A 54,630-nucleotide genomic window follows, 5' to 3' on the forward strand; every position below is an offset into this window, starting at 1 on the left:
ATCACCAGCCAGAGGAGCTGCGAGGGAAAAGTGTGAACATCGAAGGGAGGGAAGTTGCTACCGTGAGCTTCTGCTGCGGGCACGGCAATCTCCACACCGCTTGCGGCCGGCAAGCTGCCGGGCGACGCCTGGGCGACTATGATACCGGCCGGACCGTGGGGCTCGGACATGGGTTTAGGCTTCCTCAATCACTGCTGATGTCGATTCATCCCTGCCGCGCAGGCCCGCCTGGAGCCCGCGCGGCAGGGTGAGACATCAGACCACGAAGAGGAGGACGAGGGCGACGACGAGCGAGAAGATGCCCAGACCTTCGGCAAGCGCCGCGCCGATGAAGGCGCGGGCGAACTGGCCATCGGCCGCCGACGGGTTGCGCAGGGCGCCCGCGAGGAAGTTGCCGAAGATGGTACCGACGCCGATGGCGGCGAGGCCCATGCCGAGCGTGGCGAGACCGGCGCCGAGGAACTTGGCGGCTTCCGCTTCCATGATCTTCTCCTGTTGGAATAGTCAGATTGGTTGGATGGCTGGATGAGGTTCCCGCGACGCGCGGGTCAGTGACCGGGGTGCAGCGCGTCGTTGAGATAGATGCAGGTCAGCACCGCAAACACATAGGCCTGCAGGGCGGCGACCAGGAATTCGAGAGCCGTCAGCGCCACCACCATGAACAGCGGCAGCACCGCGCCGAACCAGCCGACGACGCCCGAAGCCGTCATCATCACGATGAAGCCGGCGAACACCTTCATGGCGATATGGCCGGCCAGCATGTTGGCGAAGAGACGCAGCGAGAGGCTGATGGGACGCGAGAGGAACGAGATGACCTCAATCACGACCATGAAGGGCAGCAGGAAAGCCGGCACGCCCGAGGGAACGAACAGGTGCAGGAAGTGGGTGCCGTGGCGCACGAAGCCGTAGATGATGACCGTCAGGATGACGAGCAGCGCCAGCGCGGCAGTGACGATCAGATGGCTGGTGACGGTGAAGGCATAGGGGATCATGCCCACCATGTTGGCGGTCAGCACGAAGATGAAGAGCGAGAAGACGAGGGGGAAGAACTTCATCCCCTCATTGCCCGCCGAGCCGCGCACCGTCGAAGCCACAAACTCGTAGGAAAGTTCGGCCAGCGACTGCAGGCGCCCGGGAACCAGCGTGCGGCCACGGGTGGCAAAGGTGAGGAAGAAGAACACCAGCGCCACAATGCCGAACATGAAGGCGGCAGAATTGGTGAAGGCGAGCTCGACGCCGCCAGGCTGCCCCAATTCCACGATCTTGATGATCTGGAACTGATGGATCGGGTCGATCACACTGCCGCTGGCCATCGTCGGTCGCTGCCCTCAACACGCGGCGCCGTCGGCGCCCGTCCCCATCTCAAGCACCGCCGGAGCGGCACCGTCCGTTTATCTGGCACCCACCGCGAGGCCGGCGCCGAAATTCGTCACGCCCCGCCCTTCGGCGGGCTCTTGCGGCCGGTTTCCCCCGCCGCGCGCATCATGTTCACGATGCCCGCGCCAAAGCCCAGCAGCATGAAGACGATCATCCCCCACGGCGCGATGCCGAGAAAACGATCGATGGCCCAGCCAAGGCCGGCACCGACCAGCACGCCCGCGACGAATTCGGCACCCAGCCGAAACGCCAGCGTCATGCCGGCTGAAGACGACGTCCGATCCTGAGTGGCGGACGCCTTCTGTTCGGCTTGCCGCTCGGCCTGCACCTTGTCCAGCGCACTGCCAAGACCGCGAAGTCGGCCGGAGAGTTCAGCCTCGGACGGGTCCGGACGGGCTGAGCCGCCATGGTCGTCCGTGTTTTTTCGGTCGCCCATCATTCGCACTCAAGCCTGACCGGAGAAGGATTTCCCGACCCCGAAGACGGGCGCACCATAGTGTTCGCCCCTAGGGGTGTCAAGGATGTGAACACATCTTTTAAGTGACTGTAATACCTAGATAAAAGCAAAGTCAGGACGCTCTGTCGCAGGCGTTTCGATCGCATCCTGCACCAAGGGAAGGGGTCCGAGATGTTTTTGGCATGCCAGCATCGCGCCTTATGAGGCGCGCTGGCCCACACGCGGGGCGCGGCAGAGCGTGGTGCCGGACGCCCTAAGGCCGCCCAGCATGACAGAAGCCGCGCCCGTCAGCTCGCCTCAAGAAAGCGCTCAGCGGCGGCGAGATCGACCGAGACCAGCTTCGACACGCCACGCTCGGCCATGGTGACACCGAACAAGCGGTTCATCCGGCTCATGGTGATCGGGTTGTGGGTGATGGTGACGAAGCGGGTCTCGGTGAGGCGGCGCATCTCGTCGAGCAGGTTGCAGAAGCGCTCGACATTGGAATCGTCGAGCGGCGCATCCACTTCGTCCAGCACGCAGATCGGCGCCGGATTGGTGAGGAACACGGCGAAGATCAGCGCCATGGCCGTCAGCGCCTGCTCGCCGCCAGAGAGCAGGGACAGTGACTGCGGCTTCTTGCCGGGCGGCTTGGCAATGATGTCGAGACCCGCCTCCAGCGGGTCGTCCGAATCAGTCAGCACCAGCTGCGCCTCGCCGCCTCCGAACAGCGTGTTGAAGAGCTGGCGGAAATGCCCGTCGACGACATTGAAGCTCGCCTGCAACCGCTCGCGCGCCTCGCGGTTGAGGCCGTAAATGCCGTGGCGCAGCCGCTTGATCGCCTCGGTCAGGTCATCGCGCTCGCCAGTCAGCCCCTTCTGCTGGGTCTCGATCTCGATCAACTCGTCTTCGGCGCGCAGATTGACCGCGCCGAGCCGCTCGCGGTCGGCTTTCAGCCGACCGAGCTGCTGGTCGAGTTCGGCCAGAACCGGAACTTCCGCCTCGGGGGTGAAGCCGGCGATCTCGCGCGCGCTCTCGGGCGGCCCGTCGAGCACGTCGCCGATTTCGCGCGCCAGATCCTCCCGGCGCTGGCGGGCGGCTTCCACCCGCGCCTCGGCCCGGGCGCTCTCCTCGCGGGCGGCCGCCAGCGCGTCGAGCGTGGCGCGGGCGAGCTTGTCACCCTCCACCTGCAGCGATTCGGCACTCGCCAGCCGGTCGGCCGCCTCGCGGCGCGCGGCCTCCGCGCGGGCGACTTCGTCGAGCAGCGCCCGCCGCCGGGCGGCGAAGCGCACAGGCGCGTCATCAAGATCGTCGCGTTCGCTGGCAGCTTCGGAGAGGCGTGCCTGCAGCGCCGCCACACGTTCACCCGTCCCGCCGGCCCGCGCTTCCCAGGAGGCCCGCTCGGCGGCGATGGTGGAGAGGCGCCGCACACGTTGCTCGCGTTCGCGCACCAGCGCATCGGCCCTCACCCGGGTTTCCGCCAGCACGGCGCGGTCCATGGCAACACGGGCGCGGACTTCCGCCAGCTGCGCCTCGCCTTCGGCGGGCGGGGGCTGGTCGGCAACGTCGGCACGGGCCTCCTCCAGCGCGATCGCGGCGATTTCGCGATCTTCGTGAAGGCGCACCAGATTGGCACCGAGGGCGGCGAGGCGGGCGGTCTGCTCGGAGGCGGCGCGCTCGGCACGGGCAAGTTCGTCACGCGCGGTCTCCATCGCGCGCAGGCTAGCGCGGCGGGCCTCGCGGGCGGCATTCTCGCGGGCGCCGGCGGCGCGCAGGGCGGCCTCCGAGGCCTCCAGATCGCGGCGATGGCGGGCCACCTCGGCGCGGGCACCTTCAAGCTGCGCCTCGACATCGGCAAGACGGTTGCGCTCGGCGAGGCGCCGGGCCGCGGCAGTGGGGGCATCTGCGGCCGCGACAAGGCCATCCCAGCGCCACAGATCGCCCTCGCGGGAGACAAGCCGCTGGCCGCTCCTGAGCTGGGCGGCGAGTCGCGGGCCGTCCGCACGCGACACGACGCCGATCTGATTGAGCCGGCGGGACAGCACCTTGGGCGCCACGACATGAGCGGCGAGCGGCTCGGCGCCTTCCGGCAGCGACGCGTCGCCGAGGGGGCCGACCAGCGACCAGTGCACCGGCGCGGCGGCGTCGGACGGGGCGTCGAGATCGTCGCCGAGCGCCGCGCCCAAAGCGGCCTCGAAGCCGCGCGCCACCTCGATGAAGTCCAGTACCGGCGACCAGCGGCGGGGCGTGCCAACATCGAGCAGCTTGGCAAGCGTGCGCGCCTCGGTGTCCAGCCGCTGGGCGGCCCGCTCGGCCTCGGCCAGCGGGCGGCGAGCCTGGTCGAGCGCGGCGCGGGCGCTCGCATGGGCGTTCTCCGCCTCCTGCGCCGCCGCTTCGGCGGTGACGAAGGCCTCCTGCGCCAGCTCGGCCCGCTCGCGCCGTTCGTCGAGCCGAGCGGCATCGACATTGGCCTCCAGCTGGCGCTTTTGGCCGGAGAGCTGCTCCACGTCACGGTCGAGGCGGGACAGACGCTCGCCCGCCTCGCGCAGGGCACGCTCCAGCGCCCCCCGCCGGGCGGCGGCTTCGGCATTGGTCGCGGTCGCCTCGGCGAAGGCGCGCTCGGATTCGGCAAGCCGGCCCACCGCCTCACCATTGCGCCCCAGTGCCTCGTCCTCCAGTTGGACGGCCTGCTCCTGGGCGAAAGACAGATCCTCGGCTTCCTGCGCAAGACGCTCCAGCATCTCGCCGGCGTCCTTCTCCAGCGCCCGCTCGCGCTCCATGTCGCCGCCCAGCTGGGCGAGGCGGCGGTCAAGCTCCTCGCGGCGAGCGCCGGCGCGGGCTTCCTCACGGTCAAGTTCGCCGCGGGCCAAAGTAAGGCGTTGGAGCGTGGCGGCGGCGACGGCATCGGCTTCGCGCAAGGCGGGGATTCCGTGGGCCGCTATGGCTGCAGCACGCGCGGCCTCGCCCTGCTGCACGGTCCGGGCGGCCACTTCGCGCACGGCAAGGTCGAGCGCCCGGCTCGCTTCGCCGAGCCCGCCCTCTGCCTCCAGCCAGCGCAGCCAAAGCAGCGCCGCCTCGGCCTTGCGGATGTCGGCGGAAAGCACCCGATAGCGGGCCGCCTGCCGCGACTGGCGGCGCAGCGCGTCGAGCTGGCCGGTGATCTGGCCGATGACGTCTTCGAGGCGGGTCAGATTGGTCTCGGCAGCGCGCAGGCGCATTTCCGCCTCGTGCCGGCGGGCATGGAGGCCGGCGACGCCAGCGGCTTCCTCCAGCAGGCGACGCCGCGCGGTCGGCTTAGCGCCGACGATCTCGCCGATCTGACCCTGCCGCACCATGGAGGGCGAGCGCGAGCCGGAGGAAGCGTCGGCGAACAGGATCTGCACGTCGCGCGCCCGCGCCTCGCGCCCGTTGATCCGGTAGGAGGAACCCGCCTCGCGCTCGATGCGGCGGGAGATTTCGAGCAGATCAGCGTCGTTGAAGATGGCGGGGGCGGAACGATCGGCATTGTCGACCACAAGCACCACCTCGGCGGTGTTGCGCGCAGGCCGCGTGGTCGAGCCGCCGAAGATGACGTCGTCCATGCCTTCGGCGCGCATCGCCTTGTAGGAGCTTTCGCCCATCACCCAGCGCATGGCCTCGACAAGGTTCGACTTGCCGCAGCCATTCGGGCCCACAATGCCGGTGAGACCGGGCTCGATCAGCATTTCGGTCGGCTCGACAAAGGTCTTGAAGCCGGTGAGACGCAGGCGGGTGAATTTCATTTCCCTAGGGTGCCGCCAGGCGGACACAAGTTCAAGTGGTGCGGGTGGCTCGATCCACGAGATGTTGCGATTCGCAAGCTCATTCCCCTCCTCGAAGGCCGATCAGGTCTGCCATCCGAGCCACCGGCGCAGGCGCGCATTGATCACCAGCGCCGCCAGTGCGAAGGCGCAGCCCAGCGTGACGTCCACCACCCGGTCGGCGGCGGCGTAGATGGGCACGGCCATCAGCGTGCCGACAAGCTGCAGCAGCAGGATGATGAACGTCGCCATCGCCGCCATGCCGAGCGCGCCGTGCACACGTTGCCCCGGCCAGCGCACCAGCGCCGCGAGGGCGAGGCCGGCCATCAGCCCCGCCGGCGAGGTAATGAGCGCGCCATAGAGAAAGGCCGCCCCCGCCCCGAGCACCGTGCCCAGCGCGAGGTCGATCATCATCTGGCGGCTGAAATGGGAGTCGTCGCGCAGCACGATCACCACCGCGAACACCGCCCAGTGCGGGTGCGGCAGGCCGAGCAGGCGTCCCACGAGAAAAGAAGCGGCCACCGCCACCGCCACGATACCGGCGAAAAGCAGTCGCTCCCCTCGCGTTGCGCGCAGATGCGCGGCAATGGCCGCGAGCGTCGGCGCGGTGGAAGGCCGCCACAGCCCGGTGGCGAGATCCCACCCCACCGATACCAGCCAGGCATAGGCGGCGAACACCGCCACCACGGCGACGTCACCCGGCTGGAAGGGCACGTCGAGCGCGGCAATCGCGGTGGCGAGGCAGAAGAAACGCGCGGCAAAGGCGGCGCTAGGATGCACCGCCTCCACCAACGCATAGAGCGCGGCGGTAGCCACCAGCGCGATGGCCGTCAGCCAGAGATGGCCGGCCACGACGGCACCGAGCATGGCGCCCGCCAGAACCACCAAGCCAGCCGTAGCGAAGAGCACAGCGCGCTGCCGGGCGGTGCCCCCCGTATCCAGGGTGAAGCCGAGAATGCAGGTGAGCAGCGCGTAGCCGACCCAGTAGTTCTGGTGCAGCGCCAGGCCTGCCGCCATCGGCGCCATCACCGTGACGGTGAAGCGCAGCGAGCGGGCAAGCAGCCCGTCGCCATGCCAACGCGGCAGTCCCCCAGCGGTGGAGTGGAACGGGCCCGGTCGTGACGGGCTCGCGGGCGGGTCCACCGATGATCTCGATGAATGCAGATTTGGCGGCATCGCTTTACCCGGTCTTTACCCTGTCCGGCGGAGATTGTGGATACACGAGTTCCGTTGCGTCCGTTACGAGTAGGGTAGAGCGTTCATGAAGGTCGTTCGCAACGGGGAGGCCCTGAGGGCTCCCCGATCCGGCATTGCCCGTTCCGCTGGCCTGCCCTCCAACCTCCCCCTCGACAGCATTGTGCGCGGCGATTGCATTGCCGCGCTGTCGCGGCTTCCGGCCGCCTCGGTCGACCTCGTCTTCGCCGATCCACCCTATAATCTCCAGCTTCAGGGCGAATTGAAGCGCCCCGACGACAGCCGGGTCGACGCGGTGGACGACGCCTGGGACAAGTTCGACAGTTTCGAGGCCTATGACGCCTTCACCCGCGCCTGGCTTCTGGCGGTGCGGCGGGTGCTCAAGCCCACCGGCACACTGTGGGTGATCGGCTCCTATCACAACATTTTCCGCGTCGGCGCGCTGCTGCAGGATCTCGATTTCTGGATCCTCAACGACATCGTCTGGCGCAAAACCAACCCGATGCCGAACTTCCGCGGCCGGCGCTTCACAAATGCCCATGAGACGCTGATCTGGGCGGCCCGCGAGCCCGAGGCGAAGGGATACACCTTCAATTACGAGGCGCTGAAAGCGGCCAATGAGGATGTGCAGATGCGCTCCGACTGGCTGTTTCCGATCTGCTCGGGCCATGAGCGGCTGAAGGATGAGGATGGCCACAAGGTCCACCCGACGCAGAAGCCGGAGGCTCTGCTGGCCCGTGTCATCCTTTCGGCCTCCAAGCCCGGTGACGTGATTCTCGACCCCTTCCTTGGCTCGGGCACCACGGCGGCGGTGGCCAAGCGGCTCGGCCGGCATTTCATCGGTATCGAACGCGACGCCACCTATGCCGACGCGGCCCAGGCCCGGATCGACGCGGTGCAGCCGCTGCCCGATCTCGCGCTCATCCCCGCCCCCACCGCGCGCGAAGCGCCGCGCATTGCTTTCAACTCGCTGGTTGAGCGCGGCCTGCTAACCCCCGGCACGCAGCTCACCGACGCCAAGGCGAAGGTACGGGCGATGGTGCGGGCGGACGGCACGCTGTCGCTGGAAACCGCGCCGGGCCTCGGCCAGATCGGCTCCATCCACCGCGCCGGCGCCCTCGCACAGGGGCTGGAGGCCTGCAATGGTTGGACCTACTGGCACATCGCCACGCGCGAGGGGCTGAAGCCGATTGACACGCTGCGCGCCGTGGTGCGCTCGGAAATGGCGATGGCGGCGGAGTAGCCTCCCCTTCGCTGCGGCACCCGAGCATGAAAAAGGCCGCCCAGAAGGGCGGCCTCATCATCGGCGATACTGGGTTGTCAGAGGTTGCCGGCCTTTTTGACCTGCTCCTTGATCTCGCCCTTGGCCTGCTGGGCCTCGCCCTTGATTTCCTGCACCTTGCCTTCGGCCTGAAGACGCTCGGAGCCGGTCATCTTGCCGACGCCCTGCTTCACATTGCCGACGGCCTCGTTGCCCATGCCTTTGGCCTTGTCCATCGTGCTACCCATGGTCGTCATCTCCTGTTCTGATCCGCTCGGTTGCGGCTTGCAGGAATAACGAGCGAGGCGGCGGAAGGTTCATTCGGGGCCGGTGAAAAACGGCTGTGCGTGGGCCAGCACCTTGCGCATGACGCTCGGAAACGCTTCGGCATCGAAGCCTCCTGGAAGCACCCAGCGGTGCCCGGCCGGGGCCCGCGCATCGGCCGGCACGTCGGCCCGCCACAACTGCAATTCCAGTGCGAAGTGACTGAAGACATGGGTAACGGTGGCGTTGAGCGCCGTCCAGCTCGCGGAGAATGGGGCATGTATGGCGGGATGGACGCTGCCGCCGGTCTCCCACGGGGTGGAAGGAACCTCGCTCATCCCGCCGAGCAGCCCCTTGGGGGGACGCGAGCGCACCAGCACGGCGCCATCCGCCCGCACCGCGAGGAAGGCGACACCCTGGCGGGTCGGGCGCGCCGCCTTAGCCGCCTTCACCGGATAGCGCTCCGGCGCGCCCAAGGCGCGGGCAGCACAGGGGCTCTGCCACGGGCACAGGGCGCAGGCGGGCTTGCGCGGCGTGCAAATAGTGGCGCCAAGGTCCATCATCGCCTGGGCGAAATCGCCATAGCGCGCCCGCGGCAGCAACGTGAGCGCCAGCACCCGAAGCTTGGCCCTCGCTTTAGGGAGCGGATCTGCCACCGCGAAGAGCCGCGCCACCACCCTCTCCCAATTGCCGTCCACCGGCGCGGCGCGACGCTCGAAGGCGATGGCGGCAATGGCGGCGGCCGTATAGGGGCCGATGCCGGGCAAAGCGAGGAGCGCCTCCTCATCAGCCGGAAACTGCCCGCCATGACGCTCGCACACCGCCTTGGCACAGGCGTGCAGATTGCGGGCGCGGGCATAATAACCGAGCCCCGCCCAGGCGGAGAGCACCTCTTCGAGCGGCGCGTCAGCCAGCGCCTCTACGTCCGGCCAGCGCCGCAGAAAGGCGTCATAATAGGGGGCGACCGTCACCACGGTGGTCTGCTGCAGCATGATTTCCGATAGGAACACCCGGTAGGGGTCCTGGCGCAGACCCGACGGCGCACGCCAGGGCAGGCGTCTCTGGTGGCGATCATACCAAGCGAGCAGCGCGCCCGGATCGGGCAGAGCAGGCACGGGTTTGGCGACGGCTGGATTGGCGGCGGCAGGCATGCGATCCTCAGTCACAACGCCCGCACCGTGGCCGTATCGGCGGCGCCGGGCAAGACGAGATTATGATGGCCCCCCGTTCCCGCCCCCGCCCGCTCGCCGACCTGATCGACGCGACCATCGCCGAGAGCTGCCGCCAGCGCGGCCTCGCGTCAGTGGAGATCGTCACCCGCTGGGCCGACATTGTCGGCGAGGCGCTGGCGGCCCGCGCGATGCCGATCAAGCTCGCCTGGCCCTCACGACCGGACAGCGGCGAGCCCGGCGTGCTGCATGTGCGGGTCGAGGGTGGCTTCGCCATTGAATTGCAGCACGACGCGCCGATCGTCATCGACCGGGTGAACCGCTATTTCGGCTGGCGCTGCATCGGCCGGCTGGCGCTGAAGCAGGGGCCTGTGCCGCGCCCGCGCCCGCGCTTCCGCTTCAAGGAGCCCGATGCTGCGGAATGCGGCGCCGCCCAGCAGCGTATAGCCACCATCGCCGGCACGTTCGAGGATGACGCACTGGCCACCGCCTTGGCGCGGCTCGGCGCGCTGGTGGCGCGCGAGGCGGGTGGCAAGGTCAGAGGCACGAGCGGCGACGGCAGCCGAGGGAATGGACCGGGTTTCACGCAGCGGTGAGGCACGGGGCGGCGGCGCCCCGTTGCCAGGACGCCGCGCGGGCTGTAGGCGCTAGAGCAAGACGCAAGACGCGGACACAACACACAGGCATTCAAGGCCGGCGGGAACGCCGGGCTGCTTCTGGAGACCGACAATGATCGACCGCCGTCGCTTCCTCGAAGGTATAGGCGCCCTCGCCCTCACGCTTGCCGCCTTCAAGGCGCTGGGCGGCAATCTGGTCGGCCGCGCCGAGGCGCAGACAGTCGACCCCGAGAAGCTGATGGCGCCGGGCGCCCTGCCAGACCAGGTGCTCGGCAAGGCAGACGCGCCCGTCACCATCGTCGAATATGCCTCGCTGACCTGCGGCCACTGCGCGCATTTCCACGAGACCACCTATCCGGTGCTGAAAGAAAAATACATCGACACCGGCAAGGTGCGCTTCATCCTGCGCGAGTTCCCGCTCGACATCGTTGCCAAGGCAGCCTTCATGCTGGCGCGCTGCGGCGGCGAGGGCAAATATTACCCGATGACCGACACGCTGTTCGAGACCCAGAAAAACTGGGCCTTCTCGAGCAACCCGGCGCAGGCTCTGCTCGCCATCGCCAAACAGAGCGGCATGACCGAGGCGCAGTTCAACGCCTGCCTCAACGACACCGCTCTTGCCGGCCAGATCGACGAGGTCGCCAAGCGCGGCGCCACCGAATTCGGCATCGATTCCACCCCGACCTTCTTCATCAACGGCAAGAAGGTGTCGGGCGCGCTGAGCCCGGAGCAACTGGATAAGGAACTGGCGCCGCTGCTCGGCGCCAACTGACGTCCATCCTTTTCCAAGGGTTCCCGCGCGCCGGGAACCCTGCACTGGACGCGAACCCTGCCGCCGTCCATGAGGGCGCCAGCGTCAGTCCGGCAGCACGATGCGGCCGGCGGCGTCGAAGGGAAAGCCGGGATTGTGGGCGATCTCCCAGGGGTGCCCGTCGGGATCGGCGACATAGCCGGAATAGCCGCCCCAGAAGGTCGGCTGCGCCGGGCGCAGCGCGCGCCCGCCGGCTGCCACGGCGCGGATCAGGGTGGTGTCGACCTCCGATCGGCTCGCCCGGTTGCAGGCCAGCGCGATGCCGCCGAACGCGCCCGGACGGCCTGCCACCACGCCCGCATCGGCGGCGAGCTCCACCCGCGGATAAAGCGAGAGCACCACGCCTCCGGCATCGAAGAAGGCCGCGCCTGTCGCCTCCTTCACCCGCCGCACCAGGCCCAGCGCCTCGTAGAAGGTGACCGCCCGCCTGAGGTCGGCGACGCCGAGCGTCACTAGCGAGAGCTGCAGCGGCGCCATCGCGCGCGTCGTGCCCCTCGGCTCCACCGCGCTTGCCTCCCCCACGGCCGTCTCGCCCGCAGCGGCACCGCGCGTCCGACCGGCTCTTTCCTCGTCTGCTTCCATCCGGCCGTCCCCGCTCATGCGCCTTCTCCAAACAACGACAATTGCTCGCCCTTCTGCGGCGGGCGGGTGAAATGGCGGGTGGTCAAACGGGTGTGGCGGCGGTTCAGGCCGAGCCGCTCGCTGGCGATCTCGAAGCGCCGCGCGAGGGTCCAGGCATAGGGGCCGGTGCCGGTCATCCGCTGGCCGAAGGTGGAATCATATTCGCGCCCGCCATGCAGTTCCTTCAGCAGGGAAAGCACATGGCGGTAGCGGTCGGGGAAATGGGTGAGGAGCCATTCGCGGAAAAGGTCGCGGATTTCCAGCGGCACCCGCAGCATGACATAGCCGGCTTCCGAGGCGCCGGCCGCCACCGCCGCGTCGAGGATGCGCTCCAGTTCCGCATCGGTCACGGCGGGGATGACCGGAGCCACCAGCACGGCGGTCGGCACGCCGGCCTCTGAGAGGCGGCGCAGCGTGTCCAGCCGCCGCAACGGGGTCGCCGCGCGCGGCTCCATGATCCGCGCCAGCTTGGCATCAAGCGTGGTGATCGACAGCGCCACCTTCACCAGCCCTTTCTCCGCCATAGGGCCGAGAATATCGAGGTCGCGCACCACCAGTGCCGATTTGGTGACGATGCCAACCGGATGGCCGAAATCGCGCAGCACTTCGAGGATGCGTCGGGTCAGACGCCACTCCCGCTCGATCGGCTGGTAGCCGTCGGTATTGATGCCGAGCGCGATGGTGCGCGGCTCGTAGCCGGCCTTGGCGAGTTCTTTGGCCAGAAGCTCCGGCGCATCCGGCTTGGCGAACAGCTTGGTCTCGAAGTCCAGCCCGGCCGAAAGACCCTGATAGGCGTGGGTCGGCCGGGCGAAACAATAAACACAGCCATGCTCGCAGCCGCGATAGGGATTGATCGAGCGATCGAACCCGACATCGGGCGATTCGTTGCGGTTAATGATGGTGCGCGGCTTCTCCACCGTCACGCTGGTGCGAAACGGCGGCAGATCGTCCAGCCCCTGCCAGCCATCGTCGAAGCGCTCGCGGCTGTGCGGCTCGAAGCGTCCCGCCGGATTGGAGAGCGCCCCGCGTCCGCGCCGGCGATTCTCCTCCACCATCCAGTCGGGCATGGGCGGCGGTGGTACCGCATCGATATCCGACAGGCCGGTGCGGTCGCGGGCAGCTTCCGCCCGCTCCAGAGCGCGGGCATCGCGGCGCTGTTGCGCTAGCCGTCCCAAGTGCCGGGGAGCGGCGGGGGGCGCGGGCGGGCTGGAGGGCCGATCGGGAGTTGTGCGGTGCATGGCGGATTCTCTCGGGCGGAGTTCTTCTCTAACGCGGCACTGAGAACATATCAAGAACATTGATCGAATTGCGACAGCCGGGCTGTACGGGCACAGAACGGTGCGATAGGCAGGAAACGCTCTCTCCGTCAGGCTCGGGGCGCCTCCCCGGCCTTCTCCAGACCCAGATCATCAAGGGTGGCCACGGCGTGATCTCGGTCGTCATTCCCACAAGCGCGGGCGCCAAGCGGCTGATTCCGACCCTCGCCTCGCTCGTGCCGGGCGCCGCCGCCGGGCTGGTGCGCGAGGTGCTGCTGGTTGATTCGGCCATGTCCGGCGATGTCGCCGAGATCGCCGACGCGGCCGGATGCGAATATCTAGCCGGCCCGGCCGATCACGGCGCGCGGCTGCGCCAGGGCGCGGCGGCGGCACGGGCCTCCTGGCTGCTGTTCCTGGAACCGACTGGCCTCTTGCAGGAAGGCTGGGCGCGCGAGGTGCGCAACTTCACCGACCAGGTCGAGCGGACCGGGACCAATGAACGGCGGGCCGCCACCTTCCGGCTGGCGCTGGACGGTTTCGGCGTCTCGCCACGGGTGAAGGAGGCGGCGGCGATGATGCGCCATGCCATCACCGGCCGGCCGCGTCCCGAGCAGGGGCTGCTGCTGCACCGCCGTCTCTATGAGGCGTTGGGGGGCCACACCCCCGGTCCGAACGCCAATCGGCGCCTGCTGGCGCGGGTCGGGCGCAAGCGGCTGGTGCTGCTGCGCTCGCAGATCTTGCTGCCGGAGGAAGGCTGACCCTCAGTAGGGGCCCCCCGGCGCCGAGATCAGACGGGCGCGCGCAGCTTGCCGCGCTTGAGGTGCTCGTCGAGCCGGGGGAGAATCTCGACGAAATTGCAGGGCTTGTGGCGGATGTCGAGCTGGCGGACGAGAATCTCGTCCCATCCGTCACGGCAGGCGCCGGGCGAGCCGGGGAGACAGAACACATAAGTGGAATTGGCGACCCCGGCGGTGGCGCGGCTCTGCAGGGTCGAGGTGCCGATCTTGCCGAAGGACACCATGTGAAACACGGTCGAGAAGCCTTCCATGCGCTTCTCGAACAGCGGCTCCACCGCCTCGGGGGTCACGTCGCGGCCGGTGAAGCCGGTGCCGCCGGTGGTAATGACCACATCCACCTGCGGATCGGCGATCCAGCCGGAAACCTGCGCGCGGATCGCCTCGACATCATCCGGCACGATCGCGCGTGCGGCGAGGTCGTGGCCGGCCTGACTGATGCGCTCGACCAGCGTGTTGCCGGAACGATCATCCTCGGGCGTGCGGGTGTCGGAAATGGTCAAAACCGCGATGGAAAGCGGCACGAAGGCAATACCGGAACTCATGTCGGCCTCTCGGTGGGCGGCCCTCAGATGGCCCCCTTGAACGTGTTGCACTGCGCCAGCGAGCCTTTATCGAGCCCCTGCCTGAACCACTTCACCCGCTGGGTAGAGGTGCCGTGGGTGAAACTGTCGGGCACCACATAGCCCTGCTGCCGCTTCTGCAGGCGGTCGTCGCCGATGGCAGCGGCCGCATTCATCGCCTCCTCGATATCGCCGTCCTCGAGAATGCGCCACTGCGCATCGGCATGATGCGCCCACACGCCCGCGAGGCAATCGGCCATCAGCTCAACCCGCACCGAGAGCGCATTGGCTTCCGTGCGTGAGGCCTGGCGCTGGCGCGCCTGCACCTGTTCGAGCAGGCCGATCTGGTTCTCCACATGATGGCCGACCTCATGGGCGATGACATAGGCGGCGGCAAAATCGCCCGGCGCCTTGAAGCGCTTGTTCAGCTCGGTGAAGAAGGCCGTGTCGAGATAGATCTTCTGGTCGCGCGGGCAATAGAACGGGCCGGTCGCGGAATCGGCCGAGCCGCAGGCCGAGCGAGTGGCGCCGGAAAACAACACCAGGCCCGGCTGGCGATAGGCCGAGCCCTCGCCCTTGAACAGTGGCGTCCACACATCTTCGGTCTGTGCCAGCACCACGGCAGCGAAGTCGCCGAGCTTCTGGTCCTCGGCGCTGAGGGGGCGCGCCGGAGCGCCCTGGCGCTGCGGTGATGTCTGCTGGCTGGTGCCGCTGCCATCGCCGAGCAGGATTTCGGCGCCACCGATAAGCACCGCCGGGTTGATACCGGTGGCCCAGGCGATGAGGCCGACAATGATCAGCCCGCCAATGCCGAGCCCGCCACGGCCCATTCCGCCGCCACCGAATCCGCCACCCTGCCCACGCCGGTCCTCGACGTTCCCGCTCCGGCGGAAATCCTCCCAACGCATTCCAAATCTCCGCCGCCCAGCTTGCTGCCTCGCGCGAGTGTGAAGCACCCACAGCAAGGCAGCAATGCGCGCGGAGGCATCCGGTTCCGCCCTCGCTACGCCGCTGCGCGCACTGGGGCCTCGATCCACTGGCGGGCGAGGGGCAGGTCGGCCTGCGAGAGGCCATGCCCGGCCGGCAGGGTGCGGTGGTCGAGATCCGCCCCCGAAGCGCGCAACTGGCTCGCAAGGCGCCCGGCGTTTTCTTCCGGAACGATGGGGTCCATCGCGCCGGATAGCAGCAGGACGCGGCGGCCGGCGAGGTCGGCAGGGGGCGGAACAGCCAGCGGCACCATGGCGCGCATCAGCACCGCGCCGGCGAGCACGTCCGGCTGCGTCAGCAGCAGAGCGGCGGCTATGTTGGCGCCGTTGGAGAAGCCCACCGCGATCGGCGCGGCAAGGCCATAGGCCACGCGGGCCTCGGCGATGAAACCGGCGAGTTCGGAGGCGCGGGCACGCACATCGTCCTCATCGAACACGCCTTCGCGCAGGCGGCGGAAGAAGCGCGGCATCCCGCCTTCCAGCACTTTTCCGCGCGGGGACAGCAGGGCCGCGCCCGGCGCGATCATGCCGCCGAGCGGGATCAGGTCGTTCTCGTCGCCGCCGGTGCCGTGCAGCAGCAGCAGCGGGGGAGCATCCGCCTTTGTGGCGGGCTGGAAGCGATGCACGAAGGAAAGCGCGGCGTCGGTCATGACGGCCTCCTCGTCGGTAAGGGGAAGGCGCCGCCCTGTCACGGGCGGCGCCGTTGTTCACGCGATCTCAGGCAGTACGGCCTCGATCTGGCTGCGGCGGCTCTCCAGGAAGTCCGGCAGCTTCAGCGCCTCGCCGAGGCTCGCCGCCGGCTCGTCGGCCGCAAAGCCGGGAATGTCGGTGGCGATCTCGAACAGGACGTGGCCGGGCTCGCGGAAGTAGATGGACCGGAAATAGTTGCGATCCTTCTGCTCGGTGGTGACGATGCCGTGGTTCTCGTTCAGCCTCTTCACCATGGCGAATTCGGCCGCGTCGTCCGCCGCGCGGAAGGCAATGTGGTGCACCGAGCCGCCGCCCATGCGGGCCGGGAGGAAACCGCCGGCTTCATGGATGTCGACGATCCCGCCGATTTCCGTCCCCTCGGCCTTGAAGCGCACCAGAGAACCCTCGCGGCCGATCTGCGTGAAGCCAAACACATCAGTCAGGATGGCGCCGGTGGGCGCCGCCTCCGCCAGCAGCAGGTTCACGCTGTGGAAGCCGCGAATGGCGTTCTCGGCGGGCACGTCGGTGCCGAGCCAGGCCGGCTCATTCTCGGCGCCGGCCACACCAACCAACGCGAGGCGCATGCCGTGCGGGTCCTTGAAGGCCAGCACGGTCTCGCCGAAGCGCTTCACCAGCGCGCTGTGCGCCACGCCCTTCTCGACGAAACGCTGCGTCCAGTAGCCGATGGAGACCGCCGGCACGCGGAACGCGGTCTCCTGCGTCTCGCCGATGCCGAGCCGACCGGGGGCGACGTGATCCCAGGGAAAGAAGGTGAGGATGGTGCCGGGCGAACCCGCCTCGTCGCCATAATAGAAGTGATAGGTGCCGGGATCGTCGAAATTGACTGTCTTCTTTACCAGCCTCAGGCCGAGCGTATGGGTGTAGAATTCGACATTGCGGCGCGCATTGCCGGCTATCGCCGTCACATGATGGATGCCATTGCGGTTCATGATCTTGCCCTCGTGTGAGCGCGACCTGCGCTCCTGTTGCGACAAGAGATAAACCGGCAACGACGCAATGCCATCCCTTATCAATTGCGTTGACGCAATCTCATCTGTGCTGCTATCGTCGGCTTCGCCGTCAGGCTGGATGACAGGGACGAGTTAACGCGTCACCACAGCGATTTAAGGCGACGTATCAGCGGGGACACGCATGGCCGAGCCGTTCAAGAACCTTGGCTGGGACGATTTCCGGCTGATCAAGGCGGTGGCCGATGCCCGTGGCCTGCCGGCAGCCGCCATGGCGATGAATGTCAACCATTCCACCGTGTTCCGTCGGCTCAAGCAGATCGAGGACCAGCTCGGCACGCTGCTGTTCGAGCGCCACCGCACTGGCTACGCTCTCACCCCCGCCGGCGAGGAGATGGTGGCGCTGGCCAACCGGCTGGACGAGGAGATCACCGCCGTCGGCCGCAAGCTGGCCGGGCGCGAGCCGGCGCCCTCGGGCGAGCTGCGGGTGACGACGCCGGATTCGTTGCTCATTCACCTGCTGATGCCGATGCTCGCCACCTTCCGCGAGCGCTACCCGGAAGTGCGGCTCGACATCGTGCTCAGCAACCAGCCGCTGAACCTGTCCAAGCGCGACGCCGACGTCGCCATCCGTGCCACCGACAATCCCCCGGAGAACCTGGTCGGCCGGCGCGTCGCCCGCATCGCCTGGGCGCTGTACGGGCGCGCCGTGGACTTCCCCGAGCCGCGCGCCGTAACGCCGCAGCAATTGGAGGCGTGCAATTGGGTGTCGCTGGGCGACAGCCTCGGCTCCCTGAAGACGGTCAAATTCGTTCAGGAAAACGTCGCCGCCGAAAAGGTCGCCTACAAGATCAACAGCGTGCTCGGCATTGCCGAGGCGGTGGAGGCGGGCATCGGCATCGGACACATTCCGTGCCTGATCGGCGATGCGCGGCCTTCACTGGTGCGGCTCGGGCCGCCCAATAATGATTACGCCGCCGATTTGTGGCTGCTGACCCATCCGGACCTGCGCCATTCGCCGCGCGTGCGGGCCTTTCTCGACTTTCTCGCTGGCGAGATCGCCCGGCACCGGCGCTTCATCGAGGGGCAGCTCGAGCTACCCGACGAGATCGGATCGGATAAGGGTGTGGCGGAAAAGGCGGCGCCGAGCCCCGAGGCTACGGTTTGAGGCGCGCCAGAAGCCTGTCGCGCAGCCGGCTGAGATCGTCCGTCAGTTCGCGCAGTTCCTGCGAATCATGGTCGAGGCACACGCCCATCTCGGCGGGAACAAGCTGCGCCTCGCAACGCAGCGCCCGGCCCTTGTCGGTGAGATAGACCCGCACCTGCCGCTCATCGGCCGCGTCGCGCACCCGGCGCACCAGCCCAGCGACTTCCAGCCGCTTGAGCAGCGGGGTCAGCGTGTTGGTTTCCAGCAGCACCCGGTCGCCGATCTGGCCGACGGTCAAACCTTCCTCGGACCACAGCGTTACCATTGCGATATATTGCGGATAGGTCAGCCCCAGCCGGTCCAGCATCGGCTTGTAGACGCGGTTGAAGGCGTGATTGGCCGAATAGACCGCAAAGCAGAGAAAATCCTTGAGCTTGAGCGTGTCGTCGGTGCTGGACATATTGAAACCATGCGTGCCTTTTGCCGGCACCGTGCGCCCCGCTGGCGCCGCCGACAAGCGGGTTTTTGCGTAACGCCGGCCAGTTTACCAGCGCGGCCGGGCCGGCCGGTTTGAAGATGGCGCCGGGGTCCTCTATAGCAGGCGCAGACGTCATGCGGGCGATGAGGTGCTTATGTCGGGTGGAGCTGCGACGACCAGGCCGGGCGGCCTGAGCGAGGCACCCTCGCTCGCCGATCTGAGCCCGACCGGCCGGCGCTCAGCGCGGCTGCGGCTGCGCGCAGCCTGGATGTACTATGTCGAGGGCATGACGCAGAGCGCAATCGCCGAGGCGCTGGACATCGGCCGCGTCACCGTGGTGCGCCTGCTCGCCGATGCCCGGCAGCTCAATGAGGTAAAAATCTCGCTCTCGCGCGAGATCGCCGAACTGCCACGACTGGAAATGGGGCTGCAGAAGGCGTTCGGGCTGCGCGAGGCGGTAGTCGCCCCGGTCTCCGGCCCGTTCGCCGACGCCACCAGCGCCATCGGCGCAGCCACCGGGCTGTTCATCTCCGACCTCATCCGCTCAGACATGAAGATCGGCTTCGGCTGGGGGCGCACACTGATGCGGGCGCTCGGCTTCATCGACGAGAAGACGGTGACGAACCTCTCCGTCATCTCGCTACTGGGCGGCATTACCAAGGCCAAGCAGTACAACCCGTCCGAATTCGCCTGGCAGTTGTCGCGGCTGTTCCAGGCCGACTGCCATCTGATCGCCGCCCCAGCCATCGTCGACAGCATCGAGACCAAGCAGGCGCTTATCGAGCGCTGCGGCCTCGGCACGGTCTACGCTCTCGCCCGCGAGATGGACGCGGTGGTGCTGAGTGTCGGCGAGATGGAATCGGAAAGCACCTCGCTGCGCTTCGGCTTCTTCTCCGATGCCGACTGGGCCTCGCTGATCGCCGCCGGCGCAGTGGGCGACGTCGTCTACAATTTCATCGACATTGAGGGCCGGCCGGTCGACCATCCGATCAATACCCGCGTCATGTCGATCCCGATCGAGACGCTGCAGGCCACCCCCGAGCGCATCCTCACCTCCGGCGGGCCGGGCAAGGCCAAGGCCGCGCTCGCCGCGCTGCGCATGCTGCGCCCGACCGTCTTCATCACTGACGAGATCACCGCCGCCGCGGTACTGGAAGAGGCCGGCGCCACTTACTGAACGCGGAAGCGCGGGATGCAGGCGTGCGCGCTCTTTGCCTCGGAACAAATGTCGAGTACCGAAGAACAATGACGCGTGCGCCGAAAGGCGTAGGCGCGCCTCAGGGAAGGGTTGGGCGTATGCTCGGTGCAACTATGCTCGGTGTAAGCGGGATCGTGCGGACGGGTATCGCCGCCGAACTGGAACACTGGACCGCCAAGCACGGGCCGGTAACGATCGGCCTCGCCGGCGCGGGCCAGATGGGCACCGACCTCATCGTGCAGGCGGCCCTCATGCCGGGCGTCCGCATCGGCGCGGTGACGGAGCTTAACGCACAGGTCGCCATCGACGCCGCGCTGATGGCCGGCCACCGGCGCGAGGACATCGTTAGCGCCTCGAACACCTCCGCCATCGACCGCGCCATCGAGGCCGGTCATTTCGTCATCACCGACGACTACCGCGCCATGTGCGCCTCAGGCCATATCGACGTGGTGATCGACGCCACCGGCAGCCCCAATATCGGCACGCTGGTGTCGCTGGAGGCCATCCGTAACGGTAAGCATGTGGTGCTGCTGAGCGTGGAGGCCGACATCACCATCGGCCGCTACCTGAAGCAGGAAGCGCGGGCTGCGGGCGTTGTGCTCACCGGGGCGGCGGGCGACGAGCCGGCCGCCACCATCGAGCTGATCGGCTTCGCCCAAGCGCTCGGCTTCGAGATCGTCTGCGCCGGCAAGGCCAAGAATAACGCCTTCAAGCCGGACGCCATCCCCGACGAGTTCGAGGCAGAGGCCAAGGCGCGCAACATGAACCCGCGCATGCTGGTCGAGTTCGTCGACGGTTCCAAGACCATGGTGGAGATGACGGCGCTGGCCAACGCCACCGGCCTGGTGCCCGACGTGCCGGGCATGCACGGGCCGCACGCCGACCGCGACGTGCTGGCGCAGGTGCTGTGCACCAAGGAGGATGGCGGCATCCTCTCGCGCTCCGGCGTGGTCGACTTCACCCTCGGCAAGGGCGTGGCGCCCGGCGTGTTCTGCATCGTCAAGCCGCGCCATGACCGGGTGAGCGAGCGCATGACCGACCTCAAGGTGGGCCCCGGCCCCTGCTTCGCGCTGATCCGCCCGTTCCACCTCACCAGCCTCGAAGTGCCGCTCTCGGCGGTGCGGGCGGTGATGCACGGCACCCGCGACATGGAGGTGCTGGACCATCCCGTCGCCGAGTGCACGGCGGTGGCCAAGCGCGACCTGCAGCCCGGCGCGCTGCTCGGCCGGATCGGCGAATATGATTATCGCGGTTACACGATGAGCTGGCGCGACGCCCGCGACAGCTTCGCTTTGCCTCTGGGCCTTGCCGAACGCGCCCGGGTGCTGAAGCCGGTCAAGGCCGGCGAGCGGCTGACCTATGACAATTGCCTGCCGGACGAGCAGCTCATCGTCACCCAGATCCGCCGCCGCCTGGACCAGGCTGACGCGCAGTTCCTGGCGGCGTAGCGGGACGCTTCGCAAGAACGCACGTCATCTCCGACAGTGGGCAGAACCAAGCCGGGCTTGGCCTCATGAGAGGCCGGAGAAAGGGCTGCCGGCCGCTGCATGCTTCGAGGCCGGCCTTTGGCCGGCACCTCAGCATGAGGGGGCTTCACGTGCAGTGACGGCGCGGGGCCGAACCAGAACGCCGTCATCCCGAGGCGTTAGCGCCGTGTGCCGAAGGATGTCCCCTCAGGCGCTGCCGGGAGGGGAGTTGGCAAGGGTGGTGAAGCGGGCGTCGAGCAGGCGCGCCTCGGCCTCGGCCAGCGCCTCGGCGAGCTGGCGCACCTGGGCGGGGTCAAGCACCAGCTGCAGCGCGGGCACCGGCTCGCCGGGCTTGGGCTGCTGGGAGCCGATCTCCAGGCGCAGGCCCACCTTGTCGGTGCCGAACAGGGCGGTGGTGAAGGCCAGCATTGGCCACACTTTCAGGTGGCCCTTGTCGTCCTTCTCCCAATCGTCGAAACGCTGTGCCATGGGTGTCTCCTTTTCTGCTTCGTCCCCGTCTAGCACCTAATGGGGCGTGCGCGACAGGTTGCGCCTTGCGCCCAGCGCGCCCGCTGGTCAATGGAAGTCGCGCGACTTCGGCAGCACCCGCACCTGACGGGGATGGCCCTGACCGGAGCGGCGGCCGGCGAGGAGATGCTCTTCCCGCGAAGGCGCCCCCTTCTCGCGCCCGCCCCGCACCCGCTCGTCCTGTCCGGGATCGGCCTGCGGCGAGGGCATATGGCGCGGGTCCTCGAACAGGCGGGCGAGTTCGCCGGTGCGGTCGAACACCCGCTCGCCCATCACGTGCACCACGCCCTCCTTGCTCTTCTGCACCCGTCCCTCGACCACGACGAGCCGCGCGCCCATCACTTCCGCCCGGTAGCGCTCGAACTGGCGGGTCCACAGCAGCACGTTGACGATGCCGGTCTCGTCTTCCAGCGTCATGAAGATGGCGTTGCCCTTGCCCGGCCGCTGGCGCACCAGCACGATGCCCGCCGCGCGCACCAGTGTTCCATCACGCGCGCCCGTCACCTCGGCGCTGGAGGCCACGCCCTCGGCAGCAAACACCTCCCGCAGCATCCCCATCGGATGGCCCTTCAGCGACAGGCGCGTGGTCTGGTAATCGACCGCGATCTGCTCGGGCAACGGCATGAGCGGCAGATGCGCGTCCTCATCCGTGCCGAGCTCCCGCGCCTCGACCACCGCGAACAGCGGCAGCGGCGCGTCATCCGGCAGCCGGCGCATGGCCCAGGCGGCCTCGCGCCGGTCGAGCCCCATGGAGCGGCAGGCATCGGCATCTGCCAGCTTGGCGAGCGCCGCGGCCGGCAGACGCGAGCGATGGGCCAGCGTCTCGATGTCGTGCAGGAAGCCCCGCTCCCGTGCCGCGACCAGCTGCGTGCTCCACTCTTCCTTGAAACCGTCGAGCTGGCGCAGGCCAAGCCGCAGCGCCAGCGGCACGCCCGGCGCATCGCGTTCCAGTGTGCTGTCGTGGAAGCTGTAATTCACGTCCGGTCCGCGGATCTCGACTCCGTGCTCGCGCGCGTCCCGCACGATCTGCGCCGGGGCGTAGAAGCCCATGGGCTGGGCGTTCAGCAGCGCGCAGGCGAAGATGGCGGGATAGCGACATTTCAGGAAGGCGGAGATATAGACCAGCTTGGCGAAGGAAGCGGCGTGGCTTTCCGGGAAGCCATATTCGCCAAAGCCCTTGATCTGCTCGAAGCAGCGGGCGGCGAACGCGGGATCGTAGCCCCGCGCGCTCATGCGCTCGACCAGCAGCTTCTGGAAGGTGCCGATAGTGCCGTGGTGGCGGAAGGTCGCCATGGCGCGGCGCAGATGGTTGGCCTCCACATCGGTGAACTCCGCCGCCACCATGGCAAGCTGCATCGCCTGTTCCTGGAACAGCGGCACGCCGAGCGTGCGCGAGAGCACCTCGCGCAGTTCGTGGGGGTTATGAGGCGGAGCCGGCGAGGGATAGTCCTCCCTCTCCAGTTCATCCCGCCGACGCAGATAGGGGTGCACCATGTCGCCCTGGATCGGCCCCGGCCGGACGATGGCGACCTGGATGACGAGATCGTAGAGTCGGCGCGGCTTCAGCCGCGGCAGCATGTTGATCTGCGCCCGGCTCTCCACCTGGAACACGCCGATGGAATCGCCCGTGCACAGCATGTCGTAGACATCGGCCTGCTCGCGCGGCACCTCGGCGAGGCCCCAGTCGATCTCCTCATGCGCGCGCAACAGGTCCAGCGCCTTGCGGATACAGGTGAGCATGCCGAGCGCCAGCACATCGACCTTCAAGAGGCCGAGCGTGTCGATGTCGTCCTTGTCCCATTCGATGAAGGTGCGGTCCTTCATCGCCGCCTTGCCGATCGGCACCGTCTCGTCGAGGCGGTGCTGGGTCAGCACGAAGCCGCCGACATGCTGGGAGAGATGACGGGGAAAGCCGAGCAGGCGCGTGGCAAGGCCGATCGCCCGCGCCACCAGCGGGTTTGACGGGTCGAGCCCGGCCTCGCGCGCCCGGCCTTCCTCGATCTGCTTGCCCCAACTGCCCCACACTGTGCCGGCAAGGCGGGCGGTAATGTCCTCGGTGAGGCCGAGCGCCTTGCCGACATCGCGGATGGCGCTTTTCGGGCGATAGGAGATGACGGTGGCGACGATGCCTGCCCGCTCGCGGCCATAGCGTTCATAGATGTACTGGATCACCTCCTCGCGCCGCTCATGCTCGAAATCGACGTCGATATCCGGCGGTTCGTTACGCTCGCGGGCGATGAAGCGGGAGAACAGCAAATTGCTGGTGGCGGGGTCGACAGCGGTGATGCCGAGGACAAAGCACACCGCCGAATTGGCCGCCGAGCCGCGCCCCTGGCACAAAATGCCGCGCTTCTCGGCGAAGTCGACAATATCTCGGATGGTGAGGAAATAGGGGGCGTAGCCGAGCTCGTCGATCAGCGCCAGCTCCACCTTGAGCTGACGCTCCACCTTGTCGGGCACGCCGTCGGGATAGCGGATAGCCGCGCGCTGGAAGGTCAGCTCCTCCAGCCGGCGCTGCGGCGTATAGCCGGGCGGCACCGGCTCCTGCGGGTATTCATAGGTGAGCTCCGCCAGCGAGAAGTCGAGGCGGGCGAGATAGGCCGAAATCTCCTCCATCGCGTGTGGCGCCTCGCGGAACAGACGCGCCATTTCGCCCGAGCTTTTCAGATGCCGCTCGGCATTGGCCTCCAGCCGCCGCCCCGCGCTCTCGATTGTGACGCCCTCGCGGATGCAGGCGAGCACGTCCTGCAAGTCGCGCTCGGCGGGGTGGTGGTAGAGCACGTCATTGGTGGCAATGAGCGGCAGGCCCGCCTTTGCCGCCAGCGCCCCCAGCGCCGCCAGCCGGCGCCGGTCGTCCCCGCGTCGGCGCATGGTTGCGCCGAGCCACAGCGCGCCCGGCGCCGTCTCCTTTAGCCGCGCCAGAACGGAGGCTAGGGCCGGCAGCCCCCTGGCCGGCATATCATCGGGCGGCATCAGGATCAGCGAGAGCCCGCCGGCATCGGTCAGCAGATCGTCGAGCAGCAGCCGACATTCGCCCTTGCCGACCCGCAGATTGCCCGTGGTCAGCAGGCGGCACAGCCGGCCCCAGCCCACGCGCGTCTGCGCATGGGCGACGATGTCGGGCGTGCCGTCGGCGAAGACCAGCCGGGCGCCCACGGCGAGGGTGAAGGGCAGTTCCGTCCCCCGGCCGGCATCGGCCGCCGCCGCGGCCCGGTGGCGCAGAAGACGGGCAAGGATGTCCTCTTCCTCCTTCTGCGTCGTCCCATCGGGAGAGGAGACAGGTTTGCCCCGCGCCAGGCATTCCGGCACGGTGGGCGCAGGCGCGCCGCCCTCCTGGAGATCCGTCGCCTGTTTCCGCGCCTCCCAGAACCCCTTGTACCGCGCTGCGGCCTCCTTCACCGCCGCATGGGCGCGCACCACGCCAGCCACGGTGTTGCGATCGGCGATGCCAAGCCCGGCATGGCCGAGCGCAATCGCCTGCGCCACCAGCTCCGCCGCGTGGGAGGCGCCGCGCAGAAAGGAGAAGTTCGAGGCGGCGACGAGTTCCGCATAGAAGGGCGCGTTCGCATCTGTGTGCATCATCGCCTCACGGAAACAGGCCGTGCAGGAACCAGCGCGGCGGGCCGGCCTCCGCTTGCGCCTCGCGCTCATACAGGCCGGCGCGGAACAGCCAGAAGCGCCGACCCTCGCGGTTCTCCACCCGGTAATAGTCGCGCGTCGGTGCCGCCTCCGGCTGCCGCCACCATTCCGGGGCGAGCCGCTCGGGTCCCTCGGCGCGGGCGACCTCATGCACCACGCGCCGCCAGCGGAAGCGCAGGGGCGCGCCGTCCGGCACTTCGGCCAGCGCCTCCACCGGCTGGGGCGGGTCGAACAGGGTCAGCGGGCGCGCCGGCGCCTCGGGCGGCGGCGGTAGCGCCGGAAGAGAAGCGCCATCCGCCGGTACCAGCGCGCTGGCGCGGTCGGGATCATGGGTGTCGCGCTGCAGGAAACGCAGCACCCGCTCGCGGCCCAGCCGCACGCTAAGCCGGTCGATCAGCGCGGCAACCTCCTCTTCCTCCACCGCGCGGCCATCAAGGCTCACCTGCGCCGGGGTGAGCTTCTCCGCCCGCATCACGCCGAGCCGCACGAGGTCGAAGCCGAAGCCGGGGTCGAGCGGGTCGGCCAGCGCCTCGATCCGCTCGCGCCAGAGCCGGGCCAGCGCCACGCCGTCGCGCAGGGGCCGTGCCGTCTCGATCTTCAGCCGCCGCACCGCCCCGTCGGTGCGGAAGAAGCACGCCTCGAAGGCCCGCCCGCCCTCGCCTCGCGACTCCAGCATCAAAGCGAGGTCGTCGACCAGCAAGGCCAGCGTCGCCTCGATATCGGCCGTGCGGGCGATGGGCTCGGCGAAGCGACGCTCGGCGATGCATTCCGGCAGCGGGCGGCGCGGCACCAGGCGCACATCCTCTCGTCCCAGCGTGCGCGCCAGCCGGGTCAGCAGATCCGCGCCGAAGCGGGCGGCGAGCGGAGTACCGGGGCGGGCCGCAAGATCACCGATGGTCTTGAGCCCGGCGCGGGAAAGGCCTGTGACGATCTGCGCGTTCACACCGAGCCGAGCGACCGGCAGGCCGGCAACCGCCTGCGCCTCGCCGCCCGGCGGCACCACGCCGCCCTGCCCTGAGCGGGCCAGCGCCCGCGCAGCATCGGGCGTGCCGGCGATGACCGCGCGCGCACTGACACCATGGCGCTGGAGATGGGCGAGAAGGCGCATGCGCAGCGCCGCCTCGCCACCGAACAGATGCGCGCAGCCGGTGATGTCGAGGATCAGCCCGTCCGGCACACCCTCGGGCATGTCGAGCGCCACCAGCGGCGTCCAGCGGTCGCAATCATCCGCCACCACCTCGAGAAAGGCGGCGTCGGCGGCAGGGTCATGGTCGAGCACGGCGAGGCCGGGCACGCGGGCGCGCGCATCCGCCAGCGTCAGGCCGGGGGCAAGGCCGGCGCGGCGCGCGGCACGGTCGAGCGCGGTGAGGCGCAGCGCGCCCTGCACCTTCTCGACGAAGACCAGCGGCGCCGGGGCGAAGGGGTCGTTGATCTGTGGCTTGCCGCCCTGCCGATCGCCCTCCCGCTCTCGCGCCTGCCCCCCCTCAGCCGGTGCGACGCAGCGCGACGACCGTGCCCCGCCGCGCCTCTGGCGCAGCCGCTCGATCCGGTCGGCCGGCAGGAACGGGAACCACAGTGCGAGATAGCGGGTCGAGGTCGCGGAAGGTACAGGCCGCATGGTCCCACTCCAGTTTCCAGTCGCCACCCTCCACCGGGCGCCCGCCCTCGCCGCCGCGATGGCGCAGCAGGGTCGCGCAGAAGGAAGGTGCCCCCGGCGCGTCGCCCGCCAGCGGGGTCGAGGCGGCGGGCGCCACCCGCCAGCGCGTTGCGACCGCCGTGGCGGCGGGTTGCGGGGCGCCATGCAGCAGGAAGCTCGTCACCCCCGAGGCGGCCGCCCGCAAGGCGAGACGCCGCGTCGCGGTAAGGTCGAGCGCCTTCGGTGTGCCCCATATCTCGATGATCAGCGCACCAAGGCCGGCGCAGCACACCGCATCGCCAGCCGCCCGCAGCGCTTCCGCGCCGTCGCGCGCCCGCACCAGGATGAGGCGCGCCGGGTCCAGGCCGAGCGCGGTGAGACCCGGCGCGTCGAGGCGGCCGAACTCGGCCTCCGCCATGTCCTGGCGCACCCATAGAAGCGGGCGCCTCTCCCCGGCCGTGCCAGGGCGCGCGGCACGCAGCGCCAGCGCCAGCGCGAAGCCGGTGGCGGCCGGCATGTCGGCACTCGCCGCCGCCTGCACCTCATGCAGGGCGCCACGGGCAAGGCGCACGCCGCCCGCCTCCGGTCCGGCGGCACCGAGGCAGAAGGACTGTTCGACGCCGGGCAGACGCGCCGCCTCCAGCCCGGCGAGCATCTGCCTCAGCGCCGCCACATCGCGGATCGTGTCCATGGGAACGCTCATTATTGTTCATGATTTGTTCCCTTAAAACGACTCCATCCGCGCCGAGAGTCAAGCCGTCTGTGGGAGACTCACCCCTGCTTCGGGGTTTCCCCCGGCCGCGCCGCGCGAAACGTCCACAGCGCGTTGCCGGCATAGTGCCAGAGCACCAGCAGGCCGGTGACGAGGATCTGTGCCGGCAGATAGGGCGCGCCGAGAGGGCCGGTGAGCAGCACCATCAGCAGCGCGTTCAGCCCCAGCCCGACGCCGGCCACGGTGAAGAATTTCGCCAGCGCCTCGCGGTGCGGCGTCGAGGAGCGGAACACCAGGCGCCGGCCGAGCTGGTAGTTCACCAGCCCACCGACCACGAAGCCGGCGCAGGAACCCGCCACCGGCCCGGCCAGGCCGCCCTGCACGAGGGCGATGAGAACGGCGTATTGCGCCAGCGTGCCGACGCTGCCAAGGGCGGCGAAGAGCAGGATGTGGCGCCCCCGCGCGGCAAGCGCCGCCCACCGCATGGCCGCCTCGTTCATGCGCCGCCTCTCATGGCCCGGCCTCTTACGGCTTGGCCTCTCATGGCTTGGCCTTGGCGACCTGTGGCCCCGTTCCCTGCGGCGATCCGCCCCCGTTCTGCGAGACCTCCGGGGCGTCGAGGTCCGGCCCGTCATCGTCCTGGTCCGGCACCTCCACCGGCATGTGCCGCAGGCGCTGGTCTCGAGCCGAGGCAAAGGCGAGGCCCATCCGGCTCACCGTCGCATAAGGCAGGCCCGGCGCCGCGTCACAGCCGACATTGAGGGCGGTGAGGATGAAATCGGCATCCTCCCAGTCCTCCACCGCTTCGAAATTAGGGCCAAGATAGGTCAGCACCTGCACGTCCTCCGCGCAGACCGAGACCTTGTAGGGATGGGCCGGCGGCTTTTCGCGCTCCACGCCATGGCGCAGCATCAGCGCCGCCTCGCGCAGGCTGGCGGACCAGTAATCGCCCTCGAAGCGCCCCCAGGCCCCCGGCGTGCCGCCGACGATCTGGTTATAGGCGACATATTCGTAAGGGTGCAGCCGCCACAGAACCGAGGCGTTGAACAGGAACAGCCCCAGCGCCGCGAGCGCGAAGCCCGCCCCCGCAAGGCGCGCGCGCTGGTGTAGCGCCCGCCAGGCGCCTACCAGCCCGAGCGCCGCCAGCACCGTCACCGGCGGCAGCACGAACAGGAAATGCCGGATGCCGTTGTAAAGCGGGGGATCGGTCAGGACGGCAACGGCGATCGGCACCAGGATCGCCAGCGCCAGCGGCAGATAGGTGAGCATCGACGCGGCAAGCATCCGGTGCGACGAAAGGCCGGTCTCCACACGCGACGCGCGCACGCGCTTCCCCAGAGCCAGAACCACCAGCACCAGCGCCGCCACGAGGCCAAGCAGCGTCACCTCCGGTAGCTTGATGACGAGATATTCCGGCATATAGATCGACGGCAGCTGGTCGATCGGCAACAGCTGGCCATTGAACAGCGTCTTGAGGTCGAAGCTGAAATGGCTGAACGCCCCCATCGCCTTGAACAGGTTGGTCGGCGGCAGCACCGACCACGGCCAGGTCACGGCCATGAGCACGAGGGCGATAAGGCCAGCAACCATCAGCCGCGGCAGCAGAAGCAGCGGCAGGCGTACATCGCGCAGCAGCACCATTGCCGCCCCGATCGTCAGCACGAAATATAGGACCGCGAACACCCCGCCCACCCGCAGACCGAGCGCGCAGCCCACCGCGACGCCGAGCCCGAGCACGGTGCGCCAGCGCGGCACGGCCGGCATTTCGCCCGCTAAGGCGGTGATAAAATAGAGGCTCCACACCATGGCGGCGGCAAAGGGCACGTCCTTGGTGTGGGTGAACATCGCCCCGCCATACATGCCGGTAAAAGCCAGCAGCAGCACCGCCACCACCCCTGAGCCCTCGCCGCCGAGAAGCTTTGCCAGCCGCCAGGTGCCGATCAGGCCGACAAAGCCGAAGCCGGCGGAGAGCAGGTGGCGCCACTCATAGAGCGGCAGCGGGACATAAGGCTCGAGCCCGGCCGCGATTAGGTCGAACAGGCCGCCATAGAGATAGAGGTTGATGTAATGGAAGGCCCGGTCATCGGTAAATCCGCTCGCATACCAAGCCAGCAGCAGCTGGCCATAGGTATGCTGCACCGGCTCATCATTGCTGATGCCGTAGTCGCGGAAGGTCAGCACGATGAACGCCACTACCGCCGCAAAAACGGCGAGGCTGGCGAGGCGCACGAGCGGGAGGGAGTGCCAGCGCAGGGCCGAGGGCTGGGCTGCGCGAAGGCGGGAGGAGGCGAGGCTCACGGAGCAAAGCCCTCGGGGACCAGCGCCGGCGCCTGCCGCATCTCAGCCTGGAGCGAGGCAGCCGGGAGCGCGGCGGGCGGTGCGAAGCCGATCTCATCGGCAATGAGGTAGAGCGGCCGGCGCTTCACCTCGGTGAAGATGCGCCCGACATATTCGCCGATGACGCCGAGGCTGATGAGCTGCACGCCGGAAACGAACAGCATGCTGACCATGATGGTGGGGAAGCCGGGCGTCCGCACGCCGAACACCAGCGCCTCACCCAGCAGATAAAGCCCGTACAGGCCCGACAGCCCGGCCAGCATCACGCCGGCCAGCGACCATACCCTCAGCGGCACCATGGAGAAGGAGGACAGCCCGTCAATGGCGTAGCGCAGCAGGCGCAGCGTGTTGAACGAGCTCTCGCCGCCGGCGCGCTCGGCCACCTCGAAGTCGACCTCCTCCTGGCGGAAACCGACCCAGCTGGTGATGCCCTTCATGAAGCGGTTGCGCTCGGGCAGGGCATTGATGGCGTCGACAACGCGGCGGTCGAACAGGCGAAAATCGCCCGCCCCTTCCGGAATGTCGACCTCGCACAGCGCGTGGAAAAAATGGTAGAAGCCGCGCGAGAACAGCCGCCGCGCCAGCGGGTCGGTGCGGCGCGACCGGCGCACCGCCGTCACCATCTGGGCGCCGCCGCGCCAGCGCTCGATCATCTCGGGGATGACCTCCGGCGGATGCTGTAGATCGGCATCCATCAGCACCACGATATCGCCGACTGCCGCCCGTAGGCCGGCCGCCATCGCCGATTCCTTGCCGAAATTGCGGGCGAAGCGCAGCGCCTTGATGCTGGGATCACGCGCGCCGAGCGCCGCCAGCAAATCGAAGCTGTCGTCGCGGCTGCCATCGTCGACAAAGACGAACTCCCGCCGCAGGCCGGGATAGGCGTCGAGCGTCGCGCACAGGCGCGCGTGAAGCGCCGCCAGGCACCCCGCCTCATTATACACCGGCACCACGATCGAGATCAGGCCCGGCCATTTTTCAGAAGCTGTCGTCATGATTTCAAGCTGTTTTTACTTGATTGCAGCCACAGAGGCAGGCGATGTTTACGTCAGGTAAGACGCTCTTACCTATAGTAAAGACACAACCAACTTTCGTGAAGCTTGCATTGACGTATGAGCCGATTGTGCTCTTTGTTTGTCAGGCAGACATAGAGGGAAACATCCTGAAAGCCATCGTCATCTGCGCCGACGATTACGGGCTGAGCGACGGCGTCAGCGCCGCCATCGAGGACCTGATTGCGCGCGGCCGGCTCTCGGCCACCGGCGCCATGACCGGACTGCCGGGCTGGAAGCGGCGGGCCGCCGGCCTCAAGGCACTGGTAGCCCGCCATCCTGCCGATATTGGCCTGCATCTCACGCTCACCAGCCAGCGCCCCCTTACCCCCGCGCGCGGACTGGCGCGGGACGGCCGCCTGCCGGAGATCGGGCCGCTGGTCCTGCGCGCGCTCGCTGGGGCGCTGCCGCGTGACGCGCTGGCGGAAGAGTTGCGCGCCCAGCTCGACGCCTTCGAGGATGAATGGGGTGCGCCGCCGGACTTCATCGACGGCCACCAGCATGCCCATGCGCTGCCGGGAATCCGCGAGATCGTCATCGCCGAGATGACGTTGCGCTATGGCGGGCGCCTGCCGTGGCTGCGCAACTGCACAGAGCCCGCCTCATGGGCTCGCCGGCGCCGGCTCGGCCTGCGCAAGGCGCTGGTTGTCGGAACCCTCGCCGCCGGCAGCGCCCTGCGGGCCACACGGGCCGGCATCGCCTGCAATGACAGCTTTCGCGGCCTCTATGGCTTCACCTCCGAGCCGCCTTATCACGAGGTTTTTCGGGCGAGCCTTGCCGGGCCCGGCGAGCGCGTGCTGGTGCATTGCCATCCCGGTCATGTCGACGCGGAACTGCGCCGGCTCGACCCGCTGCTGGAGCCGCGCGCGAGGGAATACGCCTATCTCAGCTCCGAGGCCTGCGGCGAGGATCTGGCGGCGGCGGGGCGGCGTCCGGCACGCTTTCGCGACACGGGGAGCGTCCCCTCACTCGTGGGGAGCTGACGCAATGTGCGGCGCCTCGTCGGCCATGACGAGGCGCCCTTCCTCGGCCTTGTAGTAGAACTGGCTGGCCACCATCCAGCCCTTGAGCGGGCGCAGCGGCGGGATACACGTCAGCAGCAGCACCGGCAGGGTGGTGACGAGATGGACCCAATAGGGCACCTGGAACGCCACCTCCAGCCACAGGCCGAAGATCACCGCCGGCACGCAGACGAAGCAGATGACGAAGAAGGCCGGGCCGTCCGCCGGATCGGCGAAGGAATAGTCGAGGCCGCAGACATCGCAGCGCGGCGCCAGCTTCAGGAACCCGTCGAACAGCTTGCCCTCGCCACAGCGAGGGCAGCAGGCACGCATGCCACAAGTGAAAGGCGACAGCCGGGCATAGGGCCGGTCGGCGACCGGCACGGAAGGCAAGCGGGCGGACATGGCGGTTCTCCTGCGCGCCAACACTCATGGGCGCTCGCGCGCATCTCGCGCGCTACATTCAAGAGCTAGTCACGAAAGCATTCAATGTCAATGAAATGATGTATTGTATGCACATTGACTGCATATCGATGCTTCCCCCGAGCGTTCGGCGCAAAGCCGGTAACGGGAGCGGGTCATTAACCAATTGCGGGCATGTTTCCGGGGATAAACGCCACGGCGATTCGCCGAACACGAGTCCTGAAGTCGCATGAGTAACGTTGTTCCCTTCCCCGTCCGCGTCGCCGCCCCCGAAAGCGAGGACGCGTTCGACATCGACCTCCTCACCGCCGTCGACGTCGCCATCCGCGATCTGCGCGACATCGCCTTCCGGCTGCGCGGCGATGCGAGCGGGCAGGAGCAGGCGCATGAGTGCCTCGACATGCTGACTCGCGCGCTGGAGAGCGCCCGCGCGCAGGGCTGAGCCGTCTGAGGGCCGGCCCGATCGCTCAGCCGATCAGCTGATGCAGCAGGAACAGCCCGGCCTTGATGAAGGCCCAGATCACACCCGAGACGACGCCGAGCGAGGCGATGGCCACCGCCATGCCGGCGAGGATCCACACCCCGTCGCGCTCCAGAATGCCGAGCGCCAGAATGCAGATGGCCAGCGCCGGCAGCATGTTGCCGAGCGGAATCGGCAGCACCAGCACCACCGCCAGCACGAAGCACATCACCCCGACGATATTCTCCGCCGGTGGGTGCGCGAGCACGCCGAGGCGCGGGCGCAGCAGCCTTTCAGCCCGCGCCAGCCAGGGCGTCGCCTTGGCGACGAAGGCCGCGAAATCCTTGCGGGCGATGGAACGCCGGGCAATGATCGGCGGCAGCCAGGGCGACCAGCCGAGCGCGAGCTGGAGGGTGAGGAACACCAGCGGAGCGCCGAGCACCGAGGAGGTGCCGGGCGGGGTCGGCAGCGCGTTGGGCAGCGCGAAGATCAGCATCAGCGGCCCGAAGGCCCGCTCCTGCATCACCTTCAGCAGATCACCCACCGCGATACGCTCGCGCGTTTCATCCGCCGCAATGCCGTTCAGCACCTCGGACAGGCGTAACGCTGCGTCCGGCCCGGCGCTCTGCGGGGCATCGGCACGGTCTTCGGTCGGCGGCGGGGACAGCACGGCGGGCGAAACTCCTCCCGGGGGACCTGGAGACCGGACGCGCACCCTGCACGGCTGCGGAACGGGACAAGGGGGTCGCGCACCCAGATCAGGCCCGCGACGGGACCTTGCCTTCACATAGGGATAGAATGTGACAATAACCAGAAGCGGCGGCCAGAAGCCCGGCTGTGCCTGTCGCCGCTCAGGTCCAGCTGAACAGGAACGCGCCGACAGCCACGAGCGTGATGACCACCACGGCGATCGAGTGCTTCATCGTCCAGTTGTGCAGCGTCACGGCGTCTTCCCTCGTGAATGTCTCCCAGCTGTGGCGCCTCTCGCGGGCAACGTCAACATCATGTCAGTTGAAGATGTCCGACGAAGCCTCTAGGAAGGCGCCCCTTCCGGCGGGAGCCTGACGATGACATTTTGCGGCCTCGACTTCGGCACGTCCAACACCACGCTCGCCTTCTGGCGCAGCGGCGGCCCGGTGCTGGCGGCGCTGGAGGAGAACAAGACAACGGTGCCGAGCGCCGTGTTCTACGACCGGCAGGGCCACCTCAGCATCGGCCGCGCCGCCATGGCCCGCTATGTTGAGGGCGAGGACGGGCGACTCATGCGCTCGCTCAAGGCGGTGCTGGGCAGCGCTCTGATCGAGGAGAAGACCCAGATCGGCCGCCGCGCCATCGGCTTCCGCGACGTGATCGCCGACTATCTCAGCGCGGTGAAGGCACGGGCGGAAGCGGATGCCGGCACGAACTTGGCCAGCGTCGTTCTCGGCCGGCCCGTATTCTTCGTCGACGACGACGCGCCCGCCAATCGCAAGGCCGAGGACACGCTGCGCGCCATCGCCGGCGACATTGGCTTTCATGAGGTGTCCACCCAGTTCGAGCCCATTGCCGCCGCGCTCGACTATGAGCAGCAGGTGGCGGGCGAGGAAATCGCGCTGATTGCCGATATCGGCGGCGGCACCTCGGATTTTTCCATCGTCCGCCTCGGCGAAGGGCGAAGGGCGCGCCAGGACCGCGCCGACGACATTCTCGCCAATGACGGCGTGCGGATCGGCGGCACCGATTTCGACCGCACGCTCAGCCTCGGCACGCTGATGCCGCTGCTCGGCTATCGCAGCCCGATGAAACGCCCCGGACGCGACGTGCCGAGCGGCTATTTCCACGAGCTGGCGACCTGGTCGAGCATCAACCGGCTCTACACGGCCAAGACCGTGCGCGAGCTCCACGAGGTTCGCCGCGAGGCGGCCGAGCCGCACCGGGTCGAGAGGCTGATCCGGGTGATCGAGGAGCAGCGCGGCCATACCCTCGCCATGGAGGCGGAAGCGGCCAAGATCGCCCTTGCCGAAGCGGAAGAGGCACGGGTCGATCTCGGCTGGCTGGAGGCGGGCCTGTCCGTGGGTCTGACGCCGGCCGAACTTGTCGCCCACACCCAGGGTCTCGCTGAACGCATCGCCCGGCGGGTCGGCCTCTGCCTCGACCAGGCCGGGTTGAAGCCGGGCGACATCGACGCGCTGTTCCTCACCGGCGGATCCACTAGGCTCGCCCATGTGCGCGCCGCCATCCGAGCCACCGTGCCGCAGGCGCGGGCCATCGATGGCGACACTTTCGGCTCGGTCGGCACCGGCCTCGCCATCGAGGCCGCCCGCCGCTATGGCCGCCGCGACGCCGGGGATCTCAGCCGTGGCGCAGATGGAAGGATTTCGGCCGCGTGAGCATCTCGAAGCCGATCCGCGAGAGCGAGGCGCCGCGCCCGGTCTCCTTCACCCCGGTCCAGGCGAGGCCCGGGTCGAGATAATCGCAGCGGTTCATGAACACCGTGCCGGTCTCGATCTCGCCGCCGAGGCGTTCCGCGGCCTCAAGGTCCGTGGTCCAGACCGAGGCGGTGAGGCCGTAGACGCTGTCATTCATCAGCGTCAGCGCTTCCTCGTCGCCCTTCACCTTCATGATGCCGACCACCGGGCCGAAGCTCTCGTCCCGCATTACCGACATGGAATGGTCGACCCCGGTCAACACCTGCGGCGCGAGATAGGGCGTGCCCTCCTTGTTGGCAGGGAAGGCAGCGGGGTCGATATGGGCCGTCGCGCCCCGGTCGACCGCCTCGCGGATCTGGCCACGAATGAGGTCGGCAAACCGCTTCTGCGCCATCGGCCCCAGCGTGGTCGCCTCGTCGAGCGGATTGCCGAGCACATATTGGGACGTCAGCTCGACGAAGCCGGCGACGAAACGGTCATAGAGGCTCTCATGCACATAGATGCGCTCGATGCCGCAGCAGCACTGGCCGGAATTGTAGAAGGCGCCATCCACCAGATTGGCGACGGCGAAATCGAGATCGGCATCCGCGCGCACATAGGCCGGGTCCTTGCCGCCAAGTTCCAGCCCCAGCGGGGTGAAGGTGCCCGCCGCCGCCCGCTCGATGGCGCGCCCGCCTTCCACCGAACCGGTGAAGTTGACGAAGTCCACCGCCCCCGAGCCGATCAGCCGGGAGGTCTGGTCATGGGTCAGCACGAGATTGGCGAACAGGCCTTGCGGCAGGCAGGCGCGGTCCATCGCGCTCTGGAACCGCTCACCGACGAGAATGGTCTGCGCCGCATGCTTGAGCAGCACGGCATTGCCGGCGATCAGCGCCGGGGCGATGGTGTTCACTGCCGTGAGATAGGGGTAGTTCCACGGCGCCACCACCAGCACGAGGCCGAGCGGGTCGCGCCTGATGTAGCGGGTGAAGCCGGGGCGCACATCGTGCGGGATGACCGGGGCCAGCGCCTCCTCCGCCATGTCCGCGACATAGCGCACCCGCTCCTCGAAGCCGCCGAACTCGCCGCCATAGCGCACCGGACGGCCCATCTGCTGGGCGAGTTCAGGCACGATCTCCTGGTTCATCGCCAGCATGGCGTCGAGGAAGCGCAGCACATGAGCAGCACGCTCGGCGATCGGCACGCGGCGCCAGTCGCGCTGCGCGGCACGCGCACCGGCCACCGCCCGCGCCACCTCGGCGTCCGAGGCCGCCGGCCGGCGCGCCAGTTCCGAACCATCAATCGGAGAAATACAGACAATATCGCTCATGCCACACCTGCACCCACCTCGCGGAGGGCGCTCCGCGATGACTGGAAGATATAAGATGCGCGCCACCCGTACAGCCCTCGGCGCACCTGCGGGTTTCGCCGTTCCGGATTGCAAACAAAAAGAAACACCCCCAAGTTCCTGTAATTCGAAACGATCGGCCTTATCATACCCCCGCCGACGCCCGGAATGCGTCAGGGTAACCATGCCAAGCCTTCCCGCCCCCCCTCGTCACCCTCGCCGGGATCCTGCGATGAAGCCGAACAAGTCGAGCGTGTCGCCGCTGGGGCCGCGAATCGTCGCCCGCCCCTCGCGGGGGGAACATGAGGACATGTTCGACCTCGCGCCGATCTCGCTGTGGCTGGAGGATTTCAGCGCCGTCCGAGAGCTGTTCGACCGCTGGCGGGCCGAGGGCGTGACCTCGCTGCGCGACCATTTGCGCGGCCACCCCGAGCGCGTGGCCGAGTGCTCGGCGCGCATCAAGGTGCTGCAGGTCAACCAGCGCACGCTCACCCTGTTCGAGGCCAGCAGCCTGTCCCACCTCGTCGCCAATCTCGACAAGGTCTTTCGCGACGATATGCTCGTCACCCATATCGAAGAATTGTCGCAGCTCTGGGACGGACATACGAGTTTTTCCAGCCAGGCCGTCAACTACACGCTGACCGGCGAGCGCCTCGATATCCAGCTCAAGGGCATCGTCCTGCCGGGTTACGAGGAGAGCCTGGGCCGCGTCCTGCTCTCCGCAGAGGATGTGACAGCCCGCGAGACCGCCCGCCGCCAGGCTGCCAATGCGGAGCGCTACGCCAAGGGGCTGTTCCAGCACTCGCCAGTGTCGCTGTGGGTGGAGGACTTCTCAACCATTAAACAGCTGATGGACGATCTGCGCTTTCGCGGCATTGAGGATTTTCGGGTGTTCACCGATGTGCACCCGGAATTTGTGCAGCGTTGCGTCAGCGAGATCCGGGTCATCGAGGTCAATCACCACACGCTGGAGATGTTTGGCGCCGGCAGCGTCGCCGAACTCACCGACAATGTGGCGGAGGTTTTCCGAGACGACATGCAGCGCCATTTCCGTGAGCAGCTCATCGAGCTGTGGAACGGCCGGCTCTTTCACACCCGCGAAGTGGTGAACTACACGCTGGGCGGCGAACTGCTGCATGTGCATCTGCAGTTCTCGGTCCTGCCCGGCCATGAGGATGACTGGTCGCTGGTGCAGGTGGCGCTCACCGACATCACCGCCCGCAAGAAGGCCGAAGCCTATCTGGAATATCTTGGCAAGCACGACGTGCTGACCAAGCTGTGCAACCGCACCTTCTATGTCGACGAACTGAACCGGCTGGAACGGCGCGGGCCGTTCCCGGTCACAGTGATCATGATCCACCTCAACGACCTGAAGAAGGTGAACGACCAACTCGGCCAGGCTGCCGGCGACATGCTGCTGCGCCGGGCCGGCGAGATCATCGCCAAGGCGGTGGACCCGCAGCACTGCGCCGCCCGCATCGCCGGCAACGAATTCGCCGTGCTGCTGCCGGCAACCGATGCGGAAGCGGGCCATGCCGTGATGGAGAACATCCGCGAGCTGGCGGCGCTCAACAACCAGTTCTATTCCGCCAGCACGCTGAGCCTGTCACTCGGCCTCGCCACCAGCGCGCCGGGCGACCGGCTGGAATCGGTGGTCCGCCGGGCGGAGGCGGAAATGGTCGAGGACCGGCGCCTGGCCGATTCCGGCCTTTGAACCTGGCCCCGTGATCGCCGACCTGCGCCGACCTCAGGCGCCGGCTCGTACGGTCAGGTCTTCCAGCTCGGCCAGGTGAACGAAGCACAGCTTGTTGCCCTCGGGGTCGCGGCCATAGGCGCCATAATAGTCGGGGGCATAGTCCGGCCGCAGGCCCGGCGCGCCTTCGTCGAAGCCACCATGCTCGATCAGCGCCCGCCAGGCCGCATCCACCGCCGCCGGCGAGGGCGCGGCGAAGCTCACCTGCGTGCCGTTGCCCCACGTTGCCGGCAGGCCGTTGAAGGGCAGCTGCACGAAGAATTGCGGCCAGCGCCGTCCCGGCATCAGCCACATGGAGCCGGGCGGCCCACCATCGGAGGGCTCATCGACCCTTTCGAGTCCGAGCGGCGCCAGCACCGCGTCATAGAACACGGTCAGCCGGGCGAGATCGCGCGCGCCGAGGATGATGTGGCTAAACATCGGGGGTCTCCTTGATCCTGCTCATGGCCCGGCCGCGCCGGCGACGCATGTTTCCCCAGCCGAGGCGCCACGCGCAAGCCGGGGGTGAGATTGGCCGGCAAAGCCGCGACAAAGGGTCGACACCGGCCCGAATGCGCAGTAAACGGGGCCCCGAGAATTACATCCGCTTCCGGTTTGTTTGGAAGTTTTCACTTGTATGGATTGTAAATGAGCAATCTCCACACCGAGCGCGTCCTGTCGGTGCACCACTGGACCGACAACCTGTTCACCTTCACCACTACGCGCGACCCGGCGCTGCGGTTCAAGAACGGCCAGTTCGTCATGATCGGCCTTCAGGTGGACGGCAAGCCGCTGCTGCGCGCCTATTCCATCGCCAGCGCCAATTACGAGGAGACGCTGGAGTTCTTCTCGATCAAGGTGGCAAACGGCCCGCTGACCTCGCGCCTGCAGCACCTCAAGGTCGGCGACGAGGTGATCGTCGGGCGCAAGCCCACCGGCACGCTGCTGGTGGATTATCTCGTTCCCGGCCGGCGGCTCTACCTGCTGTCTACCGGCACGGGGCTGGCGCCCTTCATGAGCCTCATCAAGGATCCGGAGACCTACGAGGCCTATGAGAAGGTCATCCTCGTGCACGGCGTGCGGACGGTGGGCGAGCTCGCCTATCAGGACTTCATCGAGAACGAGCTGCCGGACAATGAGTTCTTCGGCGAACTGGTGCGCGAGAAGCTGGTCTATTACCCCACGGTGACGCGCGAGCCCTATCGCAACCAGGGCCGCATCACCGATCTCATCACCTCGGGCAAGCTGTTCGCCGATCTCGGCCTGCCCCCGCTCGACAAGGAGGATGACCGCGTCATGCTCTGCGGCAGCCCGCAGCTGCTCGACGACATGCGCGTCATTCTCAAGGAGAAGGGCTTCGAAGAAGGCTCGACCACGGAGCCGGGCGACTTCGTGATCGAAAAAGCATTCGTCGAAAAGTGAGGCCGCGCGGCCGCCGCAGAGGCGGCCGCGGCTCTCAGCGCACCCGCCGGTCGGAGTCCCAGCGATCCTTGTCGGCGCGCGCCGCCTCTTCCGGGGACAGGACGCGATACTCGGCCTCGATGATCTCGGGGCCACCGCTGCGGCCGGTGCGCTGGCGCCCGCCGAACAGGCGGTAGGCCAGGCCGGCAATCACGATGATGGGGAAGACCACAAGGAAGACGCTGGCCGCTACCAGCGCCAGCGCGGTGCCGAGCGCCAGCGCGACGGCAACGACGAGCGCCACCTGCCACCAGCTCACTTTCCGGACAGTGAAACGCATGCGATCGAACGGGTCGGTCGAGCTCATCCTCTAGGTCTTTCCTCCTGACGCGGTCGCCCCGCGAAAAGGCGATATGGGGAGCCGGCACGCGGCATTCCAGCGCCGCGCGTGCAATTTCAATGACACGGCGCCCGGAGCCCGTTCCAATGGGAGGGCTTGGGCTTGTCCAGCCGGAACGGGGATCCTGATGCTACGCGACGCGGTGGAAGACGACATCACCGGCATTCTCGCCATTTACAACCATGCCGTGCTGCACACAACAGCAATCTGGAACGACACCCCGGCCGACCTCGCCAATCGCCTCGCCTGGCTGCGCGACCGTCGCGGGCGCGGCTATCCGGTGATTGTCGCCGCGGAGGCGGGCAAGGTGTTGGGCTATGCCAGCTTCGGCGATTTCAGGCCCTTTGAGGGGTTCCGCATCAGCGTCGAACACTCGGTCTATGTGGCCGAGGCCGCGCGCGGGCGCGGGCTGGGGCGGGCGCTAGTGGAGGCGCTGTTTGCCCCGGCGCGGGCGCTGGGCAAGCAGGTGATGATCGGCGGCGTCACTGGCGGCAACGAGGCCTCGCTCGCTTTGCACGCCCGCCTCGGCTTCCGGGAGACCGGCCACATGCCCGGCATCGGCACCAAGTTCGGCAGGCGTCTCGACCTCGTTTTCATGCAAAAGGAGCTGCAATAATTCGTTGAACAACCCTTGCTTGTATGGTGTCCTGTGACCATCATCAGGCAGAGGACACGCCATGGGCTGGGGTTATGACTTACTGCTGCCGCTGATCATTGCCTTCGGCATTCCGGCCATTCTGATCTTCATCCGCAACAGCGTGCGGCAGAAGCGGGCCGGCATTGCCAAGGAGATCAAGGAGGGGTTCGGCTTCGCCGATGACGCCACGCCCTCCTTCGAATTCGTCGAGGCGAAATATGCCGCCGATCCGAAGGACCGTGCCTGGCCGCGCCTGTTGATCGGCTCCATTCCCTTCTGCCTCGTGGCGATGCTCGGGCTGGAGATCATCTTCGCCCAGGCCGGCCCGGAGGGGGCGAAGCTTGGCAGGTGGATCGCCGCCAGCGCCCTGCTCGGCACCGATGGCGCCAAGGCGGGGGAGGTCACGGCGCTGCTCGGCTTCGTCTTCGCCGGTGGCATCCTGTTCTCGCTCGGCTACCTCATGCGCGCGGTGACGAATTTCGAACTCGGGCCGCTCAGCTTCCTGCGGGCCACCACGCACATGCTGATGGCCGTGGTCACCGTCGTCGTGCTGTGGCGAGCAGCGCCGGTGGGGCCGGACTGGATTCCATCCGGCACACTGTGGTTCCTCGCCGCCTTCCTGTTCGGCTTCTTTCCCGATCTCGGCCTGCGCTACGCGATCAGCCGCGCGACATGGCTGCCGCTCAAGAGTGAGCGCACTGAGCTGCTCGAACGCGCGCGCGGCACGCCCCTGGAAGTGATCGACGGCATCGATGCCTGGACGCGATTCCGGCTCGACGAGATGATGATCATGGACGTGCAGAACCTCGCCACGGCCAATCCGATCATGCTCTATGTCGAGACGCCCTTCGGCCTCTACGAATGCATCGACTGGATCGCCCAGGCACAGTTGTGCACCATTGTCGGCCCCACCGCCTTCCTGGCGCTGCGCCGGCACAACATCCGCACCATCTTCGATCTGGAGCGCGCCACGGTGCGCGAAGGGGCGACCGCCAATCTGCGGGCGATGATCGCCGATGTCCTCGAACAAAGCGCCCGAGACGAGGCGGCGGCGGCGAAGAAGCCGGCGCCGAGGACGGCGAGCGACGCGCCCGAGCCGACCCCGGCGGCCAAGCCCCCGGTCGCGCTCGACGACGAGGACCGCCGCCACCTGTTCGAGACCATGCTGGACGATCTGCACGTCCACCGGCTGCGGCAGATATGGGAGCTGGTGGCGGCGAAACTGGGCACGCCCTATCGCCGCCTGTCGCCCTTGCCCGGCCCGAGCGCTGCCACTCCGAGCGCTGCCGGCACCGGAGCCGTTCCCGACCCCGGTGCCGGGTAGAAGGAACCCGCGGCAGTCGCCGCTCAGTAGCGGTAGTGGTCCGACTTGAAGGGGCCTTCCACCGTCACGCCGATATAGTCGGCCTGGTCGGGGCGCAGCTTGGTGAGGTTCACGCCGATTTTGGCGAGGTGCAGCATGGCGACCTTCTCGTCCAGCGACTTCGGCAGCACGTACACTTCCTTCTTGTACTTGCCGTCCTTGTTGTTGGCGTAAAGCTCGATCTGCGCCAGCGTCTGGTTAGTGAACGAGGCCGACATCACGAAGGACGGGTGGCCCATGGCGTTGCCAAGGTTCACCAGACGGCCTTCCGACAGCAGGATCATGCGCTTGCCGTCGGGGAAAGTGATCTCATCGACCTGCGGCTTGATGTTGTCCCACTTCAGGTTCTTCAGCGACGCGATCTGAATCTCGTTGTCGAAGTGGCCGATGTTGCAGACGATCGCCCGGTCCTTCATCGCGCGCATATGCTCGATGGTGATGATGTCCTTGTTGCCGGTGGCGGTGACGAAGATATCGGCAATCGGCGCCGCCTCTTCCATGGTCACGACCTGGTAGCCTTCCATCGCCGCCTGCAGCGCGCAGATCGGGTCGACTTCGGAAACCATCACCCGGCAGCCGGCCTGGCGCAGCGAGGCGGCCGAGCCCTTGCCGACATCGCCGAAGCCGGCGACCATGGCGACCTTGCCCGACATCATGACGTCGGTGCCGCGGCGGATGCCGTCGACCAGCGATTCACGGCAGCCATAGAGGTTGTCGAACTTCGACTTGGTGACGCTGTCATTGACGTTGATGGCGGGCCACAGCAGCGTGCCGGCCTTCTGCATGTCGTACAGGCGGTGCACGCCCGTGGTGGTTTCTTCCGAGACGCCCTTAATGCTGTCGGCGATCGCCTTGAAGTAGCCCTTGGGCTTCTCCTTGAGCTGCTTCTTCAGCAGCGCGAAGAACACTTCCTCTTCTTCCGAGCCGGGAGCGTCGAGGAAGGCGGTGTCGCCGTTCTCGGCGCGCAGGCCGAGATGGACATACATGGTGGCGTCGCCGCCATCATCGAGGATCATGTTGGGATAGCCGCCACCATGCCAGTCGAACAGCTTGGCGGTGTAGTCCCAATATTCGGTCAGCGTCTCGCCCTTGATGGCGAACACCGGCACGCCGGCGGCGGCGATGGCGGCGGCGGCGTGGTCCTGCGTCGAGTAGATGTTGCACGACACCCAGCGCACATCGGCGCCGAGCGCGACCAGCGTCTCGATCAGCACGCCGGTCTGGATGGTCATGTGCAGCGAGCCGGCGATGCGCGCGCCCTTGAGCGGCTGCGACGGGCCGTATTCCTCGCGGGTGGCCATCAGGCCCGGCATTTCGGTCTCGGCGATCGAGAGCTCCTTGCGGCCGAACGGGGCGAGGTTGATGTCCTTGACGATGTAGTCGGTGACGGCGGCCATGAGGGTGTCCTGTGCTGATCGTTTGGCTGGGTGATAGCAGCCCCGATCTGAAAATACAATAACGATATAAAGATATCTTTATGTGACGGTCTGGAGCGCCGCTTTCGGCGCGACGGCCGGCTTGCGCGGGGGTGCGCGCGGGAGGCCTCGGACGGTACGCCCGGAGCCTTTCGCGAGCCTGCCGGAGCCACACGCGGCGTCGCCCATGCCGGCACGTTCGGCGACGGCGTTACCGGCGCGCCACCAAGCGAGCCCGACGATCAACTCAACAGTGCGGGTGAATTACTGACCAGGGCGATGCCTATTCGCCTTCGCCGAAGCGGTCGGACACCAGAGCTTCCAGCGCGTCGATCGCGGCCTGCGCCTGCGGGCCGCTGGCCTCGACGAGAATGGTGGTGCCGGGCGCGGCGGCGAGCATCATCAGCCCCATGATGGAGCTGCCACCGACCGTCTCGCCGGCGCGGGTCACGCGCACATCGGCGTCGAAGCGTTCCACCGTCTGCACGAATTTGGCCGAGGCCCGGGCATGCAGTCCGCGCTTGTTGATAATGGCCAGCTCGCGTCGGAGGGCATCGGTCGTGGCGCTCATTTTCCGGCCAGGACGCGGCTGGCGATGTTGATGTATTTGCGCCCGGCCTCCTGGGCCTGGGCCACAGCCTCGCCCATCGGCACCTCACCGCGCACGGTGGCGAGCTTGACCAACATCGGCAGGTTGATACCGGCGACCACCTCGATATCCGGCGAGGTCATCACCGAGATGGCGAGATTGGACGGCGTGCCGCCGAACATGTCGGTAAGGATCACCACGCCGCCGCCGGTGTTCACCGCCGCGACCGCATCGACGATGTCCTGCCGGCGCCGTTCGATGTCGTCGTCCGGGCCAATGGTGATCGTCTCGATATGGGATTGCGGTCCCATGACATGTTCGAGGGCGGCGCGGAATTCGCTGGCAAGGCGTCCGTGCGTTACGAGTACGAGACCTATCATCTTGCTCCGCCGCACGTCGGTCGACGCGACTGCAATGCTACTGCCGGAGGCCTTGATATGGGATCGCCCGCCGCCCCCTTTGCGGGGCGCACATCATCGTTGCGCTGCACATGAATGGCAAGTACCGCTGGGGAAAATCCGCGCGAGGTCGCAGGCGGCCCGCTGCCGCACCGCGAGAACCTAGTCCGGCGCGGGCTCGGTGAGGAGCAGCGCCAGCACTTGCTGCACTCCATCCCCGCCCGCGAACACAGGCAGGCGCTCGATTTCCAGCCTCTCGATCACCACACGCCGGGCCGAGGCCTCCGGCAGTCGGGCGGCGTCAGCGGCGCCGAGATCGACCACCAGATCGATCGCGGCCTCAGCCACAAAGGGCAGGCGCCGCAGGCCGAGCCCGCGCACTTCGATCAGTCCGGCGAGATTGTGCGGCGCGGCAGCGAACAGCCGCGCCCCCCGCCGCGACAGAAGCACCCGGTCATCGGCCACTAGCTCGGCCGGCGGCGCCAGCCCGCCGCGCCCGGCCAGGATGAGAGCGAAGGCCAGATGCGACTTGCCCGCCCCCGACGCGCCGCGGATCAGCACCCCCCGGCCGCCGATGCGGACGCAGGAGGCATGCACCGAGGGGGGAAGCGGGGCTGCCGCGCTGTCCTTCGCCTGCGCCATGAGCTCGCCGCCTCAGCTCGCCGGCAGCCGTACGATGAAACGGGCGCCGCCGGGCGCCGCCACCGGGGCTGAGGGCTCACCATCCAGGCTCGCCACGGCGGCGGCCGTCACGGCAGCAGCCGCCATCTCGTCAGCGGACGCGACAGCAGCGGCGCTCTTGGCTTTGGCGCGCGAGGCCCTCGGCTTCTTCCCCGCCGGCACCGCCGGGCGGATGTCCGGCGTGCGGGCTTCGGCCGGGCGATTCTCGGCCCAGATACGCCCGCCATGTGCTTCGACGATCTGACGCGAGATCGACAGGCCGAGGCCGGAGTTCTGGCCGAAGCCCTGCTCCTCAGGCCGGTCGGTGTAGAAGCGCTCGAAGATGCGGCTCACCGCGTGCGGCGGAATGCCCGGCCCGTCATCGTCGACGATGATCTCCACCGTGTCGCGGTGGCGCCGGCAGGTGACGCGGACCTCCCCGCCCTTGGCCGAGAAGGAGCGGGCATTGTCGATGAGATTGTTGATCACCTGGCCGAGCCGGGAATCATGGCCGGGGATGACATAGGTGGCGCCCGCCCCCGATCCCGGCGGCGGCTCGAAGGAGAGGCTCACCCGCACCCCGTCGCCGCGCAGCACGTCATTGTGCACGCCGGTGACGGTGTTGAGCAGGCGGACCAGATCCACCGGCTCCGATTCCTGCCGCTGCAGTTCGGCATCTAGCCGCGACGCATCGGAAATGTCGGTAATCAGGCGATCGAGCCGCTTCACATCGTGCTGGATCACCTCCAGCAGCCTGCCGCGCGAGACGTCGGACTTCGCCAGCGGCAGGGTCTCCACGGCGGAACGCAGGGAGGTGAGCGGGTTCTTCAACTCGTGCGAGACGTCGGCGGCAAAGCTCTCGATCGCCTCGATACGCGAATACAGCGCGTCGGTCATGTCGCGCAGCGCGCCGGAGAGATGGCCGATCTCGTCGGAGCGGCTGGTGAAATCGGGAATCTCGACCCGGGAACGGGTGCGCCGACGCACCCTTTCGGCAGCGTCGGCCAGTTTGCGCACCGGGCCGGCAATGGTGCTGGCGAGCAGCAGCGACAGCACCACCATAACCGCTATCGCGACCAGGAACACCCGCACGATCACCAGCCGCTCGGCCGCCACCGCCTCATCGATCTCACCCCCCTGGGTGGAGAGCAGCAGCACGCCGAGAATGGCGCGGAAACGCTGCACCGGCACGGCGACCGAGACGATGACCTGCCCGCGCTCATTGACCTGAACGGCGCTGGCCTTCTGCCCCTGCAGCGCCTCCATCACCGCCGGGTAGCCCTTGCCATTGTTGGGGCCCAGCTCCTTGTAGAGCGGCAGGTCGCCGCGCTCGAACCAGAACTTCATGCTGTTCCAGCCGCGCTCCATCCAGTTCGGCTTGGGCGTGGTCGGCGCGGCCATGTCGAAGCGCAGGATTTCGCCACGCGCATAGAGCGAGCGCGAATCGAGTAGCAGCGCACCGTCGCGGTCATAGATGCGGGCTCGGGTGCCGGTGGGCTCGACGAGGCGCTTGAGCACCGGGGCGACGCGCTCGGGATTGATCGGGAATTCGAGCGGGGCGAAGCCGTCCTCGCCGGGGCCGTAGCTCTCGCCCGCCCTCAGCTCCAGCAGCCGCTCGGGGTCGATGGTGATGGCGTTGGTCTCGACCTGCGCCGAGGCGGCGATCGCGCCGGCGATGATCTCGCCCTGCACGATCAGGCTCTGCACCCGCGCATCGATCAGCCCGGCGCGGAATTCGGAGAGGTAGAGAATGCCCGACACCAGCACGCACATGCCGGCAAGGTTGAGCAGCACGATCCGGCGGGTAAGGCTGGAAAAGCTCTTGAAGGCGACGAAGTTGCGCGCCCGGCGCAAGGCGCCGAGAAGCCCCGCCCGCTCAGGCGAGCGGAACGGCCTGTCAGTCGGGTCCCCGTCCTCGACGACCGCATGGCCGGCGCCGTTCCGGGTCAGTTCCGGATCGAGCAAGGACCCCCTACTCCTTGAAGCGGTAGCCGACGCCGTACAGCGTCTCGATCATCTCGAAATTGTCGTCCGTCACCTTGAACTTCTTGCGCAGCCGCTTGATGTGGCTGTCGATGGTGCGGTCGTCGACATAGACCTGGTCGTCATAGGCGGCATCCATCAGCGCGTTTCGGCTCTTCACCACGCCCGGCCGGGTCGCCAGCGCCTGGAGGATGAGGAACTCGGTCACGGTAAGGGTGACGTTCTCGCCCTTCCACGTGCAGGTGTGGCGCTCGGGGTCCATGCGCAGCAGGCCGCGCTCCAGCACCTTGGCGCTGTCGGTCTCGCGCGGAAGGCTGCCATCCTTGGGAGCGAAGCGGCGCAACACCGCCTTCACACGCTCCACCAGCAGGCGCTGGGAGAACGGCTTCTTGATGAAGTCGTCGGCGCCCATCTTGAGGCCAAACAACTCGTCGATCTCGTCATCCTTGGAGGTGAGGAAGATGACCGGCATGTCGCTCTTCTGCCGCAGCCGGCGCAGCAACTCCATGCCGTCCATGCGCGGCATCTTGATGTCGAAGATGGCAAGGTCGGGCGGGTTGGTCTTGAAGCCGTCCAGGGCGGTGGCGCCGTCGGTGTACGTCTGGATGCGATAGCCCTCCGACTCCAGGGCGATGGAAACGGAGGTAAGAATGTTGCGATCGTCGTCGACGAGAGCGATGGTCGGCATCTGCGCACTTTCCTGTTCGGCGGCGGTACACGAAGGGGTGAACCCCGCCGGCGTGGCCACAATGTGACACGCAAACTGATTCAGCGGAAATTAGCGCGTTTCGCGCCCGCCCGCCAATTGTGGCGAAGCGCTTGACGGCGGGAGCCGCGACGCACACCTCTTGGGCATATAGGGCGGAGCGTTTCCATATGTCACAGATCTCATCCGCGTCAGACACGTTCGACCCGGCGCGGGCCGTCAAGCGCCTCATCCGCGAGAGCCAGACCGCAGCCCTCGCCACCCTCGATGCCGATGGCGGCCCCTATGCCTCGCTGGTGCAACTCGCCACCCTGCCCGATGGCGCGCCGCTGCTTCTGCTCTCCCAGCTTGCCCGCCACACCGCAAACCTCCAGCGCGACGCCCGCGTTTCGCTGCTGGTCGACGAGCACCGGCTGGGCGACGAATTGCAGGGTGCCCGCGCGGGGCTGAAGGGCCGCATCCAGGCCATCAGCGATCCCGACATGCTGGCCACGGCGCGCCGACGCTTTCTCGCCCGGCACCCGGATGCGGCCGGTTTCGCCGGCTTCAGCGATTTCGCCTTCTATCGGGTGGAGGTGGAGAGCGCCCATCTGGTCGCCGGCTTCGGGCGAATCAAGGATGTGGACGGCGCCGCCCTGTCCACCCGCATCGACGATGCCGCCGGGGTGCTGGCGGCCGAGGAGGGCGCGGTGGCGCACATGAATGCCGAGCATACCGACGCCATCCAGCTCTATGCTCTTCACCTCATCGGCACCGGCCCCGGCCACTGGAAACTGGTTGGCCTCGACCCCGAGGGCTGCGACCTGATGGACGGGGCGCAGGTGCGCCGGCTCGATTTCAGCCACCGTGTCACCAATGCGCAGGAGATGCGCGCCGCACTGGTCGAGCGCGCAAATACCGCCCGGGCGGCAGCGGTGTGAGAATTAACCTACCGACGACAATCCCCGCTTTGGCCACAGAATCGTCTCGGAAACTCGCGCAAAACGCCCCTTTGGCCTCCCATCGTCCCACCTCCTGTCATGCGTAGGAGGAGCCGACCGTGAAGCAAACCGGCACGCAGAGCGACCATTCCCGCCTTGAGGGCCTCGACCATGCCGGCACCGGCCGGGTGTTTTGGAACCTCGGGATGGCGTCCCTGTGCGAGCGCGCCGTGGCGCGCGGCGAAGTGCGACTTTCCGAGGCCGGCGCGCTGGTCGTCACCACCGTCCAGAGCGGCCAGGAAATCAGCCTCGTGCGGGTCGACGACACGGCGAGGGCGAGCGGCGAGCCGCTGCCGGAGACCGTCTCGGGATATGCCTCCGTCCTCACCCGCGCGCAGTTCGAGGCCCTGAAGACCGACCTGCTCGCTTATGTCGGCCGCCGCACCCTTTTCGGGCAGGATCTGTGCGTCGAGGCCGGGGCCGGCCAACGCCTTCCGCTGCGAGTCCTGTCCGATCAGGCCTGGCACGCGCTCCTCAGCCGCCACCTCATGCGCCCCTGCGAGGCAACGGACATGGGCGAGACCGTGCCGCGCCTCACGGTCCTGTGCGCGCCGGGCTTTCGCCCCACCCCCGAGACCCATGGCGTAGCAGCGGATGGCGCCATTGCGCTGGACCTCGCCAACGGGCTGGCGCTCATCGCCGGCACGGCGCGCAGCGAGGCGATCCGCGCGGCGCTCGCCCGCCTGATCGACGGCCCGCTCACTGACGCGGGCGTGCTGCCGCTCGACGGTGTCGCCGCCATTGGCACGGCCGGCAGGGTGGCCCTTTTCCTCGGCACCGCCGGCGCCGGCAAGAGCACGCTCGCCGGCGCCCTTGCAAGGGGACAGGGGGAGGATGGCGCACCCGCGCGCCTCGTGGATGGCGCGCTCGGCTGGGGTGAGGACGGGCTCGTCGCGCTGGAGAACGCCGCCTATGCCCGGCCCGCCGACCTCGCCCGCCTGGCGCACGAGGCACCGGGCTTTGGCGCCGTGCTGGAGAATATCGCCCTCGATCCCGCCAGCCGCACGCCCGACCTGGCCGAGGCGGCAAACACGGACGTGTCCCGGGTCATTCTTGCCCAGCCTTCCACCGATGGCGCGCGCGAGCCCAAGCTGGGCCCGCCGGCGCAACTGTTCGTGCTGGTGCAGGACGCCAGCGGCGCGCTCCCCGCCATTGCCCGGCTGAACCCGGCGCAGGCGCTCGCCCATTGCCTTGCCTGCATGGACGCCACCCCGGCGCTGGCGGAGCTTTATGGCCCCCGCCTGCACGATCTCCTGGCAGGTCACGCGCCTGGCTGCTGGCTGGTCAATACCGGCTGGATCGGCGGGGCCGCCGGCGTGGGAAGGCGGGTGTCGCTGGAGGCCAGCCGCCGCCTCGTGGATGCGGCGCAGGCGGGCGAGCTGGCTACGGGTGACTGGCGCACTGATCCGCATTTCGGTTTCGAGGTGCCGACCGCGCTGGAAGGCATCGACCCCCGCCTGCTCGATCCGGCGCGGGCTTTCGCCAACCGGAGCGCCCATGACGCGGCCGCCCGCGCGCTGGCGGGGGAGTTCGCCGCCCGCCTCGCCCGCTTGGAGACGGCGTTGGGCGAGGAAGCGCGCGACACGCAGCCGGGGATGGCTGTCGCCGCGGAATAGCGTCGCCGCCCGCGCGTCCCTCCTACAGGAAGTACAGCCAGGTCAGCAGCGCGAAGCAGGGCAGCAGGAACAGGCCGGACCACGCCATGTAGCCGAAGAAGCTTGGCATGGCGACGCCGCGGCTCTTGGCGATGGCCAGCACCATGAAATTGGGCGCGTTGCCGATATAGGTCAGCGCGCCCATGAAAACCGCGCCGGCCGAAACCGCCTCCAGCGTCACCGCATGGCGCGTCATCAGCTCCTGCGCGTCGCCTCCGGCGAGGTTGAAGAAGACGAGATAGGTCGGTGCGTTGTCGAGAAAGCCGGAGAGCAGACCTGTCATCCAGAAATAGCCGGCATTCACCGGCCCGCCAGCCTCATCCGTCACCAGCGCCACCAGCGGCGCGAGCGCTCCGTCGGGCCCGGCCCGCAGGATGGCGATGACGGGGATGATGGTAAGGAAGATCGCCGCGAACAGCTTGGCGACCTCGCGGATCGGCTCCCAGTCGAAGCCGTTGCGCTCACGGATGAAAGCGGGGGTGATCCAGATCGAAATGCCGGCCAGCGCCAGCAGGCTGAGGTCGCGGGTGATTGAGGGCAGCGGCAGATGGGTGCCGAGAATGTTGAACTCAATGCCCGGCTTCCACAGCGCGCTCATCAGGATGGCGGCAATGACGCCGCCCAGCAGCGGCAGGTTGCACAGGCCGCGCAGGCCGAGGCGCTCCGTGTCGGGGGTCGGGTCCGGCTTGCGCGGCAGCTTTTCCTCGCGCGCATAGAAGTGGCGGTCGAGCAGGTAGAAGGCGCCCAGCAGCAGCGCTGCCACCAGCGCCGTGTCGTGGAACAAATGCTTGGTGGTCCAGAAGAAATCGACGCCCTTGAGGAAGCCGAGGAACAGCGGCGGGTCGCCCAGCGGGGTGAGCGAGCCACCGATATTCGACACCAGGAAGATAAAGAACACCACCGTGTGCACGTTGAAGCGCCGCTCGTCATTGGCGCGCAGCAGCGGGCGGATCAGCACCATAGAGGCGCCAGTGGTGCCGATCAGGCTTGCCAGCACCGTACCTATGGCGAGCAGCGCCGTGTTCACCCCCGGGCTGCCATGCAGATTACCGGTGAGCAGGATGCCGCCCGAAATGGTGAACAGCGCGAAGAGCAGGATGATGAAGGGGATGTATTCCAGCAGGGCCGCATGGGCCACCTCATGGGTGGCGAGCCCGCCGCCATAGGTGGCGATGAACGGCACCAGGAAGGCCAGCGCCCAGAACAGCGCCACCTTGCCATAATGGTGGTGCCAGAAATGCCCGGCGAGCAGCGGAATGACAGCGATCGACAGCAGCATGCCGACAAAGGGCAGGCCCCAGGCGAGCGGCAGCTGCGCCCCGTCTATGCCCACGCCCTCAGCGGCCTGGGCCGGCAGGGCCGCCCCGACCAGCAGCGCGGCGAGCAGCCCAAGGCCGCGAAAGGCACAGCCCCGGACCAAAACGCGCGGCAGAGAAAAGCGGGGCAGAGCAAGGCGCAGGACGGCACGCGCGGCGGCTTTCGTGGTCGTCATCAGTCTCCCCCGGATCGGCGCTCCCCGCGCTGGAATCCGGTTAGCAACCAGCCGTCGGAGTGTCGAGCGAAACCGCAGCTCGGCGGCCTGATATTACCGATGCGCGGAAGCGAAAGGTGCGCCCTTTGCGACCCGCGCCCCGGTGCGCTAGACGAGGCAGCATGGTGGCCACCCGGCCGACCTTGAGGATGCCATGCCCCGTGCCGTTGCCGGCCCCGAGATCGAACGCCTGATCCAGCTGCTTGCCCGCGTGCCCGGCCTCGGACCCCGTTCGGCCCGGCGGGCCACGCTGCACCTGATCAAGAAGCGCGAGCAGCTGATGAGCCCGCTCGCCAGCGCCTTAGAAGACGTGCTGGGCAAGATCTGCACCTGCCGCGTCTGCGGCAATATCGACGTGCGCGATCCCTGCTCGATCTGCTGCGACGACACCCGCGATCCAACCCTGCTGGTCGTCGTCGCCGATGTGGCGGATCTGTGGGCGCTGGAGCGGGCCGGCGCGCTGAACGCGCGCTACCACGTGCTCGGCGGCACACTGTCGCCGCTCGACGGCATTGGCCCGGACGAACTCAACCTGCCGGCGCTGGTCGAGCGGGTGCAGGGCGGCACGGTGACGGAAGTCCTGCTCGCGCTCGGCGCCACGGTGGACGGGCAGACCACGGCCCACTACATCACCGAGCTTCTGCGCGAAGCGAACGTCAAGGTCACGCGCCTCGCCCATGGTGTGCCGGTAGGCGGCGAACTGGATTATCTCGACGAAGGCACGCTCTCGGCGGCGATCCGGGCGCGCACGAGTACCTGAGCGCCGCCGGACCGACGGGGATGACTAAGGCCTTGCCGCCAATTCGCGGAAATGGCCGCGCGCCTGCAAATAGGCCAGCAGCGCCAGCCCCGGCAGGGCGGCGACGGAGGTGATGGCAAAGAACACGATCCAGCCTGTCTCCACCGCAATGAAGCCGGCCGAGGAGGCGAGGAAGGTCCGCCCCACGGCGGCCAGCGCGGTCAGCAGCGCGTATTGGGTGGCGGTGTGGGCGCGGTTGCCGCACAGTGCCGAGATATAGGCAACGAAGATCACGGTGCCGATGGCGCCGGCGAAGTTCTCGATCACGATGGTCGTCATCAGCGCCGGCACGTTCACGCCCATCCAGGCCTGCCAGGAAAAGGCGAGGTTGGAGAGCATCTGCAGGATGCCCCCCACCCAGAGCGCGGTGGAGAGCGGCAGGGCGCGGGCGATCACCCCTCCGGCGAAGCCGCCGGCCAGCGCCGCCGCGAAGCCCACTCCCTTGACCACCCCGGCATAGGTCGCCTTGTCAAAGCCGATGCCGATGACGAAGGCCCCGGTCAGCGTGCCAGCAAAGGCATCGCAGAACTTGAACAGCACCACGAAAAGCAGGATGGCGACGGCGCTGTTGCGGGTGAGGAACTCGGAAAACGCGCCGACCGCCGTCTGCATCACCCGCTTGGCCACCTTGGTCTCACGCGGCGGCGCGTCGGCCGGCACCGGCGGCTCCTTGGCCATCAGAGCGGCAAACAGGCCCACGCCGACCATGGCGGCGGCAGCGAGATAGCCCCACGCCCACACCTCGGCGCGCGGCATGCCCAGCAGCTCGAACCACGCCACCAGCAGCACCACGCCGGCGCCGGAAGCCAGCATGCCGACCCGATAGGCTGCGACATAGCCCGCCATGCCGGCAGCCTGCTCGCGCACTTCCAAGCTTTCGACGCGGAAGGCATCGACCACGATATCCTGCGTCGCAGAAGCCGTGGCCACCAGCAGGGCGCCGAACGCCACGTGCCAGGGCGACAGCACCGGGTCCTGGAAGCCGAGCCAGGCGACGGCGAGCACAAGCAGAAGCTGGGTGAACACCAGCCAGCCGCGCCGCCGCCCGAGCCAGCGCCCCAGCAGCGGCACGTCGAGCGCATCGACCAGCGGCGCCCAGATGAACTTGAAATTATAGGGCACGCCGACCAGCGCGAAGAGGCCGATCGTGGTGAGGTTCACCTGCGCCTCCGCCATCCAGATGGTCAGCGTGGCGCCCGAGAGGGCCAGCGGCAGGCCGGAGGAAAAGCCCAGCAGCACGACGATGAGCACGCGCCGGCGCAGATAGACCGCGAGGCTGGCGAGAAGGCCGTCCTCGTCGCGGGAGGAGGGGGAGCGGGCGGTATCGGTCATGGTCAGCGGTCTCGGCGGCGGGCTCCCGGGGGGCGATTCGGGGGCGCGATTCAGGGGCGTCCCGCCTATCTCTAAAGCGCTTTCGCTCGTGTTTGAATCGCCAACACCCTCACGCCCCTCCCGCGGGAGCCCGGGCCTTTCTGTCCAGCCAGCCGAGCACCCGCTCGGAGGGGACCACGCGGGGTCCACCTGCGGCGATGGGGCGGGTGCGGGCGGCCTGCGGTCTTGCCGCCCCACCGCCTCTCCATCCCGCCCGTCCCGTCGCGGCGATCTCAGCCCTTCAGTTAGCGTTGTGGGTGCGGCTGTTGGCGGCTTCGGTGGCGAGGGCGGGCCAGCGCTGCTGCGAGGCGAGGTGGAGGACGATGAGGTCGAGCCAGCCCTTGGCGTGGAACTCGGCCAGCACCGGGCCGGGCAGCGCCCGGAAGGCGACCTCGTCGACCAGCTGGAAGCC

General features: G+C 68.1%; 53 protein-coding genes (1 of these 53 running past the window's edge). 17 read left to right on the forward strand and 36 right to left on the reverse strand.

All coding sequences use genetic code 11. From position 1 onward, the window contains the following. The 6 genes from J2S76_RS19985 to J2S76_RS20010 form a co-directional block, all read right to left on the reverse strand. Nucleotides 1-170: the start of a F0F1 ATP synthase subunit B gene (locus J2S76_RS19985; protein WP_370874798.1), read on the reverse strand. 433 nt of this gene lie to the left of the window's left edge; the window shows 170 of its 603 coding nt (coding positions 1-170); the start codon lies at nucleotides 168-170; the stop codon falls past the left edge of the window. 85 nt (nucleotides 171-255) lie between these two features. Then, the gene (locus J2S76_RS19990) at nucleotides 256-483 is read right to left on the reverse strand and encodes a F0F1 ATP synthase subunit C (protein WP_018389010.1); all 228 of its coding nucleotides are present in this window, start codon (nucleotides 481-483) and stop codon (nucleotides 256-258) included. A gap of 65 nt (nucleotides 484-548) precedes the next feature. Then, nucleotides 549-1,298 (reverse strand): F0F1 ATP synthase subunit A, encoded by a 750-nt coding sequence (locus tag J2S76_RS19995; RefSeq protein ID WP_026221270.1) that lies wholly within the window; start codon nucleotides 1,296-1,298, stop codon nucleotides 549-551. Nucleotides 1,299-1,429: 131 nt separating this feature from the next. Then, a complete protein-coding gene (locus J2S76_RS20000) occupies nucleotides 1,430-1,813 on the reverse strand; it encodes an AtpZ/AtpI family protein (RefSeq protein WP_370874799.1) in 384 nt (127 codons plus the stop codon). A 308-nt stretch (nucleotides 1,814-2,121) separates the two neighbouring features. Further along, nucleotides 2,122-5,574 carry a chromosome segregation protein SMC gene (smc, locus tag J2S76_RS20005; RefSeq protein WP_307063373.1) on the reverse strand — a complete coding sequence of 1,151 codons (3,453 nt, stop codon included), beginning with the start codon at nucleotides 5,572-5,574 and terminating at the stop codon, nucleotides 2,122-2,124. A 102-nt stretch (nucleotides 5,575-5,676) separates the two neighbouring features. Then, nucleotides 5,677-6,735: an FUSC family protein gene (locus J2S76_RS20010; RefSeq protein ID WP_307063375.1), complete on the reverse strand. Its 1,059-nt coding sequence runs from the start codon at nucleotides 6,733-6,735 to the stop codon at nucleotides 5,677-5,679. 118 nt (nucleotides 6,736-6,853) lie between these two features. Between J2S76_RS20010 and J2S76_RS20015 the strand changes: the two genes are divergently transcribed. Continuing rightward, nucleotides 6,854-8,029 carry a site-specific DNA-methyltransferase gene (locus J2S76_RS20015; RefSeq protein ID WP_307063377.1) on the forward strand — a complete coding sequence of 392 codons (1,176 nt, stop codon included), beginning with the start codon at nucleotides 6,854-6,856 and terminating at the stop codon, nucleotides 8,027-8,029. Nucleotides 8,030-8,106: 77 nt separating this feature from the next. Here J2S76_RS20015 and J2S76_RS20020 read toward each other — a convergent pair whose 3' ends face one another. Together J2S76_RS20020 and mutY are read right to left on the reverse strand one after the other, a co-directional pair. Further along, nucleotides 8,107-8,295, reverse strand: a complete 189-nt coding sequence (locus J2S76_RS20020; RefSeq protein ID WP_307063379.1) for a CsbD family protein — start codon at nucleotides 8,293-8,295, stop codon at nucleotides 8,107-8,109. Between the two features lie 69 nt (nucleotides 8,296-8,364). Further along, entirely contained in the window at nucleotides 8,365-9,462 is a 1,098-nt protein-coding gene (mutY, locus tag J2S76_RS20025) for an A/G-specific adenine glycosylase (protein ID WP_307063380.1), read from the reverse strand. Nucleotides 9,463-9,527: 65 nt separating this feature from the next. Here mutY and J2S76_RS20030 point away from each other — a divergent pair, with 65 nt between their 5' ends. Then, a complete protein-coding gene (locus J2S76_RS20030) occupies nucleotides 9,528-10,076 on the forward strand; it encodes a DUF721 domain-containing protein (RefSeq protein ID WP_307063382.1) in 549 nt (182 codons plus the stop codon). A gap of 133 nt (nucleotides 10,077-10,209) precedes the next feature. Continuing rightward, nucleotides 10,210-10,869: a DsbA family protein gene (locus J2S76_RS20035; protein WP_307063384.1), complete on the forward strand. Its 660-nt coding sequence runs from the start codon at nucleotides 10,210-10,212 to the stop codon at nucleotides 10,867-10,869. Nucleotides 10,870-10,953: 84 nt separating this feature from the next. Here the strand turns inward: J2S76_RS20035 and J2S76_RS20040 are convergent, their stop codons facing one another. Together J2S76_RS20040 and J2S76_RS20045 are read right to left on the reverse strand one after the other, a co-directional pair. Further along, nucleotides 10,954-11,508, reverse strand: coding sequence for a VOC family protein (locus J2S76_RS20040; RefSeq protein ID WP_307063386.1), 555 nt, complete (start codon nucleotides 11,506-11,508; stop codon nucleotides 10,954-10,956). Next, on the reverse strand, nucleotides 11,505-12,596 hold the full coding sequence (locus J2S76_RS20045; RefSeq protein WP_307063462.1) for a PA0069 family radical SAM protein: 1,092 nt from the start codon (nucleotides 12,594-12,596) through the stop codon (nucleotides 11,505-11,507). Before J2S76_RS20045 ends, J2S76_RS20040 begins: the two co-directional genes overlap by 4 nt. A 359-nt stretch (nucleotides 12,597-12,955) precedes the next feature. Between J2S76_RS20045 and J2S76_RS20050 the strand changes: the two genes are divergently transcribed. Then, entirely contained in the window at nucleotides 12,956-13,543 is a 588-nt protein-coding gene (locus J2S76_RS20050; protein ID WP_307063387.1) for a glycosyltransferase family protein, read from the forward strand. A gap of 29 nt (nucleotides 13,544-13,572) precedes the next feature. On the opposite strand, the gene moaB is transcribed toward J2S76_RS20050, so the two are convergent. The 4 genes from moaB to J2S76_RS20070 all read right to left on the reverse strand — a co-directional run bounded on the left by moaB (nucleotide 13,573) and on the right by J2S76_RS20070 (nucleotide 16,768). Beyond that, nucleotides 13,573-14,124: a molybdenum cofactor biosynthesis protein B gene (gene moaB / locus J2S76_RS20055; protein WP_307063389.1), complete on the reverse strand. Its 552-nt coding sequence runs from the start codon at nucleotides 14,122-14,124 to the stop codon at nucleotides 13,573-13,575. A gap of 23 nt (nucleotides 14,125-14,147) precedes the next feature. Beyond that, entirely contained in the window at nucleotides 14,148-15,050 is a 903-nt protein-coding gene (gene ypfJ / locus J2S76_RS20060; protein ID WP_307063391.1) for a KPN_02809 family neutral zinc metallopeptidase, read from the reverse strand. A gap of 95 nt (nucleotides 15,051-15,145) precedes the next feature. Next, nucleotides 15,146-15,778: an alpha/beta hydrolase gene (locus J2S76_RS20065; RefSeq protein WP_307063393.1), complete on the reverse strand. Its 633-nt coding sequence runs from the start codon at nucleotides 15,776-15,778 to the stop codon at nucleotides 15,146-15,148. A 57-nt stretch (nucleotides 15,779-15,835) separates the two neighbouring features. Beyond that, nucleotides 15,836-16,768, reverse strand: a complete 933-nt coding sequence (locus J2S76_RS20070; protein WP_307063396.1) for a ring-cleaving dioxygenase — start codon at nucleotides 16,766-16,768, stop codon at nucleotides 15,836-15,838. 202 nt (nucleotides 16,769-16,970) lie between these two features. On the opposite strand from J2S76_RS20070, the gene J2S76_RS20075 reads away from it, so the two are divergent. Further along, nucleotides 16,971-17,954 (forward strand): LysR family transcriptional regulator, encoded by a 984-nt coding sequence (locus tag J2S76_RS20075; RefSeq protein ID WP_307063398.1) that lies wholly within the window; start codon nucleotides 16,971-16,973, stop codon nucleotides 17,952-17,954. Here the strand turns inward: J2S76_RS20075 and J2S76_RS20080 are convergent. Next, on the reverse strand, nucleotides 17,944-18,393 hold the full coding sequence (locus tag J2S76_RS20080) for a MarR family winged helix-turn-helix transcriptional regulator (RefSeq protein ID WP_307063399.1): 450 nt from the start codon (nucleotides 18,391-18,393) through the stop codon (nucleotides 17,944-17,946). The genes J2S76_RS20075 and J2S76_RS20080 overlap by 11 nt on opposite strands. Nucleotides 18,394-18,565: 172 nt before the next feature. Here J2S76_RS20080 and J2S76_RS20085 point away from each other — a divergent pair, with 172 nt between their 5' ends. Both J2S76_RS20085 and J2S76_RS20090 read left to right on the forward strand, forming a co-directional pair. Continuing rightward, entirely contained in the window at nucleotides 18,566-19,588 is a 1,023-nt protein-coding gene (locus tag J2S76_RS20085) for a sugar-binding transcriptional regulator (RefSeq protein ID WP_126278439.1), read from the forward strand. A 134-nt stretch (nucleotides 19,589-19,722) separates the two neighbouring features. Further along, on the forward strand, nucleotides 19,723-21,057 hold the full coding sequence (locus J2S76_RS20090) for an NAD(P)H-dependent oxidoreductase (RefSeq protein WP_307063465.1): 1,335 nt from the start codon (nucleotides 19,723-19,725) through the stop codon (nucleotides 21,055-21,057). Nucleotides 21,058-21,282: 225 nt separating this feature from the next. Here the strand turns inward: J2S76_RS20090 and J2S76_RS20095 are convergent, their stop codons facing one another. The 7 genes from J2S76_RS20095 to J2S76_RS20125 all read right to left on the reverse strand — a co-directional run bounded on the left by J2S76_RS20095 (nucleotide 21,283) and on the right by J2S76_RS20125 (nucleotide 30,922). Beyond that, complete coding sequence (locus tag J2S76_RS20095) at nucleotides 21,283-21,564, reverse strand: hypothetical protein (protein WP_307063402.1); 282 nt, start codon at nucleotides 21,562-21,564, stop codon at nucleotides 21,283-21,285. Between the two features lie 87 nt (nucleotides 21,565-21,651). Beyond that, nucleotides 21,652-25,182: an error-prone DNA polymerase gene (locus J2S76_RS20100; protein WP_307063404.1), complete on the reverse strand. Its 3,531-nt coding sequence runs from the start codon at nucleotides 25,180-25,182 to the stop codon at nucleotides 21,652-21,654. Between the two features lie 7 nt (nucleotides 25,183-25,189). Then, complete coding sequence (locus J2S76_RS20105; protein WP_307063467.1) at nucleotides 25,190-26,629, reverse strand: Y-family DNA polymerase; 1,440 nt, start codon at nucleotides 26,627-26,629, stop codon at nucleotides 25,190-25,192. A gap of 97 nt (nucleotides 26,630-26,726) precedes the next feature. Next, on the reverse strand, nucleotides 26,727-27,569 hold the full coding sequence (locus J2S76_RS20110) for an ImuA family protein (protein ID WP_307063406.1): 843 nt from the start codon (nucleotides 27,567-27,569) through the stop codon (nucleotides 26,727-26,729). An 80-nt stretch (nucleotides 27,570-27,649) separates the two neighbouring features. Continuing rightward, on the reverse strand, nucleotides 27,650-28,090 hold the full coding sequence (locus tag J2S76_RS20115; protein WP_307063407.1) for a GtrA family protein: 441 nt from the start codon (nucleotides 28,088-28,090) through the stop codon (nucleotides 27,650-27,652). A 40-nt stretch (nucleotides 28,091-28,130) separates the two neighbouring features. Next, nucleotides 28,131-29,888, reverse strand: a complete 1,758-nt coding sequence (locus J2S76_RS20120; protein ID WP_307063409.1) for a glycosyltransferase family 39 protein — start codon at nucleotides 29,886-29,888, stop codon at nucleotides 28,131-28,133. After that, nucleotides 29,885-30,922, reverse strand: coding sequence for a glycosyltransferase family 2 protein (locus J2S76_RS20125; RefSeq protein ID WP_307063411.1), 1,038 nt, complete (start codon nucleotides 30,920-30,922; stop codon nucleotides 29,885-29,887). The genes J2S76_RS20120 and J2S76_RS20125 overlap by 4 nt, the downstream gene beginning before the upstream one ends. Nucleotides 30,923-31,050: 128 nt before the next feature. On the opposite strand from J2S76_RS20125, the gene J2S76_RS20130 reads away from it, so the two are divergent. Continuing rightward, complete coding sequence (locus J2S76_RS20130; protein WP_307063413.1) at nucleotides 31,051-31,962, forward strand: ChbG/HpnK family deacetylase; 912 nt, start codon at nucleotides 31,051-31,053, stop codon at nucleotides 31,960-31,962. On the opposite strand, the gene J2S76_RS20135 is transcribed toward J2S76_RS20130, so the two are convergent. Next, nucleotides 31,945-32,385, reverse strand: coding sequence for a DUF983 domain-containing protein (locus J2S76_RS20135; RefSeq protein ID WP_307063415.1), 441 nt, complete (start codon nucleotides 32,383-32,385; stop codon nucleotides 31,945-31,947). The genes J2S76_RS20130 and J2S76_RS20135 overlap by 18 nt on opposite strands. 247 nt (nucleotides 32,386-32,632) lie before the next feature. Between J2S76_RS20135 and J2S76_RS20140 the strand changes: the two genes are divergently transcribed. Then, nucleotides 32,633-32,845, forward strand: coding sequence for a hypothetical protein (locus J2S76_RS20140; protein ID WP_307063417.1), 213 nt, complete (start codon nucleotides 32,633-32,635; stop codon nucleotides 32,843-32,845). A gap of 25 nt (nucleotides 32,846-32,870) precedes the next feature. Here the strand turns inward: J2S76_RS20140 and J2S76_RS20145 are convergent, their stop codons facing one another. Beyond that, nucleotides 32,871-33,533 carry an exopolysaccharide biosynthesis protein gene (locus J2S76_RS20145; protein WP_307063418.1) on the reverse strand — a complete coding sequence of 221 codons (663 nt, stop codon included), beginning with the start codon at nucleotides 33,531-33,533 and terminating at the stop codon, nucleotides 32,871-32,873. Nucleotides 33,534-33,930: 397 nt separating this feature from the next. On the opposite strand from J2S76_RS20145, the gene J2S76_RS20150 reads away from it, so the two are divergent. Continuing rightward, nucleotides 33,931-35,232, forward strand: coding sequence for an Hsp70 family protein (locus tag J2S76_RS20150; protein WP_307063419.1), 1,302 nt, complete (start codon nucleotides 33,931-33,933; stop codon nucleotides 35,230-35,232). Here J2S76_RS20150 and J2S76_RS20155 read toward each other — a convergent pair. After that, on the reverse strand, nucleotides 35,195-36,580 hold the full coding sequence (locus J2S76_RS20155; RefSeq protein ID WP_307063421.1) for an aldehyde dehydrogenase family protein: 1,386 nt from the start codon (nucleotides 36,578-36,580) through the stop codon (nucleotides 35,195-35,197). The genes J2S76_RS20150 and J2S76_RS20155 overlap by 38 nt on opposite strands. 250 nt (nucleotides 36,581-36,830) lie before the next feature. Here J2S76_RS20155 and J2S76_RS20160 point away from each other — a divergent pair, with 250 nt between their 5' ends. Then, nucleotides 36,831-38,312, forward strand: coding sequence for a sensor domain-containing diguanylate cyclase (locus J2S76_RS20160; protein WP_307063423.1), 1,482 nt, complete (start codon nucleotides 36,831-36,833; stop codon nucleotides 38,310-38,312). A gap of 33 nt (nucleotides 38,313-38,345) precedes the next feature. Here J2S76_RS20160 and J2S76_RS20165 read toward each other — a convergent pair whose 3' ends face one another. Continuing rightward, nucleotides 38,346-38,771, reverse strand: a complete 426-nt coding sequence (locus tag J2S76_RS20165; RefSeq protein ID WP_307063424.1) for a VOC family protein — start codon at nucleotides 38,769-38,771, stop codon at nucleotides 38,346-38,348. 207 nt (nucleotides 38,772-38,978) lie between these two features. On the opposite strand from J2S76_RS20165, the gene J2S76_RS20170 reads away from it, so the two are divergent. Then, complete coding sequence (locus tag J2S76_RS20170) at nucleotides 38,979-39,752, forward strand: ferredoxin--NADP reductase (RefSeq protein ID WP_307063426.1); 774 nt, start codon at nucleotides 38,979-38,981, stop codon at nucleotides 39,750-39,752. Between the two features lie 34 nt (nucleotides 39,753-39,786). Here the strand turns inward: J2S76_RS20170 and J2S76_RS20175 are convergent, their stop codons facing one another. Then, the gene (locus J2S76_RS20175) at nucleotides 39,787-40,098 is read right to left on the reverse strand and encodes a hypothetical protein (RefSeq protein WP_307063428.1); all 312 of its coding nucleotides are present in this window, start codon (nucleotides 40,096-40,098) and stop codon (nucleotides 39,787-39,789) included. A gap of 160 nt (nucleotides 40,099-40,258) precedes the next feature. Here J2S76_RS20175 and J2S76_RS20180 point away from each other — a divergent pair, with 160 nt between their 5' ends. Both J2S76_RS20180 and J2S76_RS20185 read left to right on the forward strand, forming a co-directional pair. After that, nucleotides 40,259-40,747 carry a GNAT family N-acetyltransferase gene (locus J2S76_RS20180; protein ID WP_307063430.1) on the forward strand — a complete coding sequence of 163 codons (489 nt, stop codon included), beginning with the start codon at nucleotides 40,259-40,261 and terminating at the stop codon, nucleotides 40,745-40,747. Between the two features lie 61 nt (nucleotides 40,748-40,808). After that, the gene (locus J2S76_RS20185; RefSeq protein ID WP_307063432.1) at nucleotides 40,809-42,092 is read left to right on the forward strand and encodes a hypothetical protein; all 1,284 of its coding nucleotides are present in this window, start codon (nucleotides 40,809-40,811) and stop codon (nucleotides 42,090-42,092) included. A gap of 23 nt (nucleotides 42,093-42,115) precedes the next feature. Here the strand turns inward: J2S76_RS20185 and ahcY are convergent, their stop codons facing one another. The 6 genes from ahcY to J2S76_RS20215 all read right to left on the reverse strand — a co-directional run bounded on the left by ahcY (nucleotide 42,116) and on the right by J2S76_RS20215 (nucleotide 47,864). Next, nucleotides 42,116-43,528: an adenosylhomocysteinase gene (gene ahcY, locus J2S76_RS20190; protein ID WP_307063434.1), complete on the reverse strand. Its 1,413-nt coding sequence runs from the start codon at nucleotides 43,526-43,528 to the stop codon at nucleotides 42,116-42,118. Nucleotides 43,529-43,829: 301 nt separating this feature from the next. After that, nucleotides 43,830-44,117, reverse strand: a complete 288-nt coding sequence (locus tag J2S76_RS20195) for an HPr family phosphocarrier protein (RefSeq protein ID WP_307063436.1) — start codon at nucleotides 44,115-44,117, stop codon at nucleotides 43,830-43,832. Further along, nucleotides 44,114-44,515: a PTS sugar transporter subunit IIA gene (locus tag J2S76_RS20200; protein ID WP_307063438.1), complete on the reverse strand. Its 402-nt coding sequence runs from the start codon at nucleotides 44,513-44,515 to the stop codon at nucleotides 44,114-44,116. The genes J2S76_RS20195 and J2S76_RS20200 overlap by 4 nt, the downstream gene beginning before the upstream one ends. A 180-nt stretch (nucleotides 44,516-44,695) precedes the next feature. Beyond that, entirely contained in the window at nucleotides 44,696-45,175 is a 480-nt protein-coding gene (locus tag J2S76_RS20205) for an HPr kinase/phosphorylase (RefSeq protein WP_307063440.1), read from the reverse strand. Between the two features lie 12 nt (nucleotides 45,176-45,187). Then, nucleotides 45,188-47,158 (reverse strand): sensor histidine kinase, encoded by a 1,971-nt coding sequence (locus tag J2S76_RS20210; protein ID WP_370874801.1) that lies wholly within the window; start codon nucleotides 47,156-47,158, stop codon nucleotides 45,188-45,190. 7 nt (nucleotides 47,159-47,165) lie between these two features. Beyond that, nucleotides 47,166-47,864, reverse strand: coding sequence for a response regulator transcription factor (locus tag J2S76_RS20215; protein WP_018388964.1), 699 nt, complete (start codon nucleotides 47,862-47,864; stop codon nucleotides 47,166-47,168). Between the two features lie 188 nt (nucleotides 47,865-48,052). On the opposite strand from J2S76_RS20215, the gene J2S76_RS20220 reads away from it, so the two are divergent. Beyond that, nucleotides 48,053-48,802, forward strand: coding sequence for a HugZ family pyridoxamine 5'-phosphate oxidase (locus tag J2S76_RS20220; protein WP_307063442.1), 750 nt, complete (start codon nucleotides 48,053-48,055; stop codon nucleotides 48,800-48,802). 119 nt (nucleotides 48,803-48,921) lie between these two features. Then, nucleotides 48,922-50,478, forward strand: a complete 1,557-nt coding sequence (locus J2S76_RS20225; RefSeq protein WP_307063444.1) for a phosphoenolpyruvate carboxykinase (ATP) — start codon at nucleotides 48,922-48,924, stop codon at nucleotides 50,476-50,478. Nucleotides 50,479-50,500: 22 nt separating this feature from the next. Here J2S76_RS20225 and J2S76_RS20230 read toward each other — a convergent pair whose 3' ends face one another. Then, entirely contained in the window at nucleotides 50,501-52,009 is a 1,509-nt protein-coding gene (locus tag J2S76_RS20230) for a sodium:proton antiporter (RefSeq protein WP_307063446.1), read from the reverse strand. A gap of 193 nt (nucleotides 52,010-52,202) precedes the next feature. Here J2S76_RS20230 and recR point away from each other — a divergent pair, with 193 nt between their 5' ends. After that, a complete protein-coding gene (gene recR / locus J2S76_RS20235) occupies nucleotides 52,203-52,808 on the forward strand; it encodes a recombination mediator RecR (RefSeq protein WP_307063448.1) in 606 nt (201 codons plus the stop codon). 24 nt (nucleotides 52,809-52,832) lie between these two features. On the opposite strand, the gene J2S76_RS20240 is transcribed toward recR, so the two are convergent. Both J2S76_RS20240 and J2S76_RS20245 read right to left on the reverse strand, forming a co-directional pair. Then, complete coding sequence (locus J2S76_RS20240; protein WP_307063449.1) at nucleotides 52,833-54,179, reverse strand: AmpG family muropeptide MFS transporter; 1,347 nt, start codon at nucleotides 54,177-54,179, stop codon at nucleotides 52,833-52,835. A 280-nt stretch (nucleotides 54,180-54,459) separates the two neighbouring features. Beyond that, complete coding sequence (locus J2S76_RS20245; RefSeq protein WP_307063471.1) at nucleotides 54,460-54,621, reverse strand: SapC family protein; 162 nt, start codon at nucleotides 54,619-54,621, stop codon at nucleotides 54,460-54,462. Nucleotides 54,622-54,630 lie beyond the last annotated feature (9 nt).

This window comes from Ancylobacter vacuolatus (genome assembly GCF_030813595.1).
In the GTDB taxonomy this organism is placed as follows: domain Bacteria; phylum Pseudomonadota; class Alphaproteobacteria; order Rhizobiales; family Xanthobacteraceae; genus Ancylobacter; species Ancylobacter vacuolatus.

What these genes read in the sequence shown, in the direction of transcription:
- J2S76_RS19990 (WP_018389010.1), bottom strand. Translation starts at nt 483, where the DNA reads ATGGAAGCGGAAGCCGCCAAGTTCCTCGGCGCCGGTCTCGCCACGCTC.
- J2S76_RS20000 (WP_370874799.1), bottom strand. Translation starts at nt 1,813, where the DNA reads ATGGGCGACCGAAAAAACACGGACGACCATGGCGGCTCAGCCCGTCCG.
- smc (WP_307063373.1), bottom strand. Translation starts at nt 5,574, where the DNA reads ATGAAATTCACCCGCCTGCGTCTCACCGGCTTCAAGACCTTTGTCGAG.
- J2S76_RS20015 (WP_307063377.1), top strand. Translation starts at nt 6,854, where the DNA reads ATGAAGGTCGTTCGCAACGGGGAGGCCCTGAGGGCTCCCCGATCCGGC.
- J2S76_RS20020 (WP_307063379.1), bottom strand. Translation starts at nt 8,295, where the DNA reads ATGGGTAGCACGATGGACAAGGCCAAAGGCATGGGCAACGAGGCCGTC.
- mutY (WP_307063380.1), bottom strand. Translation starts at nt 9,462, where the DNA reads ATGCCTGCCGCCGCCAATCCAGCCGTCGCCAAACCCGTGCCTGCTCTG.
- J2S76_RS20030 (WP_307063382.1), top strand. Translation starts at nt 9,528, where the DNA reads ATGGCCCCCCGTTCCCGCCCCCGCCCGCTCGCCGACCTGATCGACGCG.
- J2S76_RS20035 (WP_307063384.1), top strand. Translation starts at nt 10,210, where the DNA reads ATGATCGACCGCCGTCGCTTCCTCGAAGGTATAGGCGCCCTCGCCCTC.
- J2S76_RS20040 (WP_307063386.1), bottom strand. Translation starts at nt 11,508, where the DNA reads ATGAGCGGGGACGGCCGGATGGAAGCAGACGAGGAAAGAGCCGGTCGG.
- J2S76_RS20045 (WP_307063462.1), bottom strand. Translation starts at nt 12,596, where the DNA reads ATGCCCGACTGGATGGTGGAGGAGAATCGCCGGCGCGGACGCGGGGCG.
- moaB (WP_307063389.1), bottom strand. Translation starts at nt 14,124, where the DNA reads ATGAGTTCCGGTATTGCCTTCGTGCCGCTTTCCATCGCGGTTTTGACC.
- ypfJ (WP_307063391.1), bottom strand. Translation starts at nt 15,050, where the DNA reads ATGCGTTGGGAGGATTTCCGCCGGAGCGGGAACGTCGAGGACCGGCGT.
- J2S76_RS20065 (WP_307063393.1), bottom strand. Translation starts at nt 15,778, where the DNA reads ATGACCGACGCCGCGCTTTCCTTCGTGCATCGCTTCCAGCCCGCCACA.
- J2S76_RS20070 (WP_307063396.1), bottom strand. Translation starts at nt 16,768, where the DNA reads ATGAACCGCAATGGCATCCATCATGTGACGGCGATAGCCGGCAATGCG.
- J2S76_RS20075 (WP_307063398.1), top strand. Translation starts at nt 16,971, where the DNA reads ATGGCCGAGCCGTTCAAGAACCTTGGCTGGGACGATTTCCGGCTGATC.
- J2S76_RS20080 (WP_307063399.1), bottom strand. Translation starts at nt 18,393, where the DNA reads ATGTCCAGCACCGACGACACGCTCAAGCTCAAGGATTTTCTCTGCTTT.
- J2S76_RS20085 (WP_126278439.1), top strand. Translation starts at nt 18,566, where the DNA reads ATGTCGGGTGGAGCTGCGACGACCAGGCCGGGCGGCCTGAGCGAGGCA.
- J2S76_RS20090 (WP_307063465.1), top strand. Translation starts at nt 19,723, where the DNA reads ATGCTCGGTGTAAGCGGGATCGTGCGGACGGGTATCGCCGCCGAACTG.
- J2S76_RS20095 (WP_307063402.1), bottom strand. Translation starts at nt 21,564, where the DNA reads ATGGCACAGCGTTTCGACGATTGGGAGAAGGACGACAAGGGCCACCTG.
- J2S76_RS20100 (WP_307063404.1), bottom strand. Translation starts at nt 25,182, where the DNA reads ATGCACACAGATGCGAACGCGCCCTTCTATGCGGAACTCGTCGCCGCC.
- J2S76_RS20110 (WP_307063406.1), bottom strand. Translation starts at nt 27,569, where the DNA reads ATGGACACGATCCGCGATGTGGCGGCGCTGAGGCAGATGCTCGCCGGG.
- J2S76_RS20115 (WP_307063407.1), bottom strand. Translation starts at nt 28,090, where the DNA reads ATGAACGAGGCGGCCATGCGGTGGGCGGCGCTTGCCGCGCGGGGGCGC.
- J2S76_RS20125 (WP_307063411.1), bottom strand. Translation starts at nt 30,922, where the DNA reads ATGACGACAGCTTCTGAAAAATGGCCGGGCCTGATCTCGATCGTGGTG.
- J2S76_RS20135 (WP_307063415.1), bottom strand. Translation starts at nt 32,385, where the DNA reads ATGTCCGCCCGCTTGCCTTCCGTGCCGGTCGCCGACCGGCCCTATGCC.
- J2S76_RS20140 (WP_307063417.1), top strand. Translation starts at nt 32,633, where the DNA reads ATGAGTAACGTTGTTCCCTTCCCCGTCCGCGTCGCCGCCCCCGAAAGC.
- J2S76_RS20150 (WP_307063419.1), top strand. Translation starts at nt 33,931, where the DNA reads ATGACATTTTGCGGCCTCGACTTCGGCACGTCCAACACCACGCTCGCC.
- J2S76_RS20155 (WP_307063421.1), bottom strand. Translation starts at nt 36,580, where the DNA reads ATGAGCGATATTGTCTGTATTTCTCCGATTGATGGTTCGGAACTGGCG.
- J2S76_RS20160 (WP_307063423.1), top strand. Translation starts at nt 36,831, where the DNA reads ATGAAGCCGAACAAGTCGAGCGTGTCGCCGCTGGGGCCGCGAATCGTC.
- J2S76_RS20165 (WP_307063424.1), bottom strand. Translation starts at nt 38,771, where the DNA reads ATGTTTAGCCACATCATCCTCGGCGCGCGCGATCTCGCCCGGCTGACC.
- J2S76_RS20170 (WP_307063426.1), top strand. Translation starts at nt 38,979, where the DNA reads ATGAGCAATCTCCACACCGAGCGCGTCCTGTCGGTGCACCACTGGACC.
- J2S76_RS20175 (WP_307063428.1), bottom strand. Translation starts at nt 40,098, where the DNA reads ATGAGCTCGACCGACCCGTTCGATCGCATGCGTTTCACTGTCCGGAAA.
- J2S76_RS20180 (WP_307063430.1), top strand. Translation starts at nt 40,259, where the DNA reads ATGCTACGCGACGCGGTGGAAGACGACATCACCGGCATTCTCGCCATT.
- J2S76_RS20185 (WP_307063432.1), top strand. Translation starts at nt 40,809, where the DNA reads ATGGGCTGGGGTTATGACTTACTGCTGCCGCTGATCATTGCCTTCGGC.
- ahcY (WP_307063434.1), bottom strand. Translation starts at nt 43,528, where the DNA reads ATGGCCGCCGTCACCGACTACATCGTCAAGGACATCAACCTCGCCCCG.
- J2S76_RS20195 (WP_307063436.1), bottom strand. Translation starts at nt 44,117, where the DNA reads ATGAGCGCCACGACCGATGCCCTCCGACGCGAGCTGGCCATTATCAAC.
- J2S76_RS20200 (WP_307063438.1), bottom strand. Translation starts at nt 44,515, where the DNA reads ATGATAGGTCTCGTACTCGTAACGCACGGACGCCTTGCCAGCGAATTC.
- J2S76_RS20205 (WP_307063440.1), bottom strand. Translation starts at nt 45,175, where the DNA reads ATGGCGCAGGCGAAGGACAGCGCGGCAGCCCCGCTTCCCCCCTCGGTG.
- J2S76_RS20215 (WP_018388964.1), bottom strand. Translation starts at nt 47,864, where the DNA reads ATGCCGACCATCGCTCTCGTCGACGACGATCGCAACATTCTTACCTCC.
- J2S76_RS20220 (WP_307063442.1), top strand. Translation starts at nt 48,053, where the DNA reads ATGTCACAGATCTCATCCGCGTCAGACACGTTCGACCCGGCGCGGGCC.
- J2S76_RS20230 (WP_307063446.1), bottom strand. Translation starts at nt 52,009, where the DNA reads ATGACGACCACGAAAGCCGCCGCGCGTGCCGTCCTGCGCCTTGCTCTG.
- recR (WP_307063448.1), top strand. Translation starts at nt 52,203, where the DNA reads ATGCCCCGTGCCGTTGCCGGCCCCGAGATCGAACGCCTGATCCAGCTG.
- J2S76_RS20240 (WP_307063449.1), bottom strand. Translation starts at nt 54,179, where the DNA reads ATGACCGATACCGCCCGCTCCCCCTCCTCCCGCGACGAGGACGGCCTT.